At 73.8% G+C, this 57442-nt stretch carries 48 protein-coding genes (1 of these 48 cut by a window edge); 32 read left to right on the forward strand and 16 right to left on the reverse strand.

Annotated features, from left to right (window positions below; all coding sequences use genetic code 11):
- The first annotated feature begins 1153 nt into the window (after positions 1–1153).
- Positions 1154–1795: a class I SAM-dependent methyltransferase gene (locus tag ABGA99_RS32145; protein WP_347580357.1), complete on the forward strand. Its 642-nt coding sequence runs from the start codon at positions 1154–1156 to the stop codon at positions 1793–1795.
- 34 nt (positions 1796–1829) lie between these two features.
- Here the strand turns inward: ABGA99_RS32145 and ABGA99_RS32150 are convergent, their stop codons facing one another.
- Positions 1830–3050: a hypothetical protein gene (locus ABGA99_RS32150; protein WP_347580356.1), complete on the reverse strand. Its 1221-nt coding sequence runs from the start codon at positions 3048–3050 to the stop codon at positions 1830–1832.
- A gap of 128 nt (positions 3051–3178) precedes the next feature.
- Between ABGA99_RS32150 and ABGA99_RS32155 the strand changes: the two genes are divergently transcribed.
- The 5 genes from ABGA99_RS32155 to ABGA99_RS32175 all read left to right on the forward strand — a co-directional run bounded on the left by ABGA99_RS32155 (position 3179) and on the right by ABGA99_RS32175 (position 10492).
- Entirely contained in the window at positions 3179–4015 is an 837-nt protein-coding gene (locus ABGA99_RS32155) for an NAD(P)-dependent oxidoreductase (RefSeq protein ID WP_347580355.1), read from the forward strand.
- 142 nt (positions 4016–4157) lie between these two features.
- Complete coding sequence (locus ABGA99_RS32160) at positions 4158–5036, forward strand: 5-dehydro-4-deoxyglucarate dehydratase (protein WP_347584016.1); 879 nt, start codon at positions 4158–4160, stop codon at positions 5034–5036.
- Positions 5036–6304 (forward strand): glucarate dehydratase family protein, encoded by a 1269-nt coding sequence (locus ABGA99_RS32165; RefSeq protein WP_347584043.1) that lies wholly within the window; start codon positions 5036–5038, stop codon positions 6302–6304. Before ABGA99_RS32160 ends, ABGA99_RS32165 begins: the two co-directional genes overlap by 1 nt.
- Positions 6305–6368: 64 nt before the next feature.
- On the forward strand, positions 6369–7943 hold the full coding sequence (locus ABGA99_RS32170) for a sodium:solute symporter family protein (protein ID WP_347580353.1): 1575 nt from the start codon (positions 6369–6371) through the stop codon (positions 7941–7943).
- A 107-nt stretch (positions 7944–8050) separates the two neighbouring features.
- Complete coding sequence (locus tag ABGA99_RS32175) at positions 8051–10492, forward strand: polysaccharide lyase 8 family protein (RefSeq protein WP_347584017.1); 2442 nt, start codon at positions 8051–8053, stop codon at positions 10490–10492.
- 377 nt (positions 10493–10869) lie between these two features.
- On the opposite strand, the gene ABGA99_RS32180 is transcribed toward ABGA99_RS32175, so the two are convergent.
- Positions 10870–11790: an NADP-dependent oxidoreductase gene (locus tag ABGA99_RS32180; RefSeq protein WP_347580351.1), complete on the reverse strand. Its 921-nt coding sequence runs from the start codon at positions 11788–11790 to the stop codon at positions 10870–10872.
- 64 nt (positions 11791–11854) lie between these two features.
- Here ABGA99_RS32180 and ABGA99_RS32185 point away from each other — a divergent pair, with 64 nt between their 5' ends.
- Positions 11855–12256: an RNA-binding S4 domain-containing protein gene (locus ABGA99_RS32185; protein ID WP_347580350.1), complete on the forward strand. Its 402-nt coding sequence runs from the start codon at positions 11855–11857 to the stop codon at positions 12254–12256.
- Positions 12257–12316: 60 nt separating this feature from the next.
- Here the strand turns inward: ABGA99_RS32185 and ABGA99_RS32190 are convergent, their stop codons facing one another.
- Positions 12317–13219, reverse strand: coding sequence for an endonuclease/exonuclease/phosphatase family protein (locus ABGA99_RS32190; protein WP_347580349.1), 903 nt, complete (start codon positions 13217–13219; stop codon positions 12317–12319).
- A gap of 228 nt (positions 13220–13447) precedes the next feature.
- On the opposite strand from ABGA99_RS32190, the gene ABGA99_RS32195 reads away from it, so the two are divergent.
- Positions 13448–14677: an FAD-dependent oxidoreductase gene (locus ABGA99_RS32195; RefSeq protein ID WP_347584018.1), complete on the forward strand. Its 1230-nt coding sequence runs from the start codon at positions 13448–13450 to the stop codon at positions 14675–14677.
- A 72-nt stretch (positions 14678–14749) separates the two neighbouring features.
- Here ABGA99_RS32195 and ABGA99_RS32200 read toward each other — a convergent pair whose 3' ends face one another.
- Positions 14750–15520, reverse strand: a complete 771-nt coding sequence (locus ABGA99_RS32200) for a methyltransferase domain-containing protein (protein WP_347580347.1) — start codon at positions 15518–15520, stop codon at positions 14750–14752.
- A gap of 184 nt (positions 15521–15704) precedes the next feature.
- Here ABGA99_RS32200 and ABGA99_RS32205 point away from each other — a divergent pair, with 184 nt between their 5' ends.
- The 3 genes from ABGA99_RS32205 (at position 15705) to ABGA99_RS32215 (ending at position 19407) form a co-directional block, all read left to right on the forward strand.
- Entirely contained in the window at positions 15705–16658 is a 954-nt protein-coding gene (locus tag ABGA99_RS32205) for a sigma-70 family RNA polymerase sigma factor (RefSeq protein ID WP_347580346.1), read from the forward strand.
- Positions 16659–16746: 88 nt separating this feature from the next.
- Positions 16747–17598 (forward strand): PhzF family phenazine biosynthesis isomerase, encoded by an 852-nt coding sequence (locus ABGA99_RS32210; protein ID WP_347584019.1) that lies wholly within the window; start codon positions 16747–16749, stop codon positions 17596–17598.
- 135 nt (positions 17599–17733) lie between these two features.
- Complete coding sequence (locus ABGA99_RS32215; RefSeq protein WP_347580344.1) at positions 17734–19407, forward strand: MFS transporter; 1674 nt, start codon at positions 17734–17736, stop codon at positions 19405–19407.
- Positions 19408–19500: 93 nt separating this feature from the next.
- Here ABGA99_RS32215 and ABGA99_RS32220 read toward each other — a convergent pair whose 3' ends face one another.
- Positions 19501–19794: a hypothetical protein gene (locus ABGA99_RS32220; protein WP_347580343.1), complete on the reverse strand. Its 294-nt coding sequence runs from the start codon at positions 19792–19794 to the stop codon at positions 19501–19503.
- Positions 19795–19869: 75 nt separating this feature from the next.
- Here ABGA99_RS32220 and ABGA99_RS32225 point away from each other — a divergent pair, with 75 nt between their 5' ends.
- Positions 19870–20610 carry a VOC family protein gene (locus ABGA99_RS32225; RefSeq protein ID WP_347584020.1) on the forward strand — a complete coding sequence of 247 codons (741 nt, stop codon included), beginning with the start codon at positions 19870–19872 and terminating at the stop codon, positions 20608–20610.
- The gene (locus tag ABGA99_RS32230) at positions 20607–23012 is read left to right on the forward strand and encodes a tetratricopeptide repeat protein (protein WP_347584021.1); all 2406 of its coding nucleotides are present in this window, start codon (positions 20607–20609) and stop codon (positions 23010–23012) included. The genes ABGA99_RS32225 and ABGA99_RS32230 overlap by 4 nt, the downstream gene beginning before the upstream one ends.
- An 85-nt stretch (positions 23013–23097) precedes the next feature.
- Here ABGA99_RS32230 and ABGA99_RS32235 read toward each other — a convergent pair whose 3' ends face one another.
- The gene (locus ABGA99_RS32235; protein ID WP_347584022.1) at positions 23098–23985 is read right to left on the reverse strand and encodes an NADP-dependent oxidoreductase; all 888 of its coding nucleotides are present in this window, start codon (positions 23983–23985) and stop codon (positions 23098–23100) included.
- 112 nt (positions 23986–24097) lie between these two features.
- Here ABGA99_RS32235 and ABGA99_RS32240 point away from each other — a divergent pair, with 112 nt between their 5' ends.
- Positions 24098–24499 carry a helix-turn-helix domain-containing protein gene (locus ABGA99_RS32240; RefSeq protein WP_347580339.1) on the forward strand — a complete coding sequence of 134 codons (402 nt, stop codon included), beginning with the start codon at positions 24098–24100 and terminating at the stop codon, positions 24497–24499.
- A 4-nt stretch (positions 24500–24503) separates the two neighbouring features.
- Here ABGA99_RS32240 and ABGA99_RS32245 read toward each other — a convergent pair whose 3' ends face one another.
- Positions 24504–25439, reverse strand: coding sequence for a LysR family transcriptional regulator (locus ABGA99_RS32245; protein ID WP_347584023.1), 936 nt, complete (start codon positions 25437–25439; stop codon positions 24504–24506).
- Between the two features lie 129 nt (positions 25440–25568).
- Here ABGA99_RS32245 and ABGA99_RS32250 point away from each other — a divergent pair, with 129 nt between their 5' ends.
- The 10 genes from ABGA99_RS32250 (at position 25569) to ABGA99_RS32295 (ending at position 34747) form a co-directional block, all read left to right on the forward strand.
- The gene (locus ABGA99_RS32250; protein WP_347584024.1) at positions 25569–26564 is read left to right on the forward strand and encodes an SDR family NAD(P)-dependent oxidoreductase; all 996 of its coding nucleotides are present in this window, start codon (positions 25569–25571) and stop codon (positions 26562–26564) included.
- A gap of 73 nt (positions 26565–26637) precedes the next feature.
- On the forward strand, positions 26638–27018 hold the full coding sequence (locus tag ABGA99_RS32255) for a DUF6191 domain-containing protein (RefSeq protein WP_347584025.1): 381 nt from the start codon (positions 26638–26640) through the stop codon (positions 27016–27018).
- A 19-nt stretch (positions 27019–27037) separates the two neighbouring features.
- Positions 27038–27742 carry a type 1 glutamine amidotransferase gene (locus tag ABGA99_RS32260; protein WP_347584026.1) on the forward strand — a complete coding sequence of 235 codons (705 nt, stop codon included), beginning with the start codon at positions 27038–27040 and terminating at the stop codon, positions 27740–27742.
- A gap of 194 nt (positions 27743–27936) precedes the next feature.
- Positions 27937–29439 carry an FtsW/RodA/SpoVE family cell cycle protein gene (locus ABGA99_RS32265; protein ID WP_347584027.1) on the forward strand — a complete coding sequence of 501 codons (1503 nt, stop codon included), beginning with the start codon at positions 27937–27939 and terminating at the stop codon, positions 29437–29439.
- Positions 29436–30890: a penicillin-binding protein 2 gene (locus tag ABGA99_RS32270; protein ID WP_347584028.1), complete on the forward strand. Its 1455-nt coding sequence runs from the start codon at positions 29436–29438 to the stop codon at positions 30888–30890. The genes ABGA99_RS32265 and ABGA99_RS32270 overlap by 4 nt, the downstream gene beginning before the upstream one ends.
- 116 nt (positions 30891–31006) lie before the next feature.
- On the forward strand, positions 31007–31171 hold the full coding sequence (locus tag ABGA99_RS32275; RefSeq protein ID WP_347584045.1) for a hypothetical protein: 165 nt from the start codon (positions 31007–31009) through the stop codon (positions 31169–31171).
- Positions 31172–31294: 123 nt separating this feature from the next.
- Positions 31295–32224, forward strand: coding sequence for a diiron oxygenase (locus ABGA99_RS32280; protein ID WP_347580332.1), 930 nt, complete (start codon positions 31295–31297; stop codon positions 32222–32224).
- Between the two features lie 158 nt (positions 32225–32382).
- Entirely contained in the window at positions 32383–33147 is a 765-nt protein-coding gene (locus ABGA99_RS32285; RefSeq protein WP_347584029.1) for a TetR/AcrR family transcriptional regulator, read from the forward strand.
- 2 nt (positions 33148–33149) lie between these two features.
- Positions 33150–33407 (forward strand): hypothetical protein, encoded by a 258-nt coding sequence (locus ABGA99_RS32290; protein WP_347580330.1) that lies wholly within the window; start codon positions 33150–33152, stop codon positions 33405–33407.
- A gap of 89 nt (positions 33408–33496) precedes the next feature.
- Positions 33497–34747 (forward strand): C40 family peptidase, encoded by a 1251-nt coding sequence (locus ABGA99_RS32295; protein WP_347584030.1) that lies wholly within the window; start codon positions 33497–33499, stop codon positions 34745–34747.
- A gap of 10 nt (positions 34748–34757) precedes the next feature.
- On the opposite strand, the gene ABGA99_RS32300 is transcribed toward ABGA99_RS32295, so the two are convergent.
- Both ABGA99_RS32300 and ABGA99_RS32305 read right to left on the reverse strand, forming a co-directional pair.
- The gene (locus ABGA99_RS32300) at positions 34758–35177 is read right to left on the reverse strand and encodes a roadblock/LC7 domain-containing protein (RefSeq protein ID WP_347580328.1); all 420 of its coding nucleotides are present in this window, start codon (positions 35175–35177) and stop codon (positions 34758–34760) included.
- A complete protein-coding gene (locus tag ABGA99_RS32305) occupies positions 35174–37327 on the reverse strand; it encodes an ATP-binding protein (protein ID WP_347584031.1) in 2154 nt (717 codons plus the stop codon). Before ABGA99_RS32305 ends, ABGA99_RS32300 begins: the two co-directional genes overlap by 4 nt.
- Positions 37328–37559: 232 nt before the next feature.
- Here ABGA99_RS32305 and ABGA99_RS32310 point away from each other — a divergent pair, with 232 nt between their 5' ends.
- Positions 37560–38327 (forward strand): protein phosphatase 2C domain-containing protein, encoded by a 768-nt coding sequence (locus ABGA99_RS32310; protein ID WP_347580326.1) that lies wholly within the window; start codon positions 37560–37562, stop codon positions 38325–38327.
- Positions 38328–38437: 110 nt separating this feature from the next.
- Here the strand turns inward: ABGA99_RS32310 and ABGA99_RS32315 are convergent, their stop codons facing one another.
- Entirely contained in the window at positions 38438–39424 is a 987-nt protein-coding gene (locus tag ABGA99_RS32315; RefSeq protein ID WP_347580325.1) for an alpha/beta hydrolase, read from the reverse strand.
- A 143-nt stretch (positions 39425–39567) separates the two neighbouring features.
- On the opposite strand from ABGA99_RS32315, the gene ABGA99_RS32320 reads away from it, so the two are divergent.
- Positions 39568–40041 (forward strand): MarR family transcriptional regulator, encoded by a 474-nt coding sequence (locus ABGA99_RS32320; protein WP_347580324.1) that lies wholly within the window; start codon positions 39568–39570, stop codon positions 40039–40041.
- A 111-nt stretch (positions 40042–40152) separates the two neighbouring features.
- Here ABGA99_RS32320 and ABGA99_RS32325 read toward each other — a convergent pair whose 3' ends face one another.
- On the reverse strand, positions 40153–40596 hold the full coding sequence (locus tag ABGA99_RS32325) for a MarR family transcriptional regulator (protein ID WP_347580386.1): 444 nt from the start codon (positions 40594–40596) through the stop codon (positions 40153–40155).
- Positions 40597–41041: 445 nt separating this feature from the next.
- Here ABGA99_RS32325 and ABGA99_RS32330 point away from each other — a divergent pair, with 445 nt between their 5' ends.
- Entirely contained in the window at positions 41042–41923 is an 882-nt protein-coding gene (locus ABGA99_RS32330) for a lysozyme (RefSeq protein ID WP_347580323.1), read from the forward strand.
- 763 nt (positions 41924–42686) lie between these two features.
- Here ABGA99_RS32330 and ABGA99_RS32335 read toward each other — a convergent pair.
- Positions 42687–44042 (reverse strand): hypothetical protein, encoded by a 1356-nt coding sequence (locus ABGA99_RS32335; protein WP_347584032.1) that lies wholly within the window; start codon positions 44040–44042, stop codon positions 42687–42689.
- A gap of 107 nt (positions 44043–44149) precedes the next feature.
- Here ABGA99_RS32335 and ABGA99_RS32340 point away from each other — a divergent pair, with 107 nt between their 5' ends.
- Entirely contained in the window at positions 44150–44437 is a 288-nt protein-coding gene (locus ABGA99_RS32340) for a hypothetical protein (protein WP_347584033.1), read from the forward strand.
- A 21-nt stretch (positions 44438–44458) separates the two neighbouring features.
- Here the strand turns inward: ABGA99_RS32340 and ABGA99_RS32345 are convergent, their stop codons facing one another.
- The 3 genes from ABGA99_RS32345 to lon form a co-directional block, all read right to left on the reverse strand.
- Complete coding sequence (locus ABGA99_RS32345) at positions 44459–45511, reverse strand: hypothetical protein (RefSeq protein ID WP_347584034.1); 1053 nt, start codon at positions 45509–45511, stop codon at positions 44459–44461.
- Between the two features lie 11 nt (positions 45512–45522).
- Positions 45523–46176: a hypothetical protein gene (locus ABGA99_RS32350; protein WP_347584035.1), complete on the reverse strand. Its 654-nt coding sequence runs from the start codon at positions 46174–46176 to the stop codon at positions 45523–45525.
- A 166-nt stretch (positions 46177–46342) separates the two neighbouring features.
- Positions 46343–48775: an endopeptidase La gene (gene lon, locus ABGA99_RS32355; protein WP_347584036.1), complete on the reverse strand. Its 2433-nt coding sequence runs from the start codon at positions 48773–48775 to the stop codon at positions 46343–46345.
- A gap of 107 nt (positions 48776–48882) precedes the next feature.
- Here lon and ABGA99_RS32360 point away from each other — a divergent pair, with 107 nt between their 5' ends.
- The 4 genes from ABGA99_RS32360 (at position 48883) to ABGA99_RS32375 (ending at position 55737) form a co-directional block, all read left to right on the forward strand.
- Positions 48883–49638 carry a spermidine synthase gene (locus ABGA99_RS32360; RefSeq protein ID WP_347580321.1) on the forward strand — a complete coding sequence of 252 codons (756 nt, stop codon included), beginning with the start codon at positions 48883–48885 and terminating at the stop codon, positions 49636–49638.
- Between the two features lie 79 nt (positions 49639–49717).
- Positions 49718–50467: a response regulator transcription factor gene (locus tag ABGA99_RS32365; protein WP_347580320.1), complete on the forward strand. Its 750-nt coding sequence runs from the start codon at positions 49718–49720 to the stop codon at positions 50465–50467.
- A complete protein-coding gene (locus ABGA99_RS32370; protein ID WP_347580319.1) occupies positions 50464–51594 on the forward strand; it encodes a HAMP domain-containing sensor histidine kinase in 1131 nt (376 codons plus the stop codon). The genes ABGA99_RS32365 and ABGA99_RS32370 overlap by 4 nt, the downstream gene beginning before the upstream one ends.
- 303 nt (positions 51595–51897) lie before the next feature.
- Positions 51898–55737 carry a multifunctional oxoglutarate decarboxylase/oxoglutarate dehydrogenase thiamine pyrophosphate-binding subunit/dihydrolipoyllysine-residue succinyltransferase subunit gene (locus ABGA99_RS32375; protein WP_347580318.1) on the forward strand — a complete coding sequence of 1280 codons (3840 nt, stop codon included), beginning with the start codon at positions 51898–51900 and terminating at the stop codon, positions 55735–55737.
- Between the two features lie 113 nt (positions 55738–55850).
- On the opposite strand, the gene fxsT is transcribed toward ABGA99_RS32375, so the two are convergent.
- On the reverse strand, positions 55851–57442 hold the 3' portion of the coding sequence (gene fxsT, locus ABGA99_RS32380) for an FxSxx-COOH system tetratricopeptide repeat protein (RefSeq protein ID WP_347580317.1). 1375 nt of this gene lie beyond the right edge of the window; the window shows 1592 of its 2967 coding nt (coding positions 1376–2967); its start codon lies off the right edge, out of view; it ends in the stop codon at positions 55851–55853.

Raw genomic sequence — 57442 nt, forward strand, 5'->3', positions numbered from 1 at the left:
TGTTCTCGGCGCCGGGGGCGGCGGCGCGGGGGTGCCGGCTCTGGTCGCCGGAGTGGCCGGTGTCGTGGGGAAGGCGGGCGTCGGGGTGGGCGGTGTCGTAGGCGAAACGGCCTGACGTGGGTTGTGGAGCATTGGCCTCCCGGCCGCTGGAGCCCAGCCACGTCCCCGGGGGCACCCGGCCCGGCTGCAGCGGCGATCACACGCCGCAGCCCGCGCCCGCCAGTGCCCGGAAGTTGCGCACCCGGGGAAGCAGCGCCCGGCTCCCCGCCCCACGACGTTCGCCCGCCCGGCGACGGCGCGCTCCGGGGTTCTGTGCGGCGTCGAGTGGGCAGTCGTGCGCGCCGCGGGGCAGGACTCGGGCCCTGGGGCCCGATCCGGCCCGGATCCGGGAGGGCTACCGCGAGTTACGACCCAATCCCTCCGCCCGGGCCCTGCGGACAGCGGTTGCCCGGCCTCGGAACGGCCGCGTGCGCGGCGATGGGCGAAAGTCGATCGGTGGGGGTGATTTGCGGGGTTTGTTGGAGGTGTTACCGCGGGTTATGGCTCATTTCCACCGTTTGGTGGCCTCGGGGGGACCGCCCCGGGCGGCTGGACACCACCGACCAGCCCTCGGGCCTGGCCAGGTGGGCGAAAGTCGGGGCGGATGGGCGTTTTGGGCCGGTTTTCGGGGCGGGTTACCGCGAGTTACGGCTCATTTTCTCCGCTTCCGGTGGTGCGGGTCGGGGACCGGTAGGCGATCGCCGGGCGGATATACGTCATGCGGTGGGGAGTTGGGCGCTGCTTCCCCGGGTGGGCCGGTTCCGGGTCCCGGCGGGCGCGGGGTGCTGTGCGTGATCGCCGGTGCTCCCCGGAGCCGGGCCCTTGGGGAGGCGGCTGTCGGGCCGGGTGGGGCCCGATGCTCCAAAACCCACGTTCGACCGTTCGCATACGAGACCGTCCACCCCGACGCCCGCCCTGCGGGACACGGTCGAGGCCATCCGGGCTTCCGGCTTCCAGATCGACCCGGAGCTGTGGGCCATGAAGGATGCCACCGACTGCTCCCAGTGCCATGCCGGGTGCACGGACAGCCCCAACAGCGGGAAGTAGTACTCCACTGAGCGGGGCACCTCCCCTTGGATCCGAGGGGAGTTGTCCCCGTGAGGAAAGGTTCTGCATGGACGTCGTCGATGCTTGGGAGCGGTACGCCCGGGGGCGGACACCCCGGCGGGAGACCAACGCCTCCGGGGCCCGCACGTGGCTGAACTGGACGCAGTACGCGGACCACGGCCCCGATGAATCGGTCCTCGGTGAGCTTCACGGCAGGACCGTCCTGGAACTCGGCTCCGGTACGGGCTGCAACCTGGCCCATCTCTCCACCCTGGGTGCCGTGTGTACCGGCGTGGACATCGCACCGAGCCAGCGCAAGAAGGCCGTCGCCCGGTGGGGGCACCTCCCCGGCCTCGCCTTCCAGACGGCAGACGTGACCGACTACCTGAGCCACGCAGAAGGCCCGTTCGACGTGGTTCTCTCCATCTTCGGACCCGTCTGGTTCACGGACCCTGAACAGTTCCTCCCCCTGATCCGGAAGAGGCTTTCTTCCGGTGGCGTACTGGCTTTCTCCCACAAGCCCCCGGCCGAAGGCATGGAGCCGGTGGGCACGCTGAGTGCGGCCAGGGCGGTAACCAGGTGGGACTACGGTCCGGAAGAGTGGTCGGCCCTCCTGACCGATGCGGGGTACGCAAACCCCCGAGCCGAGGTCATCCCTCCCCCGGAAGGACAAGGCGTCGGAACCCTCCTCGTCAGGGCCTGCGCATAGGCATCGGCACCACCGGGAAAGGCGCCGGCGGCCGTCAGGCGCCCAGAGCCTCCGCCACCCGGGCCAGGTCCTCCCCCGACGCCAGTCCCCCGTGGTACAGCCGCAGTTCGTCCGCGCCCAGCTTCGCCGCGTGGGCCGCGTCCTCCGCCAGCCTCGCCGGGGTGCCGCCGAGACCCGCGACCACCGTGAGGTTCGCCGCCAGGGTCGTGTGCGGGCGGCGGTACGGGACACAGGGTTCCAGGGCCGCGGTGCGGGCGGCGGGGCCGCCGGTGCAGGGCAGGACCAGGCCGTCCGCGAACTGCAGCACCTCCGCCGGGTCCACGCCGGCGTTCGCGCCGCAGGCGTACGGCTCCGGGGTGGCGTGCAGCAGGACGCGGAACGCGGAGTCCGGGGCCTCGGCCCGTACCGCCGCGACCGCCTCGCGCTGCAGCCGGGTGGCCGCCGCGCGCCGCCAGCCCAGCACCGCGGCGGCCCGTTCGGCGCCCAGCAGCCCCACGATCCGGGCCCAGGTGCCCGCCGCCTCCACCGCCTCGGCCGTGGCCGGCGGTGCGGCGGCGGCGCCGTCCCAGTAGGGCCGCAGCGCGGCGGTGACCGCCGACCGCAAGTCGTCGGGTTCCGCGCCGTACGCCGCGTAGCCGTCGCGGCAGCGGTCGCAGAAGCACAGCGACATCAGCACCTGCCCGGCCGCGTCCAGGGCCACGCCGCCGGTCTTGTCGTGCGCGTGCAGATGTGCCAGCCCGTACCACCCGCACGACTCCAGCTCGCAGCCCCGCGCCCCCGGCCGGGTCGCCGCCTCCGCCGCGAGCCGGACGAGGTAGTCGCGCACGTCGGGCCGGCCGATGCAGGGCGCCCAGGGGTAGCGGTCGCCGTGCGCGTTGACCACGGAGGTCTCCGGATGCTCCGCGCCCAGCCGGGAGTTGTGCGCGAGGACCACCCAACTGTTCACCTCCACCCCCGCCCCGGCCAGCGCCTCCGCCGCCTCGCCGAACGGGTCGGCGGCGGCCACCCAGTCCTGGGCGTACGGGCGCAGCGCGCGCCCCGCCCACCGGCGCGCGTCCGGGGGGTAGAGCACCGCGGAGTGCCGGGCGGTGACGATGCGGTGGCGCGGGTGGCGCGGGGTCACGGCGCGGGTGGAGTGGTACGCGGCGGCCAGCGTCACCTGCCGTACGCCCAACTCCGCCACCCGGCGCGCGGCGGCGGGGTCGCCGACGACGTCCCACGGATACAGAAAGACCGAAGCACGAGGTGTCATCATCAGGGTGTACACATTTCTGCCCGGCGTCCATATTGGTGAACAGGCACGCTAAGGCCGCCCCGACGCACCGTCAAGACCGCCTCCCCGCCGCCCCGTCCACCGACGCCCCGCACCACCGAGGAGTCACGATGTCAGCCCACCGCCCACCGCGCACCGTCCTGCTCACCGGCGCCGCCGGCGGCATCGGCACCCTGATGCGCGGCCTGCTCCCCGCCCACGGCCACGAGCTGCGCCTGCTCGACCGCGTCGCCGTCACCCCGGGACCCGAGCGCGCCGTCACCGCCGACCTCGCCGACCGCGCCGCGCTGCGCGAGGCCCTGCGCGGCGTCGACGCGGTGCTCCACCTCGCCGGGATCTCGCTGGAGTCGACGTTCGAGAAGGTGCTGCGCGCCAACATCGAGGGCACGTACCACCTCTACGAGGCCGCCCGCGAAGAGGGCGTCGGCCGTGTCGTCTTCGCCTCCAGCAACCACGCCGTCGGCTTCCACCCCCGGCCCCGCCGCACCGGCCGCGTGCCCGCCGCGGAGCTGATCGGCACCGACGCCGCGCACCGCCCCGACACCTTCTACGGCCTGTCCAAGTGCTTCGGCGAGGACCTGGCGCAGCTCTACTGGGACAAGCACGGCATCGAGACCGTCTCCGTACGCATCGGCTCCTGCTTCCCCGAGCCGACCTCCGTGCGCATGCTCTCCCTCTGGCTCAGCCCTGCCGACGGGGCCCGCCTGTTCCACGCCGCGCTGAGCGCGCCGGACGTCGGCCACACCGTCGTCTACGGCAGCTCCGCCAACACCCGCGCCTGGTGGGACCTCGGCACGGCGCGGGCGCTCGGCTACGAGCCGCAGGACGACTCCGAGGCGTACGCGGACAAGCTCCTCGCCGAGCTCGGCCCCGACGCGCCGGACGCACCGGACCAGGCCAACCTGGGCGGCCCGTTCTGCACCGACCCGCCCATCTGGCCCCACTGAGGCCGCCGTTCGCGCGCGGGCGCCCCTGCCCCCGCGGCCGGAACCCGCGCGCACCCCCTTGACGGCCGTCGCCCCCACCTCTACGTTTCCGGCACCAATTCAGATTCATATCTTTCGTTCAGATAGATGAATCGAGGTCCCGGTGCGGCTCGACGGCATCCTGTTCTTCCCCCTCACCCCCTTCGACGCCGCCGGCGCGGTGCACGAGGACGTGCTCGCCCGGCACGTCGCCGACGGCGTCGCGCAGGGCGCGGGGGCGGTGTTCGCCGCCTGCGGCACCGGCGAGTTCCACGCGCTCGACGGCGCGGAGCACCGGCGGGTGGTCCGTACCGCCGTCGTGGCCGCGGGCGGCCGGGTGCCGGTGTACGCCGGGGCCGGCGCGGACGGGGTGCTGCTGATGCCGCCGTACCTGGTCGCCGCGCCGGAGGCGGGGCTCGTCGCGTACGTGCGCGAGGTCGCCGCCGCCACCGCCCTGCCGCTGGTCGTCTACCAGCGCGACAACGCCCGCTTCACCCCCGCCGGCGCCGCGGAGCTGGCGCGGATCCCCACGGTCACCGGCTTCAAGGACGGGCTCGGCGACATCGAGCTGATGCAGCGCGTCATCCCGGCCGTCCACGCCGCGCTCGACGGCCGCGACGGTCCCGCGAAGGACTTCACCTTCTTCAACGGCCTGCCCACCGCCGAGGTCTCGGCCGCCGCGTACGCCGCCGTGGGCGCGCGGCTGTACTCCTCGGCCGTCTTCTGCTTCGTCCCCGAGGTGGCCCTCGCCTTCCACCGGGCGCGGGCCGCGGGCGACGACGCGCGCGTACGCCGGCTGCTGAGCGGCTTCTACATCCCCCTCGTCCGGCTCCGCAACGAAGTCCCCGGCTACGCGGTCTCGCTGGTCAAGGCCGGCGCCCGGCTGCGCGGCCTGGACACGGGCGGCGTACGGCCGCCGCTGGCCGACCCGCATCCCGAACACCTCGCCGAGCTGGAGCTGATCGTCTCCGCCGGCCTGGAGATCGCCGGGGCCGCCCGATGATGCGGATACGCGAGATCACCGTCACCCCCGTCGCCTTCCGCGACCCGCCGCTGCTCAACGCCGCGGGCGTACACGAGCCGTGGGCCCTGCGCAGCGTCGTGGAGGTCGTCACCGACGACGGCCTCACCGGCCTCGGCGAGAGCTACGGCGACGCCTCCCACCTGGACCGGCTGCGCGCCGCCGCCCGCGCCCTGACCGGCGCCGACGCCGGCCACCACCACGGCCTCTACGCCCGCGTCGCCGCCAGTGTCGGCACCGACGTCTTCACCGACCAGCACGGTCTGACCGGTGCCGGCAGCAACGGCAAGACCGTCGACTCCGTCTTCTCCCCCTTCGAGGTCGCCTGCCTCGACATCGTCGGCAAGGCCACGGGGCGCCGCGTGGCGGATCTGCTCGGCGGGCCGGTGCGCGACGCCGTGCCGTACAGCGCGTACCTCTTCTACAAGTGGGCGGGCCACCCCGACGCGCCCGACGACCGCTTCGGCGCGGCGCTGGACCCGGACGGCATCGTCACCCAGGCGCGGCTGCTCGTCGACGAGTACGGCTTCCGCTCGCTGAAGCTCAAGGGCGGGGTCTTCCCGCCCGACGAGGAGATCGCGGCGGTACGCGCCCTCAGCGACGCGTTCCCCGGGCTGCCGCTGCGCATCGACCCCAACGCCGCCTGGACGCCGGAGACTTCCGTACGCGTCGGCGCCGAACTGGCCGGGACGGTGGAGTACCTGGAGGACCCGGCGCCCGGGATCGAGGGGATGGCCGAGGTCGCGGCGAAGGTGCCGATGCCGCTGGCCACGAACATGGCCGTGGTCACGCACGCCCACCTGCCGCCGGCGATCGCGCAACGCGCCGTCGGGGTGCTGCTGCTGGACCACCACTACTGGGGCGGGCTGCTGAAGTCCGCGCAGGTCGCGGCGCTCTGCGGGACGTTCGGCATCGGCCTGTCCATGCACTCCAACTCCCACCTCGGCATCAGCCTCGCCGCGATGACGCACCTGGCCGCCGCCACCCCCAACCTCGACCACTCCTGCGACACCCACACCCCCTGGCTGACGGTGCGGGACGGGCAGGACGTGATCGCCCCCGGGGCCCTCGCCTTCACCGGCGGCGCCGTACCGCTGCCGCCGGGTCCCGGACTCGGCGTCGAGCTGGACCGCGACGCGCTGGCCGTGCTGCACGAGCAGTACGAGAGGTGCGGCGTCCGGCGCCGCGACGACACCGCGTACATGCGCCGCTTCCACCCCGGCTTCGCCCCCGCGCGGGCCCGTTGGTGAGCGCTCGGCACGCGGCACGCGCACCACCCCCCACCCATCGGAGAAGACACAGGCAGGAGCCGCGATGTCCATCGCTGACTGGATCATGGTCGGGGCCTATTTCTGCGTGATGGTAGGCATCGGCTGGTGGTCGAAGAACCGCGTCCACACCGTGAAGGACTTCTTCACCACCGGCGGCCGCATACCGTGGTGGCTGTCCGGCATCTCGCACCACATGTCCGGCTACAGCGCGGTGATGTTCGTCGCGTTCGCCGCCGTCGCCTACGACCACGGGCTGACGGTGTACGTGTGGTGGGCGCTGACCATCGGCCTCGGCATCGGGGTCGGCGCGTTCCTCTTCGCGCCCCGCTGGGCGCGGCTGCGCGCGAAGCACGACGTGGCCTCGCCGCTGGAGTACCTGGCGAAGCGGTACAACCTGCCGACGCAGCAGGTGCTGGCGTACAGCGGCGCACTGCTGAAGGTCGTCGACATCGCGGCCAAGTGGGTGGCGATCTCGGTACTGCTCCAGGGCTTCGCGGACGTGCCGCTGGAGTGGGGGATCCTCTTCACCGGCGTGGCGACCATGGCGTACATGGCAGTGGGCGGCCTGTGGGCCGACGTGCTCACGGACTTCAGCCAGTTCGTCATCCAGTTCCTGGCCGGTGTGGTGATGTTCTGGGCCGTGCTGGCGGAGCTGGGCGGCTTCTCCTCGCTGTGGACGATGTGGGACGACCTGCCGGACAGCCACCACGACCCGGTCACCGGGCCGGTGACGACGACGCTGGTGCTGGCGTTCCTGCTGGTGAAGACCTTCGAGTACAACGGCGGCATGTGGAACCTGGCGCAGCGGTACATGGCCGCGCCGTCCGGCTCCGCCGCGAAGCGCTCGGCGCTGCTGTCCAGCGGGCTGTGGCTGGTGTGGCCGTTCGTCCTGTTCCTGCCGATGTTCGCGGCGCCGCTGATCGTGCCGGGGCTGGAGAACAGCGAGGAGTCGTACATCGAGCTGGCGAAGGAGCTGATGCCGGCCGGCCTGACGGGGCTGGTGCTGGCCGGGTTCTTCTGCCACACGATGGCGATGGTCGCCTCGGACTCCAACGTGATCTCGGCGGTCATCACCCGGGACATGGCGCCCGTGCTGGTGCCGCGGGTACGGCAGTTGACCGACCGGGCACAGTTGACGTTCGCCCGGGTGACGACGGTGGCGTTCGTGTCGGTGAGCATGGTCATCGCGATCGCGACCGGGGGTGAGGGCTTCGTGCTCGATGTGGTCGTGGACCTGGTGGCGGCGACGATGGGGCCGATCTCGATCCCGCTGATGCTGGGGATGCTGCCGTGGTTCCGGCGTTGCGGCCCGACGGCGGCCATCGTGTCGTGGGCCGGCGGCCTGGGGCTGTGGGCGGTGCTGCACTGGGTGCTGGACGGCACCACGCAGGCCGCGCTCGTGGGACTGCCGCTGCTGACGTCGCTGGTGCTGTACGTGGGCATCGGGCTGCTGCGCCCCGAGGGCGGGGCGGAGCAGGACGCGCTGATCGACTCGCTGGGCTCGGACCCGGAGGAGGGCGCGGCTGCGGCGGACGGCGCAGAGGCCGGGGCGGCGGGCGGTACGGCGGCGAAGGACACCCAGCCGCCGGAGGCGACCGCGGACCTCACGTCGCGCTGAGGGGTCGCCGGGCAACCCCCGTTCGTGCGGCGGGGGTTGCCGACCCGGGCAGCAAGCGCTTTCATGCAGGTGACCACGGACCCTTTCGTACGAACCGAGGGAGCCCGATGCGCCCCGTCCGCCCGCCCGTGCCCTCCCGCCGCGCCCTGCTCGCCGCGAGCGCCGGGACGCTCCTCGTCCCGGCGACCGCCGCCGCCGCGTACGCCGCGGCCCCCGGCGCCGCCGCCTCGGGACCGCCGGCCGCCGCCGCACCCGCCGACGAGGAAGCCCTGCTGGAGCGCGCCGCCCGCATGCTCGCCGGCGACGGCTACGACCCCGCGGACCCCGACTTCGCCGCCGCCCTCGCCGACCTCGACGCCGAGGCCCGCCGCTGGTGGGACACCCTGGACCGGTCGGCGGGACGCACCGCGCTCTGGCCCGACCTCGCCCCCGTCGCCGACGCCGGCAACTTCGGCCAGTGCTACCCGCGGCTGCGCACCCTCGCCACCGCCTGGACCGCCCCCGGCACCTCCTTCACCGGCCGCACCGAGGTCGCCGCCGCACTGCTCGACGCGCTGCGCTTCCTCCACGACACCGCCTACCACCCGGGCCGTACCCAGAGCGGCAACTGGTGGTTCTGGGAGATCGGCGCCCCGCGCGCCCTGCTCGACTGCTGCGTCCTGCTGCGCGCCCTGCTGCCCGCCGCCGACCTCGCCGCGTACCTCGCCACCGTCGACCGCTTCGTCCCCGACCCCGACCGCCGCACCAACGCCCCGACGCTCTCGGAGACCGGCGCCAACCGCGCCGACAAGTGCGTCATCGTCGCGCTGCGCGGGCTGCTGGGCCGTAGCCCGGAGAAGACCGCGCTGGCCCGCGACGGCCTGTCCGACGTGCGCGACGGCGGGCGCAACAGCCTCTTCCAGTACGTGACCTCGGGCGACGGCTTCTACCGCGACGGCTCCTTCGTCCAGCACGGCTCGGTCGCCTACACCGGCACGTACGGCGCGGTGCTCCTGGCCGCCGCGGGCCAGTTGATGGCGCTGCTCGCCGGCTCGGCGTGGGCGGTCACCGATCCCGCGACGACCGTGCTCTTCGACGCGGTCGAGCGGTCGTTCGCCCCGGTGATCACCGACGGGCTGATGATGGACGCGGTACGCGGCCGGGCGATCTCCCGCGAGCGCGCTCCGGACCACGTGGACGGCGCGCTCGCCGTCTCGTACGTCCTGCAGGTGGCGGAGGCCGCGCCCGCCGGCCAGGCCGCGCGCTGGCACGCGGCGGCGAAGGGCTGGATCGAGCGGCAGTCGGCGTACCCGTACCTCTCGCTCGTCGGCCTCCCGCACATCCAGCGGGCGAAGGCCGTGCTCGCCGACCCGGGGGTGCCGGCCGCGCCGCCGCTCACGGGCCACCACTCCTTCGCCGCCATGGAGCGCGTCGTGCACCGGCGGCCCGGCTGGTCGTACACGCTGTCGCTGTCGTCGAAGCGCGTCGCGGCGTACGAGGCGGGCAACGGCGAGAACGCCCGCGGCTGGTACACCGGCGACGGCGTGGGCTACCTCTATCTCCCGGGCGACCAGGGGCAGTTCGGCGACGCCTTCTGGCCCACGGTGAACGCGTACCGGCTGCCCGGCACGACCGTCGACACGCGCCCGCGCGCGAACCTGGGGTCCGTCTGGACGGAGTTCCGCCCGGCGAACGAGGTGTCGGGCGGCGCGGTGCTGCACAGGCGGTACGGGGCGGCGGCGTTCGAGCTGCGCGCGGACGGAAGCTCGCTGCGGGCCAGGAAGACGTGGTTCTTCCTGGACGACGCGGTGGTCGCGCTGGGCGCGGACATCACGGCGGCCGACGGCAGGGTGATCGAGACGACGGTCGAGAACCGCAGCCTGCGCGGGGACGGCGAGCCGGCGTTCGTGGTGGACGGCCGGCGGCAGCCGGGAGAGGCCGGCTGGGAGCGGGACTTCGCACGGGCGCGGTGGGCGCACCTGGAGGGGACCGGCGGGTACGTCTTCCTGGACGGGGGCGCGGGAAACCGCCTGCGGGCGCTGCGCGAGGAGCGTACGGGCGCCTGGCGGGACATCAACACCGGCGCCGACACGGGCGGCTCCACCACCCCGCACACCCGGCGCTATCTGACGCTCTGGCTGGACCACGGCACGTCGCCCGCCGGGGCGCGCTACGCGTACGCACTGCTGCCCGCGGCGAGCCGGGTGGCGACGGCGGCGTGGTCGGCGCGCGGCCCGGTCCGGGTGGCGGCGAACGACGCGGCGGCGCAGGCCGTCGAGATCCCCCATCTGGGCCTGACGGCGGCCCACTTCTGGGCGCCGGCCACGGCGGCGGGCATCCGCAGCGGAGGTCCGGCCACGGTCCTGCTGCAACGCCGCGGCGACACGATCTCCCTGGCGGTCTCGGATCCGGGCCATACGGCGACGGAGGTCCACCTCGAACTCCCGCTGCGGATCCGCGCGGTGACGAGCGCGGATCCGACGGTGGAGGTGGCACCGGGGAGGCAGGGCCGGGTGACGGTGCGCACGGCGGGCTCCCGCGGCGCCACCCACCGGGCGGAGCTGCGGTAGCGCGGGGCGCTGCCGGGGTGACCCCGTGCCTGCGGGACGGGGTCACCTTGCGGGTGGCGCGGGGCGCGGCGGTACGCACGCGCCCGCCCTCGGGCAGCGCAAGGCGCCCCCGCCGCCCGGGACGCCCCCGCCGACGGCACCCACGCAACGCCCGCCGCGGCAAGGTGAGCTCGGCTCCCGTGCTCGCGGCCCCGGCGGGCCGCGCACCCGCGCCCGCGGCGGGCAACACGCGTCATGCGGATCCGTGCGGGCCACGGCCGTGCCGCCCCCGCGGCCCACCGCCCGGCGCGCCGCGTCTGCGACCCGTGCGCTCGTAGGGCATCAGCGCCCGCGGGCGACTGCACCCGCGGGCATCCCCGCCCCTCCCCGCCCCGGCGCTACGGCACGTCCAGCACCAGCTTGCCCCGCGTACGGCCCGACTCGCTGCGGCGGAACGCCTCCGCGGCCTCCGCCAGCGGCAGCGCCTCCACGTGCACCGTCAGCTTGCCCGCAGCCGCGAGTCCCGCCAGATGCGCCAGGCCCTCCGCGTCCGGGCGCACCCACACGACCTGCCCGCCCAGCTTCTTCACCTCGCCGTCCACGATCGACGCCGAGCGCGCCGGGTCCCTCAGCACCTCATGCGAGACCTGCACCGCCCCGCCGCCCGCGAAGTCCAGCGCCGCGTCCACCCCGTCCGGTGCGATCTCCCGCACCCGGTCGGCGAGGCCGTCGCCGTACGTCAGGGGCTCGGCGCCCAGCGAGCGCAGGAAGTCGTGGTTGCGCTCGCTCGCGGTCGCGATCACGCGGGCCCCGCGGACGACCGCGAGCTGGACGCCGAGCGAGCCGACGCCGCCCGCGCCGCCGTGGATGAGCACCGTCTCGCCGTCCCCGGCGCCCACCCGGTCCAGCGAGCGCAGCGCGGTGAGCCCGGCCAGCGGCAGCGCCGCGGCCTGCTGCCAGCTCAGCGCGGCGGGCTTGTGGGTCAGGGTCCGTACGGGCGCGGCGACGTACTCCGCGTACGTGCCCTGCCCGATCTCGTCCCGGCGCACATACCCCAGCACCTCGTCGCCCACGGCGAACTCCGGGGTGTCCGCGCCCAGTTCCTCCACCACGCCGGCCGCGTCCCAGCCGGGGATGAGCGGGAAGTGGACGTACATCATGCTGTCGAGCCCGCCCGCCGCGACCTTCCAGTCGACGGGGTTGACCCCGGCCGCCTTCACCCGCACGAGCACTTGGTCGGGGCCGACCTTGGGCTTGGGCACCTCAAGGAGCCGCAGATTCTCCGCTCCGCCGTAGCCGCTTGTGACGATCGCTTTCATGATCTCCTCCCGAGGTCCGCTCCGTGGGGATTATCCCTCCGCACGGGCCCGTAGAGTCGATGACATGGCTGGAGAGGACGGGAGCGTACGGGTCGACAGCTGGATCTGGTCCGTACGGCTCACCAAGACCCGCTCCGCGGCGGCCACCGCCTGCAAGGCGGGGCACGTCCGCGTCAACGGCGACCGCGTGAAGCCGGCCCAGGCGCTGCGGGTCGGCGACGAGGTACGGGTGCGGCTGGCCGGGCGGGAGCGGATCGTCGTGGTCAGGCGGCTGCTGCGCAAGCGGGTCGGCGCGCCGGTGGCCGTCGAGTGCTACGCCGACCACAGCCCGCCCCCGCCGCCGCGCGAGATGGCCGCCCCGGTCGCCCGTCGCGACCGCGGCACGGGCCGGCCGACGAAGCGGGACCGGCGCGAGCTGGAGCGGCTGCGCGGCAGGGCGGAGCAGCGGGACGAGGACGAGGGCTAGGCCGAAGCCGGAGGGGACGGGTGGCGCCGGCGGGCCCCGGGGCCGCCGGCGCCGTGGCCGTCAGAGCCGCAGGAACGCCTGCACCGGCAGGTGGTCGCTGGGGAACTGGCCGTCGCGCTGGTACGTGTTGATCTTGGCGTACCGCGTCCGCACCTCCGGCGTGACGAGGATCCAGTCGATGCGGTCGCCTTCCGGCACCAGCGGCCGGTAGCCGTGGAACGTGGCGTACGCGTCGCTGCGCCGCTCCGCCGCGTCCCAGGTGTCCTCCAGACCGCCGCCCACGAGCATCGCGTCGTAGACGGGGTTGCGGTGCGCGGGGACGTTGAAGTCGCCGGTGACGACCCGCGGGAGCGAGGTGTCGAACTCCGCGAAGCGGCTGGTGATCAGGTCGGCGGAGCGCTCGCGCGCCTGCTGGTTGACGTGGTCGAGGTGGGTGTTGACGTGGTAGAACTCGCCGCCCGTGACCAGGTCGCGGAAGCGGATCCAGGTGACCATCCGCAGCACGGCGTTGCCCCAGGTGTTGGAGCCGATCAGGTAGGGCTCGTCGGAGAGCCAGTAGTGGTCGAACGCGACCGGGGCCAGCCGGCGGATGTCGTAGAACACCGCCATGAACTCGTCCTTGCTGCCGCCCTTCCGGCCGGTCCCGATCCAGGCGTGGTGGCGGCCGAGGTCGGTGGCGATGTCGAGCAGTTGCGGGTACAGCCCCTCCTGGGTACCGACGAGGTGCGGCTCCTCGGCGCGCAGCAGCGCGCGCATCACGGGGCGGCGCTCGGGCCAGGAGTTCGGCGGGGTGGCGGAGGCGTAGCGGAGGTTGAAGCTCATGACGTGCAGTTCGTCCTCGCCGCCGGCTCCGCGCGCGGGGCCGGCGGCCCGCGCCTCGGAGAGCCCGACGACGGTCGGGGCGAGGGCGGCTGCGGCGGCGGTGCCGAGGGCGCGACGGCGGCTGAGGGGGAACTCGGGCATGGGTCACCTCTCCGTTCGGGGGGTGCGACGTGGGGAGAGTCTCAGGCGGCGAGATGAGAGGGAAGTGACGCGCACACGTCAGTAATACGAACTGAAGATCACCCGGCTGCGGACCGCGCGCGCCCCGCTCCCGTAGCGCTGTGACCCATGTCACGTGCCGTTCCTGTCAGCAATCGCGGCGCTGTGCCGCTCAGGTCTCGGGAGCAAGCGACACACAGGGAGCCGCACATGAAGCACCGCATCGTCGTCCTCGGCGCCGGCTACGCCGGGGCCTACACCGCCGGGAACCTGGCCCGCCGGCTGTCCCCGGCGGACACCGAGATCACCGTGGTCAACGCGGTGCCGGAGTTCGTCCAGCGGCTGCGGCTGCACCGGCTCGCGGCCGGCGGGGAGATCGAGACCCCGCAGCTCGCCGACGTCTTCGCGGGCACGGGGATACGGCTGCGGGTGGCCCGGATCACCGCCGTCGCCCCCGAGAACCGGGTCGTCGCCGTGGCCGACGCCGACGGCGGCGGCCTGCTGCCCTACGACACGCTCGTCTACGCGCTCGGCAGCCGCGTCGCCTACCGCGACGTCCCCGGGGTGGCCGAGCACGCCTTCCACGTCACCGCCCGGCCCGCGGCGCTCCGCCTGCGCGACCGGCTGGACAGCCTGGACACCCGGGGCGCGGGCGGGACCGTCGTGGTCGTCGGCGACGGGCTGACCGGCATCGAGACCGCCACCGAGATCGCCGAGGCCAGGACCGGCCTGTCGGTGACGCTGGTCGCGCGCGGCGAGCTGGGCGCCCGGCTCTCCGCCGGTGCCCGCGCCCACCTGCGCCGGGCCTGCGACCGGATGGGCATCACCGTCCGGGAGCACACCGTGGTCGCGGCCGTGGAAGCGACGCGGGTGCGGTGCACGGACGGCACCGCCCTGGCGTCCGACGCCACCGTGTGGACCGGGGGGTTCGCGGTCGACCCGCTGGCCGCCGCCGCCGGACTGGAGGTCACCGACGACGGGCGGATCGTCGTCGACCGCACCATGCGGTCCGTCTCGCACCCGGACGTCTACGCGGTCGGCGACAGCGTCCGCGCCCTCGGCGACAACGGCAGGCCGCTGCCGATGTCCTGCGGTTCCGCCGGCTACACCGGCAAGCAGGCGATCGACGCGATCGTGGCGCACCTGACCGGCCGCGAGGTCGCGCACACCAAGCTGGTCTACACCTTCAACCACATCAGCCTCGGGCGGCGGGACGGGATCCTGCAGCCCGTCGACGACGAAGCACGGGCGAAGCCCGCATACGTGGCCGGCCGGACGGCGGCACGGGTCAAGGCGTGCATCGTCCGGGGCTCGCTGTGGGGCACCCTGCACCCGACGTACGGCGTGCCCCGGCGCAGGCGCCGGCTGGCCGCCGCGCCGGGGACGGCGCCGGACCCCTCGTGGGACGCGACCGGCGAGAACCCTTCCCTGGCCGCCTAGATGCGGTTGACGGCGGACGTCGGGTCCGCGGAGGTCCCGGACGACCCCGGATGCGGACGGCCTGATGGCCTTTCAGGCGGAGGCGGAGGCCACGAAGACGGGGACGGCGACGAGGAACCGGCCGGCCTCGGCACGTCGGCGCTGTTCGGCGAGCCATCCGTCCGCCCGGTCACGGCCGACGGCGCCGCTCGCGCAGACCGGCTCGGCGAGCCGCGCGACCAGCGACAGCATCGCGGGGTCGGTGAACACACTGGTGTGCACCTCGACCGTGACCTCGTCGAAGCCGCCGGCCAGGAGCAGGCCGCGGTACTGCCGACCGGCGCGGGGCGCGCCCAGGAGGTCGGCGCGGGCGTGCACGATCGTGCGGGTGAGCGCCGGGTCATCCGAATCGATCATGATGGCGTCCCAGTCCTGCCCGACCAGGACGATCCTGCCGCCCGGAGAGAGGACCCGGCGCGCCTCCGCCACCGCGCGCGCCGGCTCCTGAAGGACGTGGAAGACCTTGTCCGCGCGGTAACCGCGCACGCTTCCGTCGGCGAACGGCAGATCCTCCGCCCCGGCCTCCCGGAACTCGGCCTCCGGCCACCGCTCCCGGGCCGCGGCGAGCATCCACCGGCCGGGGTCCACCCCCACCGCGTGGACGCCGCGTACGGTCAGCTCGCCCACGGCTCGTCCGGCGCCGCAGCCGACGTCCACGACGGTCGAGCCCGGGACGGGAGACAGCAGTTCATAGGAGCGGGCCCGCAGCCGGGTCGCGTCCGGCATCCGGTCCGCGGTGTCGATGACGGCCAGCAGGGCTTCGGTCTCGCGGCGTTCTTCCACCGCTTCCTGATCCATGGACATGGACGCATGCTGCGACTTCATGTCGGCATGAAGTCAAGCGACGGCTGCCGCGCTCGTGGCCGGCGGACCGAACCGCGCGTACGGGGGCATCGTTCGCCGCCCGGACTCCCGGTGGCTCCTTCGCCGGGCGGTGTCCGGGACCGCGGCACCGACTTCATGAGACGGCACACCTAGGGTGGAACGTATGGACGGCACCGCCACCGACCGCTTCGACACCGGACGTTTCGAGGCCAGCCGGGACCGGCTGGCCTCGCTGGCCTACCGGATGCTGGGCTCTGCCACCGACGCCGAGGACGCCGTACAGGACGCGTACCTGCGCTGGCAGGCCGCCGACCGGCGACGGATCGAGGTGCCGGAGGCGTGGCTGACCAAGGTCGTCACCAACCTCTGCCTCGACCGGCTCCGTTCGGCCCGCGCCCGCCGCGAACGCAGCGTCGGCACCTGGCTGCCGGAACCGCTCCTCGAAGGCGACCCGATGCTCGGCCCGGCCGACACCTTCGAGCGCCGCGAGTCGGTGTCCCTGGCCGTGCTCACCCTCATGGAACGCCTGTCACCCGTCGAGCGGGCCGTCTACCTCCTGCACGAGACCTTCTCCTACGGCCACGCCGAGATCGCCGGGATCCTCGACGTCTCCGAGTCCGCGAGCCAGCAGCACCTGCACCGGGCCCGCCGCCGCGTCACCGCCGCGCGCCCCCGCGGCGGCGAGGTCGACCCGGCGGCCGCGCTGCGGATCGCCGAGGAGTTCTTCACCGCCGCCGCCTCCGGCCGTACGGAACGGCTCGTGGAACTGCTCACGGACGACCCGACCGCGATCTCCGACGGCGCCGGCCTGACTTCGGTGATGCTGCAGTACGACACCCCGCAGCGCATCGCGGGCATCGCCCGGGCCGGCTTCGCGCCCTCGGCGGTGAAACGGCGCTTCGCCGGCGGCCTGCCCGCCGTCCACTCCGCGCACGTGAACGGTGGCCCCGCCGTCCTCTTCGTGGTCGGCGACAAGGTCATCGGCGCCGTGACGTTCGACCTCGCCCACGGAAAGATCGCACTGGTACGCGGCATCGCCGACCCCGCCCGCCTCGGCCGCCTCAACGACGCCTGGCGGCGGTACGAACCGGGCCCGCCGGTGCTCACGGCCTGGTGACCCCGGGCCCGCCGGCCTGCGCGCCGCCGGCGGGCACCGCCGCGTACCTGCGGGAACACCGGACACACCGTCGCGGGTTCACCCCTGCATGACCGACGTACTGCGTTACACCGCCTTCGCCACCGACCCCGCCGGGGGCAACCGGGCCGGCGTCGTCCTCGACGCCACCGGCCTCTCCGACGAGCGGATGGCCGCCATCGCGGCCGACGTGGGCTACTCCGAAACCGCGTTCCTCACTCCGGGCCCGGCGGACGAGGCCGGCGCCGGCCGGTCGTTCACGGCCCGCTACTTCAGCCCCGCCGCCGAGGTCCCCTTCTGCGGCCACGCGACCGTCGCGACCGCCGTGGCGCTCGCCGAGCGGCTGGGCGCCGGCGACTTCGCGCTGCACACCCGGCCCGGCCGCGTCCCGGTGGCGGTGACCGAGGCGGACGGCGTGCTGAAGGCGACGCTCAGCAGCGTCGAGCCGCATGTCCGGCAGGCCGCGGACGCCGACGTCGCCGAGGCGCTGGCCGCGCTGCGCTGGTCCGCCGCCGAGCTGGATGCCGCCCTGCCCCCGCGCATCGCCTTCGCCGGGGCGCACCACCTCGTCCTCGCCGCCGCCACCCGCGCCCGCCTCGCCGACCTCGACTACGACTTCGGCCGGCTGCGCGCCCTGATGGAGAAGCTGGACCTCACGACCGTCCAGCTCGTCTGGCGCGAGTCCCCCGCCGTCTTCCACGTCCGCGACCCGTTCCCCGTCGGCGGCGTCGTGGAGGACGCGGCCACCGGAGCGGCGGCGGCCGCCTTCGGCGCGTACGTCCGCGAACTGGGCCTGGCCGCCGGACAGGACCGGCTCACCCTCCACCAGGGCCACGACATGGGCAGCCCCTCGCTGCTGGAGGTCGAGCTGCGCGCGGGCGATCCCCGGGTGCACGTCACGGGCGCGGCGGTCCGCCTCTGACCCCCCTCATGTGATCCACCTCACATTCAAGATTTCCTCCGCTCCGCTGTCGAAATCCGTCCCGCTCGCTCGACGCACGGGTGAGAGGCGCCCGAGGGGGCGCCGGACGGTTGTTTCGGACAAGGAGCACACCTCATGGCCACCGACATCGCGACACGGGCCGGGCGGCGGGAGTGGATCGGGCTCGCGGTGCTCGCGCTGCCCGTTCTGCTCATCTCCATCGACGTCTTCGTCCTGCTGCTCGCCCTGCCCCACCTCAGCGCGGACCTCGGCGCGAGCAGCACCGAGCAGCTCTGGATCATGGACGTCTACGGGTTCATGCTCTCCGGCTTCCTCGTCACGATGGGCACCCTCGGCGACCGCATCGGGCGCCGCCGCCTGCTGCTCACCGGCGCGGCGGCGTTCAGCGTCGCCTCCGTGGTCGCCGCGTACTCCACCAGCCCGGAGATGCTGATCGCCTCCCGCGCGCTGCTCGGCATCGCGGGGGCGACGCTGGCGCCGTCGACGCTGGCGCTGATCACCAACATGTTCCAGGACCCCCGGCAGCGCTCGGCGGCCATCGGCGTCTGGTTCATGTGCTTCATGGGCGGCGCGGCGATCGGCCCGCTGGTCGGCGGGACGATGCTGGAGCACTTCTGGTGGGGCTCGGCGTTCCTGCTCGGGGTGCCCGCGATGGTGCTGCTGCTGGTGCTGGGCCCGATCGTGCTGCCCGAGTACCGCGACACCAAGGCGGGCCGGCTGGACCTGGCGAGCGTGGCGCTGTCCCTGGCGGCGGTCCTGCCGCTGGTGTACGCGGTGAAGGAGCTGGCGAAGGACGGCTGGGCACCGGTGCCGCTGGCGGCGCTCGCGGCGGGCGGCGCGTTCGGGACGGTCTTCGTACGGCGCCAGCAGCGGCTGGAGCACCCGCTGATGGACCTGCGGCTGTTCCGCAACCGGGCCTTCTGCACGGCGCTCGGCGGGATGTTCGCCGGCACGTTCCTGATGGGCGCGCTGATGCTCTTCATCACCCAGTACCTGCAGATGGTGCAGGGGCTCTCGCCGCTGAAGGCGGGCCTGTGGATGCTGCCCGCGGTGGTGACCTCGGGGTTCAGCTTCGGCCTGGCCCCCGTCGCGGCCCGCTACGTCCGGCCGGCCCGGCTCATCGGCGGCGGGCTGAGCGTCTCGGTCGTGGGCCTGCTGCTGCTCGTGGTGGCCGACGTCTCCGGCGGACTGCCGTACGTCGTCACGGGGTTCGCGCTCATCAACCTGGGGGCCGGGCCGCTGGTGACCCTCGGCACCGACCTGGTCGTCAGCTCCGCGCCGCCGGAGAAGGCGGGTTCGGCGGCGGCGATGAACGAGACCAGCGGCGAGTTCGGCTACGCACTGGGCATCGCGACCCTGGGCAGCGTCGGCACGATCGTCTACCGCGGACAGATGGAGGACGGCGTGCCGGCCGGCACCCCGGGCCCGGCCGCGGACGCCGCCCGGGAGGGCATCACCGGCGCGGCCACGGCGGCGGCGGACCTGCCGGCGCGGACGGCGGAGGCGCTGCTGGCCCCGGCGCGGGAGGCGTACGTCAGCGGGATGCACATGGCCGCGATCATCGCGGCGGTGCTGCTGGCGGGTGTGGCGGTCCTGGCCGTACGCCTCCTGAACCACGTCCCGCCCACGGGCGCGGGCCCGCAGGAGCCGGCGCCGGACGACACCGCGCCGGGCCACAACGCAGCGGGCCACTCCGCAGCGGAGGCCGCCGCGGCGGACGGCACCAAGGTGAACGCCGCCGGGTCCGGCGACGACACGACCCCCGCCCCGGAGCCGGTACGCGGCTGACCCCGGCTCCCGCACCCGTCGAACCACCCCCGGGGTGGGCGGTCTTCCCGCCCACCCCGGACCGCTGTCCGCGCATGGGCCGCCGCGCGCACCTCAGCCGCCCGACGACCGGGCCGCCTCGCGCAGCGCCATCCGCGCCGCGACCGTACCCCCGTTCAGCGTCTCCCAGAACGGGTGGATCGATATCTCGATGGACAGGTCGCGGAACCTCTTCCGCAGCACCGTCTCCTGCCGGTCCAGCTCGGGCGTCCACCCGCTGCCCGCCCGGTGCTCGACGCCCGCGCTGTCCGTATACGGGCGCAGCGGGAACTCCTCCAACCGCTGCGCGACGGCGAACCACTCCCGCTTCGCCCGCAGCAACTCCTCCGGAAACTCGTAGTCGCTCACGACTCGCTATCATACGTGTGTTCGATTTCAAGAAGCGAGCCGACGCGCGCGCCACGGGTGCATAGGATCGCCGGCATGGCTCTGCGACCCGTCCAGGTGAACATCAAGGCCCTCGACCACCCGGCGGTCGGCCGGTTCTGGGCGGAGGCGCTCGGCTGGCACGTCCAGGCATCCGGCGCCACCACCTACGTCGGCCCCGGCGGCGGCCTTCGATGGCCGCATCCCGTCGCCCTCGGCATCGACGTCGTGCCCGTCCCCGAACCCAGGACGGCGGCGAAGAACCGCGTGCACCTCGACCTCGCCACCACCTCGGCGGCCCATCAGGAGGAACTGGTCGCCCGCCTCCTGGCGCTCGGCGCCACCCCCGCCGACGTGGGCCAGGGCGAGGTGCCGTGGACGGTCCTCGCCGACCCCGAGGGCAACGAGTTCTGCGTGCTGGAGCCGCGGGACGTCTACCGGGACACCGGGCCGATCGCCGCGGTGGTCGTCGACTGCGCGGACCCGCGGGCCATGGCCCGCTTCTGGGGCGAGGCGACGGACTGGCCGGTGCGGGAGGTGAGCGACGACCACGCGGTGCTGCGCGCGGCCGGGGGCGGGGGCCCGTACCTCGAACTCCTCCGCGTCCCCGGACAGAAGACCGCCCCCGACCGCGTCCACCTCGACCTGCTGCCGTACCCCGGCGACGACAAGGAGGCGGAGGCGGCCCGGCTGCGCACCCTGGGCGCCCGCGACCTCGACCTCGGCCAGGGCGACGTCCCGTGGACCTGCCTGACCGACCCGGAGGACCACGAGTTCTGCGTCCTCGCCCTGCCGTGACGCACCAGCCGGACGACCCCGCCGGCGGCTCGGGCGCCACGCGGTCCGAGATGTCGGGAACCGCGGGTGCCGTGGTCCAGGCCCGGGACATCAGCGGGGGTCTGCACGTCCATCACGCCGACCCCCGGCCCCCGGACGCCGACGTCCCGGTCCCGCGCCAACTGCCGCTCGCTCCCCGCGACTTCGTCGGCCGGGCCGCGCAGTTGCACGAGCTGGACGCGATACTCGGCAGCGCGGCGGGAGCGCCGCCCCTGGTCGTCGTCACCGGGACGGCCGGGGTGGGCAAGACCTCCCTCGCGCTGCGCTGGGCCCACCGGATCGCCGCCCGCTTCCCCGACGGGCAGCTCTACGTCAACCTCCGCGGCTACGACCCCGGCCGGCCGTTGCTGCCGGGTGAGGCGCTGCACCGGATGCTCACCGCCCTGGGCGTCCCGGCACCGGCGATCCCCGCCGACCCGGACGCCGCCGGGGCGCTGTACCGCTCACACCTGGCGGGCCGCCGCGTGCTGACCGTGCTGGACAACGCGGCCTCCGCCGGCCAGGTCCGCCCCCTGCTCTCCGCAGGACCCGACTGCCTGACGCTCGTCACCAGCCGGCGTCACCTCGGCGGCCTGGCCGTACGCGACGGGGCGTACCCACTGACGCTGCGCCCTCTGCCGGAGCCCGACGCGGTCGCGCTGCTGCGCGCCACCACGGCGGGTCGCCGCGCCGAGGACGACGCGCCCGAACTGACGGAGCTCGCACGGCTCTGCGCCCGCCTCCCGCTCGCTCTCCGGATCGCGGCGGAGCGGGCGGTCAGCCGTCCGCACCTGAGCCTGGGCGATCTGCTGGACGACTTGCGGGACAAGTCGTCGCTGTGGGAAACCCTCAGCATGGGAGACGACGAAGACGGGGACGGCGTCCATGCGGTCTTCGCCTGGTCCTATCGCGCGCTGCCGGAGCCGGAGGCCCGGCTGTTCCGGCTCCTGGGCCTGCACCCCGGCCCGGACTTCAGCATCGCGGCGGCCTCCGCGCTGGCCGCGGACTCCGTGAGCGGTACCCGGCGGCTGCTCGACGCGCTCGTCGGCGTCCATCTGCTGGAGCAGACCGCCCCGGACAGGTTCGAACTCCACGACCTGCTGCGCGCGTACGCCACGGACCGGGCGCACGCCGAGATGGCAACCGACGAGCGGGAGGCCGTGCTCGGACGGGTGTTGACGTGGTATCTGCTGACCGCCGAGACAGCACGGCAGAGGGCACGACCGGACGGGATCGGACTGCCCCTGCCGACGCCCGACGACGAGGCCCCACCCCTGACCTTCAGGGATTACGACGCGGCCGTGGACTGGATCGAACGCGAGCGCCTCAATATCTACGCCGCCACGCGGGCCGCCGCGGGGGCGGAACTCCACGACCTCGCCTGGCAGCTCCCGGTCGTGCAGTGGCGCGGCTCGACCCACGCCAGGCCCACCACCGAGTGGACCGAGACCGCCCGCCTCGGGCTGTCGTCGAGTCACGCCCTTCACGACCGGTTCGCCCAGGCGTGGGTGCTGCGGTGCCTGGGCGAAGCGCACGTACGCAACAACCGGCTCGCGGAAGGAGAGGAGTGCCACCGCCAAGTCCTCGCCCTCCGCCGCGCACTGGGGGACCGGAGGGGCGAGGCCGCCACGCTGAACTCGCTGGGCCTCGTCTTTCTCGCCCGGAGGCGACTCGACGCCGCCGTCACCCACTTCGCCCAGGCGCTCGACGCCTTCCGGGAGCTGGACGCGCCCCGGGGGGCGGCCGTCGAGCTGTCCAACCTCGCCAACGCGTACTACGAGGCCGGGGCCCTGGCCGATGCCGACGCCTGCGCGCGGCAGGCCCTCGCCGTCTATCTGGATCTGCACGACGAACTCGGCGAGGGCAGCGCGCTGCGCAGCCTGAGCAACATCCAGCGCGAGCGCGGGGAGCCGACCGCGGCCCTGGAGTCGGCGCAGAGAGCCGTGGACATCGCCGTCCGGCGCCGCATGTCCGCCTCGGAGGGGCTGCGTCTGCTGGTCCTGGGGGCGGCACAGCAGGCCAACGGGCTGTTCGACGAGGCCCTTTCCACGTACGACCGGGCGGCCGCTCTGCACCGCCGCATCGGTGACGGCGGCCGGGAGGCGCTCGCCTGGCACGGGAGCGGTGAGACCCACCGGGCGCTCGCCCGCCCCGACGAGGCCGCCGCCTGCCACCGCCGGGCCGCCGCCCGCTTTCACGAGCTCGGCGACCGCTGGCACGAGGCCGTCGCGCTCGACGGCCTCGCCGCCGCGGTGCGGGCGGGCGATCCGGACGGGGCGCGCGGCCACTGGGAGACGGCCCTCGCCCTGCTCGCCGGCTACGACGATCAGCGGACGGCCGCGCTCCGCGACAGCATCGCCGCACGGCTCGGGGCCGGCGGCTGAGCTGTGCTGCCGCCGGGCGTGTGCAACGGGCTTGTGTAAGGGGCCCGTTCCAGGTGCCCTGCCTCTTACGGCAGCGCGCCCCGTCCTACGGCACCAGCACCAGGCGTCCCCGTATGCCGCCCTCCGTCAGCCGGGCGTGCGCCTTCGGGGCGTCGGCCAGGTCGTAGGTCTCAGCGACCCGGGGGGTCAGCACGCCGTCGTCGACGAGCCGGGCCAGTTCCGCCAGCCGCGGGCCGTCGGCGCGGACGTCGAGGGCCGCCGTGCGGATGCCGCGGACCGGGGCCGGGGCGGTGTTCGGGATGACCGCGGCGAACGCGCCGCCGTCGCGGGTCCAGGGCAGCGCCCGCTCGCCGCCGAGCACCGCCGCGTCGAGCACGGCGTCGTAGGCGGCGGGGACCGGGGCCGTGGTGAACGCCGCGCCGAGGGCGCGGACCAGTTCCTCGTCGGACACCCGGGCCAGGCCCGTCACCGTGACGCCGCGGGCGGCGGCGAGCTGGATCGCGTACCCGCCCAGCGCCCCCGCCGCACCCGTGACCAGCAGCGAGGTGCCCGGCGCGGGGTCGAGCAGGCCCAGCGCCTGGTCGGCGGCGAGCGCGTTGAGCGGGAACGCCGCGGCGTGCACGGCGTCCACCGTCGTCGGGGCCTGGGCCACCGCCGCACCGTCCACGACCACGTACTCGGCGTGCGAGCCCAGCGGCTTCGCCACCCCGTGCACCAGCGCCACCACCGCGTCGCCCACGGCGAACCCCGCGCCCGCCGCGTCCACCGTCCCCGCGACGTCCCAGCCGAGTCCCGTGTACGTCCCGCCCGGCGCGGCGCCGAAGACGCCGGCGCGCGTCCCGCCGTCCACGGGGTTGACCGCCGCCGCGGCCACCTTGATCCGCACCTGCCCCGCGCCCGGTTCCGGCACCTCCACGTCGGCGATCGTCACGGCCTCGGGGCCGCCGAACTCCGTCACCACTGCAGCACGCATGGCCAGTTCTCTCCCTGATCGGTATCGATCTCTGCTGCCGCAACCCTAGGAAGAGTTAGTATCCATCGGTAAGTAGTTACCTGAGAGTGCCTAGGCCACCCGGAGGAGAGCCATGGCGACCACGACGGCGGCCCAGCGACGCGAGCAAGCGCGCTTCGCGTACGACGCGTTCATGCGGGACTGTCCCACCAACCAGCTCCTCGGCCGCCTCAGCGACAAGTGGGTCAGCCTCGTCGTCGCCGCCCTCGCCGGCGGCCCGCGGCGCTACAGCGACCTGCGCCGGAAGATCGCCGGCGTCAGCCCGAAGATGCTCACCCAGACCCTGCGCACCCTGGAGCGCGACGGCATCCTCACCCGCGCCGTCACGCCCTCCGTCCCCGTCCGCGTCGACTACGAACTGACGGCGCTCGGCCGCAGCCTCGCCGGGCTTCTCACGGCGGTGAAGGACTGGGCGGAGGAGCACATCGAGGAGGTGCACGCCGCCCGCGAGCGCTACGAGGCGCAGGAGGGCTGAGCGTTCACGCGTACGCCTCCGGGTCGCGGACGCACTCCCGTACCGCCGCCAGGAAGTCCGCCACCGGCGGGCTCGTCCGCTCCCGCGGCCAGGCCACCGCGATCCGCAGCGGCTCGATGTCGCGGACCGGCCGCCAGACCAGCTCCGGGTGCGTGTAGTACGTGGTCATCGACTCCCCCGCGAAACACACCGCCCCGGTCGCCGCCGCCTGCTCCAGCATCTCTTCGACGTTGTCGTTCTCCGGTCCCCACACCGGCTCCGAGCCGTCCGGCCGCGGGTTGACCGCCCACCAGTCGACCCACGCCTTCGGCGCCCTGCGCGTCCACATCAGTTGCTGGTCGCCCAGGTCCGCGATGCCCACGTCCGGCCGCGCGGCCAGCGGGTGCGCGCGCGGGAGGGCGACCCAGCGGCGCTCGGTGGCGACGGTGCGCGCGTGCAGCCCCGTCAGGTCGGCGGGCAGCCACACGAACGCCACATCGGCCAGGCCCCGGCGCAGGCCCTCGGCCTCGCCGCCCCAGTCGAACCGCTTCGGTTCCAGCACCGCACCGGGCCGCCGCGCGGCGAAGGCCGCCCGCGCCCGCGGCCCCAGCGGTCCCGCGCCGGTGGCGACGAAGCCGAGCCGCAGCACGTTGCGGGCGGCCGCCGCGGCGGTACGGACCTCGCGTACGGCCGCCGCCCAGTCGCCGGTGATCCGGCGCGCCGCCGGCACCAGCGCCTCGCCGGCCGCGGTCAACCGCACCTCGTGCCCGGCGCGTTCGAACAACTCGGCGCCCAGGTCCGCCTCCAGCCGGCGGATCTGCCGGCTCAGCGAGGGCTGGGTGACGTACAGCTCGCGGGCGGCGGCCGTGAAGCTCAACCGCTCGGCCACGGCGAGGAAGTAGCGCAGCACGCGCGTGTCCACGTCCGTCGCCGGAACCTCGGTGACCGGCCGCTCGTCCATGCCCGAAGCGTATGGGTGCAGGCATTGGACCCGCCCCGAACTCCGGTGTTTCGGTGGTCCCGACCGGAAGACGAGCCGGTACGGGCCGAGCCCCGCGGCCCCACCCGTACCGCGGAGAGGAGCCCGCCCATGACCGCACCGGACTTCGAAGCCACAAGGCCCGACCCTGCCCGCCCCGACGCGGGCCGGCCGGCCCCCGATGGGCCCGGCGCCCACCGGCCCGGCGCCCACCGGCCCTCGTCCAGACGCGCCCTGCTCCGGACCGGCGCCGCCGGCCTGACCGCGGGGCTGGCCGCCGGAGCCGTCGGGACCGGGACCGCGCGGGCCGCGTCCCCGGCCGCCGGCGACGCGAGGAGCGCCGGTGACGGTGAGTTCGACGGCAAGGTGGTACTCGTCACCGGCGCCACCTCCGGCATGGGCGAGGCCGCCGCCCGCGCGCTGGCCCGCCGCGGCGCGAAGGTCTTCTTCTGCGGGCGCCGGGCCCGGCTCGGCCGCGAGATCGAGGCGGACATCCGCCGCACGGGCGGGGAGGCCACGTACATGCGCACGGACGTGCGCCACGAGGACCAGGTACGGGACTTCGTGCACGGCTGCGTGCGGCGGTACGGGCGCGTCGACGTCGCGTACAACAACGCGGGCATCGAAAGCCCGCGCGCGGCGCGGCTGCACGAGCAGACGCTCGCGGACATGGAGGACGTGTGGCGCACCAACGCCGCCGGGACGTTCCTCGCCATGAAGTACGAGATCCCGCAGATGCTGGCGCAGGGCGGCGGTGTCGTCGTCAACACCGCCTCGATCTCCGCGGAGGTGGGCTTCGCGACCATCTCCCCGTACAACGCCAGCAAGCACGCGGTGGCGTCGCTGACCAAGGTGGCGGCGCTGGAGTACGCGCCGGAGGGCGTGCGCGTGACGGCGTTCGCCCCGGGGGCGGTGGACACCCCGATGCTGCGGCGGGCGGCGGAGGCGTTCGGCCTGACGTACGAGGAGATCGCGCAGGACTACCCGATCCGGCGCATCGTGCGGGCCGAGGAGATGGCCGCGGTGATGATGTGGCTGGGCTCGTCCGCCGCGGCGCCGGTCGTGGGCACGGACGTGGACGTCTCGGGCGGCTGGCTGACGGCCTGAGGGCGGCGGGGGCGGGAACGGTTCCGCGGGCCGCGGCGTTGTTCGAACGAGCCGAGTCGCGGGAGGCGCGGGGATGAACATCGTTGCGGAGCTGTTCGCGCCCAGCCATGCCCACGCCCGGCGGGCGCGGGAGCGGATGGAGCTCGTCGTGGACGACGTCGGCTCGGGCGATCCGCACCGCGGGCCGATAGACCTCACGTCGGGCAAGGTCGTCATCGCCCTCGGGGAGGCGGCGAAGCCGGCCGCGGAGCCGGCGGACGCGGTGCCTTCCGACGCCGTACGCACCGACGCGACACCGGCCGACGCCGAGCCCGCCGACGCCGTACCGGCCGATGCCGTCCCCGCCGACACCGTCCCCGCCTACGGCGTCCCCACCGATGCCGTACCGGCCGGCGCGATCCCGCCCGCCGCCGTCCCGCAGCAGGCCACCCCCGCCGACACCCCGCGCCCGTAGCTGACCGAGAATCGCACGCATGACGAAGGTTCTCGTGGTGCAGAACGGCCGCAGCGGCGGCGCCCGCCGTTTCGGCGCGTGGCTGGAGCAGGACGGCGTCGCCCTCGACGTCGTCCACGCCTACGCGGGCGCACCCCTCCCCCGCCGCCTGGACCACGCCGCGATCCTGCCGCTCGGCGGCGGCCCCATGCCCGACGACGACACGGCGATGCCGTGGCTGGCGGCGGTGCGCGAACTGGTCGGCGAGGCGCTGGAGCGGGACGTCCCGGTCTTCGGCGTCTGCCAGGGCGGCCAGCTTCTCGCCCATGTCGCCGGCGGCCGGGTCACCGCCTCGCACGGCGAGCCGGAGCTGGGCAGCACGCCGATCACGCTGCGCCCGGAGGCCGCGGACGACCCGCTCTTCGCCGGGCTCCCGCCGCGGGTGACCGCCGTCCAGCGGCACGTCGACGCCATCACGGAGCTGCCGGCAGGCGCGGTGTGGCTGGCGGAGAGCGAGCGCTGCCCGCACCAGGCGTTCCGCCACGGCGACCGGGCGTGGGGCGTGCAGTTCCACCCGGAGGCCGGCGCCGACCGCGTCCACGCGTGGAGCGACGAGTCCATCCGCGCCCGCGGCTTCGACCCGGCCCGGCTGCGTGCCGAGGCGGACCGCGACGAGCAGGAGTCGGCACAGGTCTGGGAGCAGGTGGCACACCGCTTCGCGCAGGCGGTACGAGCCGAAGGCTGACCCCGCCGAGGCAGGCCCTCCACCCCGTACCGCCGCCCGCGGACCTGCCCGCGGGTCCGGCACCCGCGCGCGGCCGGACCCGCTCGCGGCCGACTCCGCGGACCCGCCGCCGGATCCCGCCCCGGCCCTCCCCGCGACCCACCCCCATACCTGGCATACCCGGCAAAACGGCCACCGCTTGCTACGTTGCCCGCATGACCACCGCCACCGACCCGGCCCAGGCCCTCCGCCCGCCGGGCCGTGCCCGGCGGCTGGCCACGCCGCCGCCCCCCGTGCCCCGCCCCCGCCGCCGCGGCGCCGAACTCGGGCTCCTGGTCTGCGCCGTCGGCGTCATCGCCTACGGCTACGCCGCCGTCGGCTACGCCACCTCCGGCGCGCTGCCCGCGGACCTGGCCACCCACCTCGGCGGCCTCGCCGGGCTCGCCCTCGTCGCCCACCTCGTCGTCCGCCTCCGCGCCCCCCGCGCGGACCCCGTGCTGCTGCCCGTGGCGCTGCTGCTCAACGGCCTCGGCCTGGTCCTCATCCACCGCCTCGACCAGGACACCCCCGGCGACCGCGCCGCACCCACCCAACTCCTCTGGTCCACCGTGGGCGTCGTCCTCTTCGCCGGCGTCCTCCTCTTCCTGCGCGACCACCGCGACCTGCGCCCCCGCGCCGCGAAGTACGCGTTCACCGCCCTGTGCCTGATGGCCGCGCCGATCCTCTTCCCTGCCGTCAACGGCGCCAGGATCTGGATCCGGATCGGCGGTCTCTCCCTCCAGCCCAGCGAGTTCGCCAAGGTGCTGCTGGCGATCTTCTTCGCCTCGTATCTCGCCGCCAACCGCCACGCCCTCACCTTCACCAGCGGCCCGCGCATCCGGCGCCTGCTGCTGCCGCCGCGGCGCGTGCTCGGGCCGATCGTCGCGGTGTGGGGGATCAGCCTGGCGCTGCTGATCCTGGAGCGGGACATCGGCGCCTCGCTGCTGTTCTTCAGTCTGTTCGTGGCGATGCTGTACGTGGCCACGGGCCGGTTCGGCTGGCTGGCCGTCGGGCTGCTGCTGGCCGCGGCGGGGGCGGTGGCTGTCGGGGCGCTGGAGCCGCACGTGCACACGCGGGTGGAGGACTGGCTGTCGCCGTTCCGGGCCATCGAGGAGGGGCACGGCCCCGGGCAGTTGGCGCAGTCGCTGTTCGCGTTCGCGGCGGGCGGGGCGCTGGGCGCGGGGCTCGGGCAGGGGCACTCGCTGCTGATCGGCTTCGCGGGCAAGTCGGACTTCATCCTGGCCACCGCGGGCGAGGAGTTGGGGATCGCGGGGCTGACCGCGCTGTTCCTCCTCTACGCCCTCTTCGTCGCCCGCGGCTACCGCACCGCCATCGCCATCGGCGAGCCGTTCGGCGCGCTGCTCGCCGCGGGGCTGGCGGCGATCATCACGCTGCAGGTGGTGGTGATCGCGGGCGGGGTGCTGGGGCTGATCCCGCTGACCGGGATGGTGACGCCGTTCCTGGCGCAGGGCGGTTCCTCCGTGGTGACGAACTGGGTGATCGTCGCGCTGCTCGTACGGCTCAGCGACGAGGCCCGTACGCCGCCGGAGGAGCGCCCGGCACCGGAGCCCGCGCCCGCGCGGCCGGAACCGGAACCCGAACCCGCGCCCGCCTGCGCGACCGTCCCCCTCGTCGTCCCCGTGGTCGACGAGGCGCACCCCGCGGACGGCGCCCGGTGATCCGCAACACCCGTATCGCCGCCGCCTGCAGCCTGCTGCTCTTCCTCGGCCTCCTGGTCGGCGCCGCCCGCGTCCAGGTGCTCAACGCCCCCGAGTACGACGCCAACCCCGCCAACCGCCGGCACGCCCTGGAGCGCTACGCCCAGCCCCGCGGCGACATCTACGCCGCGGGCCGCCGCCTCACCGGCTCCGCCGACACCCGCCAGGGCCTGCGCTACGAGCGCTCGTACGCGAACGGCCGCCTCTACGCCCCCGTCACCGGATTCGCCTCCCAGCTCTACGGCGCCACCCTCCTCGAAGACACCGAGGACCGCGTCCTCGCCGGCACCGACGGCCGGCTCGCCCCGCTGCCGCTCTGGGGCGACCTCACCCGCAGCCGCCAGCCCGGCGGCCAGGTGCACACCACCGTCGTACCGGCGGTGCAGAAGGCGGCGTTCCGCGGGCTGCGCGGCCGCAAGGGCGCCGTCGTCGCCCTCGAACCCGCCACCGGCCGCGTCCTCGCCCTGGTCAGCAGCCCCGGCTACGATCCCGCGCTGCTCTCCGGCAACTCCCCCGCCACCACGCTGGCCTGGAACCGGCTCACCGAGGACCCCGCCCAGCCGCTCCTGAACCGGGCGATCCGGCAGACGTATCCGCCCGGCTCCACGTTCAAGGTGATCACGGCGGTGGCGGCGCTGGAGTCCGGTACCGTCACCGACATCGACGCGCCGACCCGCACCCCGAGCCCGTACCGCCTCATCGGCAGCACCACGCTCCTGCGCAACGAGTCGCGCGGCTGCGCCGACGCGCCCCTGCGGGAGGCGTTCGCGGAGTCCTGCAACACGGTCTTCGCGAAGCTCGGCGCGACGGTGGGCACCGAGCAGATCGTGGAGACCGCGGAGGCGTTCGGCTTCAACGACGGCGGTCTGTCGCTCCCCTCGCCCGTGCTGCCGAGTCACGTCAACACGCGGATGGATCCGGCGCAGGTCGCGCTGTCGGCCATCGGGCAGTACGACACCCGGGCGACGCCGCTGCAGATGGCGCGGGTCGCGGCGACGATCGCCAACGGCGGCCGGTCGATGCGCCCGTACCTGGTCGACCGGCTCGCGGAGGCCGACGGCGAGACGGTGGCGCGGACCCGTCCCGCGTACGAGGAGACGGCGATGACGCCGGGGACGGCGGCGCTGCTGCGGCAGATGATGATCGACGCGGTCAGCGACGGCACCGGCGGTCTGGCGGCGATCGACGGGCTGACGGTCGGCGGCAAGACGGGCACGGCGCAGCACGGGGTGGACAACTCCGAGAGCCCGTACGCCTGGTTCATCTCCTGGGCGCAGCGTCCGCGGACGGCCGTGCCGGGGGTGGCGGTGGCGGTGGTCGTGGAGGACGCGGAGGCGGACCGCGCGGACATCAGCGGCGGCGGCAGCGCGGCCCCGGTCGCGCGCGGGGTGATGCGGGCGGCGCTGCGCTGAACCCGGCGGCGGGCCACGGCTTTCGGTCCGTACGGCACAGACGTGCGCCGCCGTCGTACGAAGCGGGCCGGGGAAGCCCGGGACCGCTCCCCGGGCGCGCTTCTACGATGCCCCGGGTGAAGGAGATCCTGATCGGCATCCTCATCGGCCTGATCTTCCTCATCGTCGGCGGCGCCTTCTTCTGGCTCCTGGCCTCCAGCAGCGACGCGAACCGGGAGGAGTGCGAGGAGCAGGCCGAGCGCTCCCACGGCCGGGTCACGTGCATCGTCACCGTCGAGTGACGCCCGCCGCCCGCCTGTTGGCCACCTTACTCATGCGTCAACCAAACGCGTCCGGGGCATTGACGGGCTTGCTGACAAGTTGTCTCATAAGAGGGACCGCCGGTAACTCTCCCAGGAGACGCGATGACCACGACGACGGGGCACCTCGCCCTGACGGACGCGCTCGGCCCGCTCAAGGACCGCGAGAAGGTCGCGGAACGACTCCTCGCCGCGTCGGAGAAGCACTCCTTCGACCCCGACAGGGAACTGGACTGGGACGCCCCGGTCGAAGAGGGCAAGTGGTTCTGGCCGCCCGAGCTGGTCTCCCTCTACGACACCCCCCTGTGGCGGCGGATGTCCGAGGAGCAGCGGAGGGAGCTGGCCAGGCTGGAGGCCGCGTCGCTGGCCTCGCTGGGCATCTGGTTCGAGATCATCCTCATGCAGTTGCTCGTCCGGCACATCTACGACAAGCCGGTCACGAGCAACCACGCGCGCTACGCGCTCACCGAGATAGCCGACGAGTGCCGGCACTCCATGATGTTCGCCCGGATGATCACCAAGGGCGGCGCGGAGCCGTACCCGGTCACCCGGTTCCACCACAACCTCGCCCGTATCTTCAAGACCTTCTCCACCACCCCCGGTTCCTTCACCGCGACCCTCCTCGGCGAGGAGATCCTCGACTGGATGCAGCGGCTGACCTTCCCCGACGAGAGGATCCAGCCGCTGGTGCGCGGCGTGACCCGGATCCACGTCGTCGAGGAGGCGCGGCACGTCCGGTACGCGCGCGAGGAGTTGCGCCGGCAGATGCTCACCGCGCCCCGCTGGGAGCGGAACCTCACCCGGCTCACCTCCGGTGAGGCCGCGCGCGTGTTCTCCGTCTCCTTCGTCAACCCGCAGGTGTACACGGACGCGGGCCTGGACCGGGCGGAGGCGGTGGCGCAGGTGAAGGCCAGCCCGCACCGGCGCGAGGTGATGCAGACCGGCGCGAAGCGGCTGACGGACTTCCTCGACGACATCGGGGTGATCCAGGGCGTCGGGCGCAGACTGTGGCGCAGCTCGGGCCTGCTGGCCTGAGCGGGCCGGTGCGCACGCAGCGGCCGGAGCCGGCGCATCCGGCGCGCACGGGGCAGGCGCGGGCGGCGGGAGTGCAGCCGGAGGCATCCCAGCAGGTCGCACGGGACCCGGACGGGCCGGGGCGGCCGTCGCCGGCCCGGCGGGCTACGCTGCCGGACATGAGCACTGCGTCCGACCGGGGAGCCCGCCCCGCCGCGTCCCAGCCGGCGGTCGCGTACCGCAGGCTGAGCGTCTCCCAGCGCCGCAGCCAGTTGCTCGACGCCGCGCTCGGCCTCTTCGCGCACCGCGCGCCGGAGGACGTCTCGCTGGACGACGTCGCCGCCGCCGCGCAGGTCTCCCGCCCGCTGGTCTACCGCTACTTTCCCGGCGGCAAGCAGCAGCTCTACGAAGCCGCCCTGCGCAGCGCCGCCGACGAGCTGGAGCTGTGCTTCCGCCAGCCGCCGCAGGGTCCGCTCACCCGGCGCCTCACCCGCGCCCTGGACAGCTACCTCGGCTTCGTCGACGAGCACGACGCCGGCTTCAAGGCGCTGCTGCAGGGCGGCAGCGTCGTCCAGACCAGCCGCACCACCGCCATCGTCGACGAGGTGCGCCGCTCCGCCGCCGAGCAGATCCTGCTGCACATCGAGGTGCCCGAGCCCGGCCACCGGCTGCTGACCATGATCCGCACGTGGATCACCGCGGTCGAGGGCGCGTCCCTGATCTGGCTGGACGAGGGCAAGCAACCGCCGCTGCCGGAGCTGCGCGGCTGGCTCGTCGACCACTTCGTCGCGCTGCTGGTCGCCACGGCCGCGGGCGACGAGGAGTGCGGCCGGGTGCTGCGGCGGGCGCTGGAGCTGGAGACGGCGGACGGCCCCGCGGGCGACCTCGTACGCCGCATCGCGCCGTTCCTGCCCGACGCCGCGCACCTCCTCGGCGAGGACTGACCGTGCGCACGGAGGACACCGCGTTCGTCGGGGGCCCGCTGGACGGCCGCACGCTCGCCGTGCACGTCGGCGCGACGGGCCGGCCGCCGAAGGTCTACGAGGTCCCGGTGCCCGACCCCGCCGGGGGCCCGCCGACGGTGCACGTCTACCGACTGGAGCCGGCGAACCTCAGCCCGCGGCTGAAGCTGCCGCGGGGATGGGTCTACACGTACGACCCGGAAGGCGTGCCGGAGCGGCGCCCGTGGCCGTGGTCGCGCTGACGGGCCGTCAATCCTCACGAGTGATGGTATTACTCGGTTTCGCCCAGTGCTGACGGGAAGGCGGCGACGGCGGGGGAAGCCTTGCGTACATGTCACGCATCCGTCGCCCCGCCCTCACCACCGCCTCCGCCGTCCTCCTCGCCACCGTGCTGGCCCTGCCCGCCGACGCGGCCCCCTTGCCGGACGTACCAGGCGTACCGGATGCGGCTGACGCGCCGGACGCAGCAGATGCGGCAGATGCGGCAGATGCGGCAGACGCACCCTCAGGCCCCGCGGAACCGGCGGCAGAGGGCGCGGAGCCGGCCGCCGACGCCCCGCTCGGCGAACTGCTCACCCGGCTCCAGACCCTCCACGGGCAGGCCGAGCGCGCCACCGAGGCGTACCACGCGACCGCGGAGGACCTGAAGGACGTACGCGCGGAGACCGCCCGGCTCGCCGGCGACCTCGCCGACACCCGCGCCGACCTCGCCGCGGCGCGCCGCCGCGCCGGACTCCTCGCCCGCGCGCAGTACCGGGGCCCCGGGCTCGCCCCGTACCTGCAACTCCTCGTCGCGCGCGACACGGAGACCGCGCTCGACCGCAAGCAGGTCATCAGCCGCGCCATCGGCAACCAGGCCGCCGTCGTGACCCGCCTGGAGTCGGGCGCCAAGCGGCTCGGCGCGCTGGCGGACACCTCGCGGGAGGCGCTCGACCGGCAGCGGGAGCTGACGGGCGAACGGAAGCGGCGCCGGGACCGGGTGGACGACCGGCTGGTGGAGGTGGCGGACGCGCTCGCGGAGCTGACTCCCGCGAAGCTGGCGGCGCTGGACCGGCTGGAGGTGCGGGGGGCGGAGGCGGACCGGCGGGAGCTGATGGCGCCGGACGAGGAGGACGGCGGCGGCCCGGACGCGGTGGCGGACGGCAAGCCGGGCGGCTCGCGTCCCGGCGCTTTTGGCGGTACGGAACGGGCGCGGGAGCCGGGTGCGTGGGGGGCGGCGGAGCGGGAGCCGTCACGCGCCGGGCGGCGGGCCGTGTCGTACGCCCTGGACCAGGTCGGCAAGCCGTACCGCGCGGGCGCGGGCGGGCCGCGGGCCTTCGACTCCTCCGGTCTCACGCAGCGGGCGTGGCGGGAGGCGGGCGTCCGCATCCCGCGTACGGCGCGGGGTCAGTGGCGGGAGCTGCGCCGGGTGCCGCTCGCCGGGATCCGGCCGGGGGACATCGTGGTGTACCACCGGGACGCCTCGCACGTCGCCCTGTACCTGGGGCACGGCCGGGTGGTCGAAGCGCCGCGCACGGGGCAGCGGCTGCGGGTCGTCCCCGTCACCATCCGCCCCCTGCGCGGCGCCGTACGCCCCGGCTGACGGCGGCGGTTCAGCCGGTCAGCTCGCCGCGCAGACCGGGGGTGAGGACGTGGCCGACGCGGCCGACGAACAGCTCCATGTGGTACGCGGCCACGCTCAGGTCGCAGTCCGGCTCGGTCAGCACCCCGAGCAGCGAGCCGTCGCCGGCCTGCATCACCACCAGGCAGCCGTCCTCCATCGCCACCATCGTCTGCTTCACCCTGCCGCCGTCCATGACGTCCGCGGCCCCGCCTGTGAGCCCGCCGATGCCGGAGACGACGGTGGCCAGTTGCTCGCCGGCCGACGCGGACTGCGGCGGGGCGGCGAGGAGGGGGAGCCCGTCGACGGAGACGACGACCACGGACCGTACGCCGGGCACCTCCGCGGTGAAGTTGTCGAGCATCCACCGCAGACTGCTGATGGTGTCCCGGTGGTCCTGTGTGCTGTTCACGTACTGGCTCCCTGCTCCTTCGCGTCCCATGTCGCGGCCTCCGCGGCGGCGGCCCGCCGCCCGTCCCGAGACCCCTGCTGCAACCCCCCGAGCAACCGCCGCACCTCCCGCGCGTCCACGCCCCGCCGCTCGGCCTGCGCGGGCACGGTGACCACGGCACGTACCGGGGCCGCGGACCACCCGCCGGTGGACTCGGCGCCGCGCTGCGGGGCGACGGCACGGGCGGCCGGAGCACCGGGGGCCGGACTCCCGACGGCGGCCCGTCCGGCCGGGACGGGGCTGAGCGCCGCGGAGCCGGTCGCCGGACGGCCGGGCGCGGGATGGAGCGTCGCCGGGTGGCCCGGGGCCACCCCGCCTCCGGCCGGGTGGCCGGACGCGGGGTGCTCGAACGCCGGGTGACCGGGCGGGGCGTGGTCGGCTGCCACGTGTGCGGACGCCGCCTGACCGGCGGTTGCCGCACGGCCGGGCGCCGGTTGACCGGGCACCGCACCGTGCACCGCCGCACCGGCGGTCGTCCCGCCGCCGGCCGGCAGGGGGGCGCCCGCCGCCGTACCGTGCGGGACCGCCGCGACCGCGCCGCCGGAGACCGTTCCGCCGGGCCTGCGCCGCGGCAGCATCCCCGCCTCGGCGCGCACCCATCCCCCGGTCCGCGGCGCGACGGCGGGCCGGGCCGACGCGAACGGCGGCGGCGACGGCCCCACGCCGCCGGGCGGCGGGGCGGAGCGCAGCGGCCCGAGCCGTACGGGCGCCGCACCGCCGTCCCGAACGCCCAGGACCCCCGCGCCCGTTGCCGGACCCGGCTCCGGGCCCCGCGCTGCCGCTGCGCTCCCCCGCCCGCCGCCGTCCGCGCCGACCGCCGCGGACACGGGCACGGGGTGCCCCGCACCACCGGCCGCCGCGGCAACGCCCCCGGCAGCGACCACCGCGGCGGCCGCCCCACCGGCCAGCGCGGCGCCACCGCCGCCCGCCGTACCGACCCCCGCGATCCCGGCGGCACCGCCGCCGTCGACCGCGCCGACCGCCGCGCCGCCCACCAGCAGCCGCGCCGGCAGCCGCACCTCCGCGTCCAGCCCGCGGTCCCGGGGCCGCAGCTCCACGCCCACCCCGTGCCGCGCCGCCAGCCGCGCGACCACGTACAGCCCCAGCCCCAGCGCCTCGCGCGGCGCGGGACCCGGGTCGACGTCGGCGAGCCGGGCGTTGAGGTCGTCGACCCGGCCCGCCGGGCTGATGCCGATGCCCTCGTCCCGTACGACGAGCAGCAGGTCGCCCGTCCCCAGCAGCCGCCCGGTCAGCAGCACTTCGGACTCCGGCGGGGAGCACGACGTGGCGTTCTCCAGCAGCTCCGCCAGCAGGTGGCTCGCATCCCCGGAGGCGAAGCCCGTGACGTGCACCTGCGGCACCTCCGGGGAGAGCACCACCCGCTGGTACGACTCGACCTCGCCGACCGCCGCGCGCAGCACGTCGATCAGCGGGACGTTCGCGCGGCGCGTCCCGCGGTGGTCGGCGCCGGCGAGCACCAGCAGGTTCTCGCTGTGCCGGCGCATGCAGGCCGCGAGGTGGTCGAGCCGGAACAGGGTCTCCAGCGTGCCGGGCTCCTGTTCGTGCGCCTCCAGCTCGTCGATGAACGACAGTTGGCGCTCCACCAGCCCCAGGGTGCGGCGCGACAGCCCGACGAACGTGCCCTGGACGCTGGCCTGGAGCCCGCCGATGCGCTCGGCGAGCGCCGCCCGCTCGCGCAGCAGCGAGTCGCGCTCGGCGACGTGGTTCTCCTTGGCCACCGCCAGCTCCGCGCGTACGGCGGCGAGTTCGGCCGCCGTCCGCGCGCCGCGGTCCGCCGTGTCGGCACCGTCGGATGCGCGCACGCCGCGCGCCGCGTACACGACGACGCCCACGGCCAGCACCGCGCACAACGCCAGCAGCGCGCCGTGCACTTGCAGCGCGCTCGCCGCCTGCGCCCGCCCCTCCGGGTCCGGGCCGCGGACGGCGCGGAGCGCGCCGACCAGGCCGGGCACGCCCGCCGCGAGTACCGCGGCGCCGACGACGAGGTACGCCGCCTTGGCGCGCGGCGACGTCCGCGGCGCGGGGCGCGCGCCGTGACGGCGCCCACTGCCCCTGCCCTCCTGCCGATCCGGCTGCACGGGGGTCCGCAATGGCCCTCCTTCGACTCTTCGTCCCGCGGCACCATGTCCTTGCATTTCGGACTGTTGGTGGCTGAGTCCTGTTGTGCCTCGGGCCCGCGGCACGACCTTGGCAGCAGGTGTCCTATGCAGGCTGACTTTGCCCCGGTGCTCACTCGAACGAGCGAACATGTTGTGCCGGGGTGCCGCCGGGCCGTCCGCTCGGCGTCACGGGCCGCACGGCCCGTACAGGCAGACTGGGATCATGCGCATCGAACTGGCCAGCGACCCCGCCGCACCCCCCGCCCCGAACGAGGACTACGCCGCCGTGGCCCTGCCCGCCTCCGGCGCCGGCGGGGCCGTGGTGGTGCTGGACGGCGTGACGCCGCCGCGGGACGGGGACACCGGCTGCGTCCACGGGGTGCCGTGGTTCGTGGCGCGGCTCGGCGGCGCGTTCCTGGAACTGGCCGGCACCCGCGAGACCCCGCTCGCGGACTGCCTGGCGGAGGCCGTCCGCCGCACCGCCGCGGCCCACGGCCCGGCCTGCGACCTGACCCACCGGCGGACGCCGCAGGCCACGGTGGCGGCGGCGCGCTGGGACGGCGAGACGGTGGAGCACCTGGTGCTGTGCGACGCGGCGCTGCTGCTGGAGCGGCCGGACGGCGCGGTGCGGCCGGTGCTCGACCTGCGGCTGGCGCAACTGCCGCGCAGTCGCCCGGCGGAGGAGATGCGCAACGTCGAGGGCGGTTTCTTCACCGCCGCCGCCGACCCGGAAGTGGCCGCGCGGGCGGTGGTGGGCAGCGTGCCGCGTACGGAGGTGGCGGCGCTGGCGGCGTTGACGGACGGGGTGACGCGCTGGACGGAGGTGTTCGGCTTCGGCGACTGGACGGCGCTGCTGCAGCGGGCGCGGAAGGCGGGGCCGCAGGGCGTGGTGGCGGAGGTACGGGCGGCGGAGGCGGCGGACGCGGACCGTAGCCGGTACCGCAGGGGAAAGGTGCACGACGACGCGTCGGCGGTGCTGGTGGAGCTGTGACGGCTGACGGCTGACGGCTGACGGCTGACCGGCGTCCGGACGGCCCGCGGCCCGGGCTGCTGGGGAAGCGGCCCGGGCCGAACGGAGGGGCGGGAAGGGGCGGTACGGACTCACTCGGTGCCGAACGCGCCGCGCAGGACGGCGACGGCCTGCGCGATGGCGGCGTCCGCGGCCTGGGTCTCGCGCAGGGCGTCGAGCATCACGAAGTCGTGGATGACGCCCTGGTAGCGGGCGGCGGTGACCGGCACCCCGGCCTGGCGCAGCTTGTTCGCGTACGCCTCGCCCTCGTCCCGCAGGACGTCGGCCTCGGCGGTGATCACGAGCGCCGGCGGCAGGCCCGTGAGCTGCTCGACGCTCGCCCGCAGCGGGGAGGCGGTGATCTCGGCGCGCTGCGCCTCGTCTGTCGTGTACTGGTCCCAGAACCACCGCATCGCGTCGCGGCGCAGGAAGTAGCCCTCCGCGAACCGGCGGTACGAACCGGTGTCGAAGCTCGCGTCCGTGACCGGGTAGAACAGCACCTGCTGCACCAGCGGTACGTCCCCGCGCTCCTTGGCCTGGAGGGTCAGGGCGGCCGACATGTTGCCGCCGACCGAGTCGCCCGCGACGGCGATCCGCGCGGGGTCGAGCCCGTGGGCGGCGCCGTCGGTGACGATCCAGCGGGCGACCGCGTAGTTCTGCTCGATGGCGACGGGATAGCGCGCCTCGGGCGACAGGTCGTACTCGGGGAAGACCACCGCCGCCTTCGCACCCACCGCCAGCTCGCGCACCAGCCGGTCGTGGGTGTGGGCGTTGCCGAACACCCAGCCGGCGCCGTGCAGGTAGAGGATGACGGGCAGCGGCCCGGCGGCGTCCGCGGGCCGGACGATCCGGGCGCGTACCGAACCGGTCGGCCCGCCCTGCACGGTGACCCACTCGTCGGCGGCCTCGGGCTTCTCGATCTCGCCCGACTGCACCTCGTCGACGGTCTTGCGGCCCTCGGCCGGGCCGAGGTCGAACAGGTAGGGCGGGTTCGCGGTGGCCTCGGCGAAGGCCGCGGCGGCGGGTTCCAGGACGGGGGCGGCGGGGGTGTAGGCGGCGGGCTTCGGGTTCTCGGACACGGCGGTTGCTCCTCTGCGGGTCGGTCCCTCTCGGTGCCATAACACTAGAGCACGATTACCTTGCACACAAGTCAATCGTTCGTAATTCACTTGCGGACTCCCGGACGGGTACGATGACGGTACGAGCAGAGAGAGGGGCCCGTATGGCCACCACCGACACCCCGGCCGAGGCGCCGGGGGCCGAGGAAGAGTTCCGGAAGCTGGACGAGTTCATCTGCTTCGCCCTGTACTCCGCGCAGCGGGCGATCATGAACGCCTACCGCCCGCTGCTCGACAAGCTCGGCGTGACCTACCCGCAGTACCTGGTGCTGGTCGCCCTCTACGAGAACGGCCCGTCGCTGGTCAAGAGCCTCGGCGCCGCCCTGCACCTGGACTACGGCACGCTGACCCCGCTGCTGAAGCGGCTGGAGGCGAACGGGCTCGTGACGCGGCGGCGCCGCGCCGACGACGAGCGGCTGGTGGAGGTGTCGCTCACGCCGGAGGGCACGGAGCTGCGCCGGAAGGCGAACGTCGTGGTGCCGTCGCTGGACGAGGCGATGGGGCTGACGGAGCAGGAGCAGGAGCAGACGAAGGCGCTGCTGCGGAAGATGACGGGGAACCTGGCGGCACACGGCTGACGGCGAACCCGGCGGCGGGCGCGCGGCCGACGGCGCACGACCGACGGGGAAGCGGCCGCACAAGAGCCGCGCCGCCGGAGACGGCGCCGGCGGGCGAGCGAGCGCCCGGCCCTACCGCCGCCCGCCCCCGCCCGCGCTCAGCTCGTTGAACCGCCCCAGCAGCCGGGCCAGTTCCGCGACCTCGGCCGGGTCCCATCCGGCGAGCTGCTGCACGTACTCGGCGTGCCGTGCCCGCCGTACGCTCAGCACCCGCCGCCGCCCCTCCTCCGTCAGCCGCACGAGCGCGGCCCGGCCGTCGGCGGGGTCGGGCTCGCGGTCGACGAGGCCCAGTTCTTCGAGGGCGTGCAGTTGCCGGCTGACGGTCGCCTTGCCGATGTTGAAGTAGGCGGCGAGCTCGGTGGCGCGCCGCCCGGCGCCCTCCAGTTGGGCCAGCAGGGCGTACGCGCCGGGTTCGAGCCCGGGGTCGACCTGGCGGGCCATGTCCGCCGCGATACCGCGGGCCCGGCGGTAGAAGACGGCGAGTTCCCGCTCCAGATCGAGGAAGACGTGGTCCACACCATTTCCCTCGTCCTCCCGCTCGCCTCCGGGGGTTTCGGCCTTGTGCACGTCAGGGGCCCTTCCGGCTTTCCACGGGCTGAAAGTTTTCTTCAGAAGCGGCAGAAGCCGCAGCTCCCCCAGTATTTCGCAGGCGTAGACCAAAGGCACCTGCCGGACCCTCTTTCCCTCCCCGCGCAGTGCGCTTACCTTCGGCGCAGCACGTAGTGACATGGCCACACCAAGGGCCGGGCAAGGCCCCGCAGGCGTACGAGGACGGGCCACTGCCGCCCCGCCACTCCCGCCACACCCCCGAGCCGGCAGCACCACACGCCCGGCACCTCCGCACCCTCCGCCTACCGGCACCACCGGAATCACGGCTTACCGGAACCACGGCACCACCGGTACCACCGGTACCACCGGCAAATCCGGCACCACCGAGGAACCCCCACACCCGGAGGAACGCATGTCATCCGCAGTCCGCACCCGCCGGCGCATCGGGCGCCGCTCCCTCGCCGCCGCCATCGCCACCGCGGCGACCTCGCTCTCCCTCGTCGCCGGCCTGACCAGCCCCGCCGCCGCGGCCGGCGACCGGCTCAACCCCAACCCCCGCGACCTGGAACGCGGCGAGGCGTACATGGGCGCCGGCATCCGCCTCCACGAGGGCACCGGCGCCCCCGCGGGATCGGCCGGCGCCGCCGGCCAGGAGGCCGGTCCGCTGGCGACCGTCGAGGGCGTCGACGTCTCCAGCCACCAGGGCAACGTCAACTGGTCCACGCTCTGGAACGCCGGCAACCGCTTCGCGTACGTCAAGGCGACCGAGGGCACGAGCTACAAGAACCCGTACTTCGCCCAGCAGTACAACGGCTCGTACAACGTCGGGATGATCCGCGGCGCGTACCACTTCGCCCTCCCGAACGGCGCCAGCGGCGCCGCCCAGGCCGACTACTTCGCCAGCAACGGCGGCGGCTGGTCCCGCGACGGCAAGACGCTGCCGGGCGTGCTGGACATCGAGTACAACCCCTACGGCGCCACGTGCTACGGCCTCAGCCAGGCCTCGATGCGGAGCTGGATCAGCTCCTTCCTCACCCGCTACCGCGAGCGCACCGGCCGGTACGCGGTGATCTACACGAACACCAACTGGTGGACCCAGTGCACCGGCAACTACGGCGGCTACGCGGGCAACCACCCGCTGTGGATCGCCCGCTACGCCTCCTCGCCGGGCACGCTGCCGGCCGGCTGGGGCTTCTACACCTTCTGGCAGTACACCTCGACGGGCCCGACGGTCGGCGACCACAACAAGTTCAACGGCGCCTACGACCGCCTCCAGGCCCTGGCCAACGGCTGACCCGCCCCGCCAACCCCCGCCGGGCAGACACCCGGCACCGACGAGCGCCCGCCGCAGATCGACCACCATGCCGGGGGTGACGTCCTCCACGGGCAGCGGAAACCAGAGCAGCGCTCCCCCGGCCCGCGCGGCGGCCTGGACGCCATGGGGGAGTTCGGCGCGCTCGATGCCGTCGATGTATGTGGGCCCCAGATACGTGATCCACCCAACGTGCGGACGGACCGTCATCCAGTTCCCCTGGCCCTCGCGTTGTCCGCGGGTTGCGCACAACGCGTATTCAGGACGCCAGATATCGGCAACCCAGTGCACTGCGTTGCGCATGCCGCCCGGGTCGTAGAGCCCGCTCGGAGCGTACTCCGGCAACGGCAGGGAAAAGGACACCGCGTTCCCCAGACGTGGGATCGCACTCTCTCCAGCCCGAAAACTCAGCGTTGACATGCTGTCCGCACCTGGTCCGCTGTGATAGTCGGGGAACTGCTCGCTGTGAAAGCCGATGGAGTAGCCGACACCCTCCAGAGATCCTTCATCGGAATGTCCCCTCCGGGCCGCGACGACCGCGTTCCGGAACCATGGCGAGCCAGGCTCGACAGGTTCCTCGCGGTCTTCCCACCACCAGGATCCGAGAGCTGGGTGCACGTCGCCCAACGCCCGCAGAGTCTCACCGATGCGCGCGGTGACCTTTTCCGCGCTCTCGTCCCGTGCACCCCAATACGCCCCGAGATGGAGGTCGCCGGGATCTGGCCTGTTCATGACGGCATTCCCCTCACGGCTTGTAGACGACTTCAATCGGGATATCTCTCTCTAGGAACAGCGCCCGGTAGGCGTGGTAGGTGGGCTCGTGCGTGACAACGTAGCGGACCGGCTCGCCCCCGGCCGCCGTTAAGGCCCGCTCCGCCTCGGCGACCTGTTCCTTCTCCATAAAGGGGTAGAACCTGTCGGTCTCCTTGCTGATCAGTTTCTCGTAGCTCGCCTTCGCGTCGACCAGGTGCCCGTCCTCGTAGTTGTCCCACCGCTTGCCCCGGTACCTGTACGTCCACGGCCACTTCACGCCCGTGGCCCGCTCCTGCGCCTCCGCCGTCTCGACCGACATCGACTCCCGCCGATCGTCCGACCACTTCCCCGGCCCGCGGTCCGGGGGCGGCGGGCGGTGCGGGCGCTGGCCCTCCGGCGTGTTCTGGATCCAGGTCTTCGCGTACAGCCGGCCCTCGTCCAGGGACCCCGCCCCGTACGTGCCGAACGCGTAGCTCCCCGAGTACGCCGACACCGCCGCCCGGTCCCCCGCCAGAGCCCACGCCGCACCCGGGCCGCCGGGTGTGCGTACGCCCACCATCATCAAGGTGAGCTCCGCCCCGACGTCGGTGGCGCCGTCGAGGGTCTGCGCCGTGATCGCACCGCCGGTCTCCAGCGCGCCGTCCAGGATCCCCTCGACCCGGGCGCGGTAGTGCAGCGCCGTCTCCCACCAGGCCGGGTCCCTCCCGCCGGGCATGGTGTCGGGCGGCTGGACGTCCCCGCGGACGGCCCGGACCAGGTGGTACTTCAGGGCGTCGTGCAGCTCGTCGAGGAATCTCGCCAGGACGTTGTCGAAGTCGCCCTTCGCCTCCGCGGCGGCCTCGTGATGCCGGAGGAGTTCGTGCGCGGCCTGCTCCGCCGACTCCTGCCGCCGGCCGCGCTCACGTAAGTCCCACGGGTCCACGCGCCCGCCGCGCCGTTCCAGTGTCTTCTTCTGCTCGTAGTACGCGGCGACCTGCTCCATGGCCGCGGACATCCGTCCCGTGGTCATCCGGGCCTGCTGGAGTGCGGCATCCGCCCGCTCCTGGATCGGCCCGGCGGCCCTCATGAAGGCTTCGAGTGCCTCTCCGGCACCCATGTAACCCCTGGCCTCGCTCTCCAACTGCCCGTACATGAAGGCCAGCCGGCCCAGGAGCGCCTTCTTCCAGTCACCCGCAAGACCGGCGTCTTCCACCCGCACGATCAGGCTGTAGGTGCGGTCGGAGGCGCGGCGGGCGTCGTCTTCCCGCGCGGAGCAGAACTTCTTGAACTTCCGCAGGGTCTCCACATCAGCCGGTACCGGGTCTCCCGGCAGGCCCACCACGGACCAGTCGGCCGGCCTGTCTCCCACGTGCGCCCTCCGCTCCCCCCGCCGTGTTGCCGAAAGCCCGTCCGCCACCGAACACATCGGAGAGGCACGGCAACCGGAACGAGTCGTTATCAAGGCAAGGAGCCTCCGTGGGTGACAAGTTGACGATCAGCTCGGAGGAGTTGGCGGAAGTCCGCATCGCGCTGCGCCGTACGAGGCCGCGCGACGCCTCCCGGCCGCCCGAGCCCGAGTCGAACGCCGTCGGCGGCGAGGAGGCATCCGACCTGCTGGGGCGGCTGATGATGCTGGGGTCCACCATCGTCGAGGGCAGGGAGCTGGCCGTCACGGTCCTTGCCGAAAGGCTGACCATGAGCGAGTTGCAGACCTGCATCACCGACCAGGCGCTGGGCCGCGCCTTCGTCTTCACCGAGGAGTGACCGGGGCCGGAAGCGTCCCGGTCAGCGCACCACGGTCTGGATCTCCTCCACCGTCACGTCGTACGTCGTCTCGAAGAGGCCGTCCGGCAGGTCCCCGCCCGTATCGCCCGAGCCGGTCCAGTCGACCTCCCAGGTGATCGACGCCTTCAGCTCGTAGGAACCGCCGACCGCCTCGCTGGAGCGGTGGTACGTGATCCCGCACGGCGGCACCGCCTCGGCGTCGCCGCTGCGGTACTTCCTGCCGACGCTGCCATCGTCGTTGATCGCACACTCCCCGACCTCCGGATGGACGACCGCGTCCTGTGTCCCCGGGTCGAGCCGCAGGCTCGTGGGGGTGGCGGTGGTCTCGGCCCACAGCCCGGTGCCGGGCAGCTCCGCCCGCACCCGGACCTCCTCGAAGGCGGCGGGCTCCTGCCAGATCCAGGTGGGCAGGTTCACCTTCAGCCGGTCGTCGGCTGGCTGCATCTCGATCTCGGTGCCGGGCACCTTGACGGAGTCGTAGGCATACTCGGCGAGCATCTCGGGGGTGATGGCGGTGGGCACGTCGGGGGCGGTGCCGTTGTCTGCCCAGAACATGAGCTGCTGGTCGCACTCGCCGGCCTCGATGTCGTCCTCCCGGTGGGGATTGCGCACCGCGCGCCACCACATACCCTCGCCCTGCTTGTCGAGGTTGTAGTTCTCGGGATTCCCGTCGCCGCCGTCGCGGTAGTGCTCGTGCATGAGGTCGACGCCCCACTGCAGGCGGCTGTTGACGGGCACGAGGTTGCCGTTCTCGATGGCGTCTACCGCCTGCTCCAGCTCCCGCGGAGTGGCAACGGGCTCGTGCCAGCACGGCGGCGGCGTCCAGTTCGTGTCCACCGCGCTGATGGGCTTGCCCCCTTCCGCCCCGCCGGTCTGCGTGACGACGACCTGAGTGGCGGTGGCGCTGATGGTGCCATCGTCGGGATCCGACTCGCCTCGGGCGCCCGAACCCGGAGGGTCCGCTCCGGCGTGCGCCGGACTACCCGTCAGCAGGATGCCGGTCGACAGTAAGACGGCCGATGCCCCTAAGACGAGCGGGTGGATCGTCTTCATCGCCTGGGTCCTCACCTGTCACACGAGCCGCGCTTGCCGTTGACGTCCGAGACCTGCCAGACCTCCTTGTCGTTCTTCTGCAGTACGAGGTCGTACAGCACCACGTCACCCGGCTTCGCCGAAGACAGCACCTTGTCCGATTTCCGCTCGACCGTTTCCACTTCGCTCTCGTCCGCGCAGTACCTCAGGGACCCGGTGATCCCGTTGTCGTGCACCTCAACCCTCGGTGAGACGAACCGGACCGTCCCCTCAACGGTGGCGTCCGCGTCCTTGAACTCGCCGATCCACTCCTGGGTCTCCGTCAAGGCGCCGGTGCCCTCGGCGTGGTAGTACGCCACGTACTCCGAGTCCGGATTGGGCGGGTCCTGGGTGATGGCCTCGTACGTCGCACGCTCGCTCTGCGCACCGGAGTCCAGCACCGCCTGCTCCTCCGGGTCGTCCGACTCCCAGCCCTCGAAGACCAGTTCCACACTCCCCGGCAACTCGATCTCCGGCCCGGCCTTATCCGCCCCCGCGTCCGGCGCCGACGCCGCCGGGCTGCTCTTCTCCGCGCCCTCGATCTTGTCGTCCGACGACGGCGAGTCGTCGCCCCCGCACGCGGTAACCAGCAGGGTCGCGGCGGCCAGCGCCGCGAGGGTGGTGACTGAGCGGTATCGGCGGGCCACGATCGACTCCTGTACTGACTCGGGTGCGTTGAGTGACAGGACGCTACCAACGCCCACGCAGTTCCGGGACCCGGTCCCTGCGAGCCGAAGGGCGCACGCCGAACGGCCCCTCCCGGGTGGGTGGTCGGGAGGGGCCGTGTTCGAGGGACGGAGGCGGCGGTGCGGGTCAGGCGGCCACCGGGACCTCCGGGTCCGCGGTCGGCGACGCGGCGCCGGCCGGGGTCAGGGCCAGGTCCAGGACGTGGCGGACGTCGGAGACCGGGTGGACCTCCAGCTTCTCCAGCACCTCCGCCGGGACGTCGTCCAGGTCCGGCTCGTTCCGCTTCGGGATGATCACCGTGGTGACCCCCGCCCGGTGCGCCGCCAGCAGCTTCTGCTTCACGCCGCCGATCGGCAGCACCCGGCCCGTCAGCGACACCTCACCGGTCATCGCCACGTCCGTACGCACCTGCCGGCCGCTCAGCAGAGACGCCAGCGCCGTCGTCATCGTGATGCCCGCGCTCGGCCCGTCCTTCGGGACCGCGCCCGCCGGCACGTGCAGGTGGATGCCCCGGTCCTTCAGGTCGCCCACCGGCAGTTCCAGCTCCGCGCCGCGCGAGCGCAGGAAGGAGAGCGCGATGTGCGCCGACTCCTTCATCACGTCGCCGAGCTGTCCCGTCAGGGTCAGTCCGGAGGCGCCCGACTCGGGGTCGGCCAGCGACGCCTCGATGTACAGGACGTCGCCGCCGGCGCCCGTCACCGCCAGGCCCGTCGCCACGCCCGGAACCGCCGTGCGGCGCTCCGCGGGGTCGGTGGCGGACTCCGGGGTGTGGTGCGGACGGCCGATCAGCGGGCGGAGTGCGTCGACGCCGACCGCGTACGGCAGCTTCGCGTCGCCCAGTTCGTGCTGCGCCGCGATCTTGCGCAGCAGCCGGGCGAGGGCGCGCTCCAGGTTCCGTACGCCCGCCTCGCGGGTGTACTCGCCGGCCAGCTTCCGCAGCGCGTCGTCCTCGAAGGTGACCTCGCCGGCCTCCAGACCCGCGCGCTCCAGCTGCCGTGGCAGCAGGTGGTCGCGGGCGATGGTGACCTTCTCGTCCTCGGTGTAGCCGTCGAGGCGGACCAGTTCCATCCGGTCCAGCAGCGCCTCGGGGATGGCTTCGAGGACGTTCGCGGTGGCCAGGAAGACCACGTCGGACAGGTCCAGCTCGACTTCCAGGTAGTGATCGCGGAACGTGTGGTTCTGCGCCGGGTCCAGGACTTCGAGCAGGGCCGCGGCGGGGTCGCCGCGGAAGTCCGAGCCGACCTTGTCGATCTCGTCCAGCAGGACGACCGGGTTCATCGAACCGGCCTCCTTGACGGCCCGTACGACGCGGCCGGGCAGCGCGCCGACGTACGTACGCCGGTGGCCGCGGATCTCCGCCTCGTCCCGGACGCCGCCGAGCGCGACCCGGACGAACTTGCGTCCCATGGCACGCGCCACGGACTCGCCCAGCGACGTCTTGCCGACGCCGGGCGGGCCGACGAGCGCGAGCACGGCGCCGCCGCGCCGGCCGCCGACGAGGCCCAGGCCCCGCTCCGCGCGACGCTTGCGCACCGCCAGGTACTCGGTGATGCGCTCCTTGACGTCCTCCAGGCCCGCGTGGTCGGCGTCCAGGATCTCCTTGGCGCCGGTGATGTCGTACGCGTCCTTCGTACGCTCGGTCCACGGCATCTCCAGGACCGTGTCGAGCCACGTCCTGATCCAGCCGCCCTCGGGCGAGGCGTCGGAGGTGCGCTCCAGCTTGTCGACCTCCTTCAGGGCCGCCTCGCGGACCTTCCCGGGCAGGTCGGCGGCCTCGACCCGGGCGCGGTAGTCGTCGGACTCCTCGCCCTCGGGCTCGCCGTTCAGCTCGCGCAGCTCCTTGCGCACGGCCTCCAGCTGGCGCCGCAGCAGGAACTCGCGCTGCTGCTTGTCGACGCCCTCCTGGACGTCCTTGGCGATGGACTCGGCGACGTCCTGCTCCGCCAGGTGCTCCTTGAGCCACTGCGTGGCCAGCTTGAGCCGGGCCACCGGGTCGGCGGTCTCCAGCAGCTCCACGCGCTGCTCGATGGTCAGGAACGGCGAGTAGCCGGAGTTGTCGGCGAGCTGGCCGACGTCGTCGATCTGCTGCACACGGTCCACGACCTGCCAGGCACCGCGCTTGCGCAGCCAGTCGGTCGCGACCGCCTTGTACTCCTTCGTCAGCTCCGTGACGGCGCCGGGAACGGGGTCGGGTACGGACTCCTCGATCTCCGTGCCCTCCACCCACAGCGCGGCGCCGGGGCCCGTGGTGCCGGCGCCGATACGGATCCGGGCGACGCCGCGGATCAGCGCACCGGGGTCGCCGTCGGCCAGCCGGCCGACCTGCTCGACGCGGCCGAGGACGCCGGTGCCCACGTACGTGCCGTCGACCCGCGGGACGAGCAGCACCCTTGGCTTGCGTCCGCTGTCGCGTGCCGCGGCCTGCGCGGCCTCGACCGCGGCCCGTACCTCGCGGTCCGAGAGGTCGAGCGGCACGACCATGCCGGGGAGCACGACCTCGTCATCGAGCGGCAGGACGGGCAGTTCCAGCGGCGTGTTCGAGCCGGACTCAGTAGCCATTGATCTCCCCTTCGGCATGCAAGTTGAGTTACATGCGCTCAACCCGGAGGGGTGCCGGGATGTTCCCGGGCCTCTGTTCGCTGTGAGCGATCGGGCAGGATGGGGCCATGAGCAGCGAGAACGACGCGGCGAGCGCGGTGACGCTCGACCGCAGGTCCGGTCCGTACGGGGAGGTCGTGCTGCGCCGGCGCGGTGCGCACCACGAGATCATCGCCAACGGCGTCTTCCTCATGGACACCTCCGACGGCCGCTCCGAGCGGCTGCTGATCCGGGCCGCGGCCGAGGCGCTGGACCCCGCGACGGCGGCACCGGCGGTGCTGATCGGCGGGCTGGGCGTGGGCTTCTCGCTCGCCGAGGCGGCGGCGGACCCGCGCTGGGGACGGATCACGGTGGTCGAGCGCGAGCCGGCGGTGATCGAGTGGCACACCGGACCCGCGGCCGGCCCTGCTGTCGGCGCCGCGCCTCTCACGTGCCTCAGCGGCGCGGCCCTCGCCGACCCCCGCGTCGGACTCGTCGAGGCCGACCTCCTCGACCACCTCGCCATGGCCCCCCACCGCTACGACGCCGTCTGCCTCGACATCGACAACGGCCCCGACTGGACCGTCACCGAGGGCAACTCCGGTCTCTACGCCCCCGCCGGCCTCGCCGCCTGCCGCGACCGCCTCACCCCCGGCGGCGTCCTCGCCGTCTGGTCCGCCCGACCCTCCCCCGACTTCGAGGCCGCCCTCCGCACCGCCGGCTTCACGGACGTACGCACCGAGGAGATCCCCGTACGCCGCGGCGCCCCCGACGCCGTCCACCTCGCCGTCCGCCCGCCGGACGGCGCGCGGGGAACGCGGGCGGGGGCTCCCCGTTCCCCGTAGCCGAGGCGTGTCACCTCCCCATACGCTGCTAGCTGAACCGGAGGGCCTACGGGGAAGAGACGGCGAGGGCCACGAACACATGGCAGACAGACAAGCCCTGAACGGCCGCGCCGACCACGCGGCCGCAGTGACGCCCGGTGCCCAGCGCAGGGTGCTGGTCGTCGAGGACGACCCGACCATCGGGCAGGCGATATCGGCGCGGCTGCGCGCCGAGGGCTTCCAGGTACGTACGGCAGGCGACGGCCCGGCCGCGGTGGCGACCGCCGCGGAGTGGGCACCCGACCTGCTCGTGCTCGACGTGATGCTGCCCGGTTTCGACGGGCTGGAGGTGTGCCGCCGGGTGCAGGCCCAGCGGCTCGTGCCGGTGCTGATGCTGACCGCGCGGGACGACGAGACGGACATGCTCGTCGGCCTCGGCGTCGGCGCCGACGACTACATGACCAAACCCTTCTCCATGCGCGAGCTGGCCGCGCGGGTGCACGTGCTGCTGCGCCGCGTGGAGCGCGCCACGCTGGCGGCGGGCACCGCCCGGGACGACACGCTGCGCCTGGGCGAGCTGGAGATCGACCACACCGAACGGCGGGTGCGGGTCGGCGGGGACGACGTCCATCTGACGCCGACGGAGTTCGAGCTGCTGGCCTGTCTGGCCAACCAGCCGCGGGCGGTGCTCTCCCGCGAGCAGCTCCTGGTGGAGGTCTGGGAGTGGGAGGACGCCTCGGGGACGCGGACGGTCGACAGCCACATCAAGGCGCTGCGCCGCAAGATAGGCGCGGAGCGGATCCGTACGGTGCACGGCGTGGGGTACGCGCTGGAGACCCCCGTCACATGACGGTGCCGGACGGCGGCGCGGAGCCCGGCTTCTGGCACCGGGTGTGGGACGCGCTGCGCCCGCTGGACCCGGTGCGGTCGGTGAACGCGGCACTGGGCGCCCTGGTCATCGGCTCGGTGGTGATCGCCACCGGTCTGGTGTGGGTGGCGATCCGCTCCTCCACCGAGGTCCGGCTGATCACGGTCTTCTCGCTCATCGCCTCGCTGCTGATCACCCAGTTCGTGGGCCAGCGGCTGACGTCGCCGCTGGTGCAGATGACCGCGGTCACCCGCGCCATGGCGCACGGCGACTACACCGCCCGGCTGGCCACCCGCCGCCGGGACGAGTTCGGCGAGCTGGCCCAGACGTTCAACCGGATGGCGGCCGACCTGCAGTCCGTCGACCGGCACCGCAAAGAGCTGGTCGCCAACGTCTCGCACGAGCTGCGCACCCCGATCGCCGCCCTGCGCGCGGTGCTGGAGAACGTGGTGGACGGCGTCTCCGAGGCCGACCCCGACACGATGCGCACGGCGCTGCGCCAGACGGAGCGGCTGGGCCGGCTGGTGGAGCAGCTCCTCGACCTGTCGCGGATCGACAGCGGGGTGGTGCCGCTGCGGCTGCGGCGGTTCGCGGTGGAGCCGTATCTCGCGGGTGTGCTGAAGGAGGCGCACTTCGGCAGCGGCGCCCACGGCGCGGCCGGCGCCCCGGAGCCGGCCGGCGACGTGCCCGGCCCCCGCGGGCGCGGCGACGTGAGGCTGCACCTGGACGTCTCGCCGCCCGAGCTCGCGGTACGGGCCGACCCCGAGCGGCTGCACCAGGTGATGGCGAACCTGATCGACAACGCCGTGAAGCACAGCCCGTCCGGCGGCCGGGTCACCGTGCGCGCCCGCGCCGGGGCGCAGCCGGACGCGCTGGAGGTGGAGGTGCTCGACGAGGGCCCCGGCATCCCGGCCGCCGAGCGGCACCGGGTCTTCGAGCGCTTCAACCGCGGCCGGGAGAACGGGGTGCTCGGCGACCACGGGGCGGACGGCGGCGGCACCGGGCTGGGGCTCGCCATCGCACGCTGGGCGGTGGATCTGCACGGCGGCCGGATCGGGGTGGCCGAATCACCCCGTGGCTGCCGGATCAAGCTCACCCTTCCGGGTTAACGCTCGTTCGGGACTTGACCTACACTTGACCTTGGCCGAGTGCGGTAACGGATCCGCAACGGCGGCAGAGCAGCCGGTGAACGGACCGGAACGAGGACGGGACGCGGCGCCACCGCCTCGATGCCCCCATGCCGCACGCAGGCAAACTCAGTTTGTTTCCCGCCAAATCCGGGGCCCAAACCACGTTCGCATTGTGACTTACGCGACCTCCGGCGGGTGCGGCCTGCACGTACCAGCTCCAGGGGCGTAGCCTTGTTTTCCGCTGTCCATCACCTTGTGAAGCGGAAGAGGGCGGTTGCCGCCGTGTCGTCACAGTCCCCTAAGAGCAGCTCGTCGAGCGTCCGTACCGAAGAGCCCAGCCAGGGCCGGGACCCTGCTGCCGCCTTCGGTCCCAACGAGTGGCTCGTCGACGAGATCTACCAGCAGTACCTCCAGGACCCCAACTCGGTGGACCGGGCCTGGTGGGACTTCTTCGCCGACTACAAGCCGGGCACCGCCGGCCAGAACCAGGGGGCGGCGACGCAGACGGCTCAGCCCGCGACCGCCGCACCCCCGGCTCCCGCCGCGCAGGCGGCCCCGGCCGCAGCTCCGGCCCCGGCCGCGCCGCCGCAGCAGGCCCCCGCGCCCGCCGCGCCGCCCGCCGTCGACGGCCGGCCCGTGGCCCGGCCGCCGGCCAAGCCCGCGGCGGCCGCGCCCGCCCCGCCGGCGGCGAAGCCCGCGGCCAGGCCGGCCGCGAAGCCCGCCGCCGCGGCGCCCGCCGCCGCACCCGAGGGCCCCGAGCTGGTCACCCTCCGGGGCCCCGCCGCCGCCGTCGCGAAGAACATGAACGCCTCGCTGGAGCTGCCGACGGCCACCTCGGTCCGCGCGGTCCCGGTGAAGCTGCTCTTCGACAACCGCATCGTCATCAACAACCACCTGAAGCGCGCCCGCGGCGGGAAGGTCTCCTTCACGCACCTCATCGGGTACGCGATGGTGCAGGCGATGAAGCTGATGCCGTCGATGAACCACTCCTTCGCCGAGAAGGACGGCAAGCCCACCCTGGTCAAGCCCGAGCACGTCAACCTCGGCCTGGCCATCGACCTGGTCAAGCCCAACGGCGACCGCCAGCTCGTCGTCGCGGCCATCAGGAAGGCCGAGACGCTCAACTTCTTCGAGTTCTGGCAGGCGTACGAGGACATCGTCCGCCGCGCCCGGTCCAACAAGCTCACGATGGACGACTTCACCGGGGTGACGTGCTCGCTCACCAACCCCGGCGGCATCGGCACCGTGCACTCCGTGCCGCGGCTGATGCCCGGCCAGTCCATGATCCTCGGCGTCGGCGCGATGGACTACCCCGCCGAGTTCCAGGGCACCTCCCAGGACACCCTGAACAAGCTGGGCGTCTCCAAGGTCATGACGCTCACGTCGACGTACGACCACCGCGTCATCCAGGGCGCCGCCTCCGGCGAGTTCCTGCGGATCATGAACCAGTTGCTGCTGGGCGAGAACGACTTCTACGACGAGGTCTTCAAGTCCCTGCGCATCCCGTACGAGCCGGTCCGCTGGCTGCGCGACATCGACGCCAGCCACGACGACGACGTCACCAAGGCCGCCCGGGTCTTCGACCTGATCCACTCCTACCGGGTCCGCGGCCACGTGATGGCCGACACCGACCCGCTGGAGTACAAGCAGCGCAAGCACCCGGACCTCGACGTCACCGAGCACGGCCTGACGCTCTGGGACCTGGAGCGGGAGTTCGCCGTCGGCGGCTTCGCCGGCAAGGCGATGATGAAGCTGCGCGACATCCTCGGCGTCCTGCGCGACTCGTACTGCCGCACCACCGGCATCGAGTACATGCACATCCAGGATCCGAAGGAGCGCAAGTGGATCCAGGAGCGCGTGGAGCGCCCGCATGACACCCCGGAGCGCGAGGAGCAACTGCGCATCCTGCGCCGGCTGAACGCCGCGGAGGCGTTCGAGACGTTCCTGCAGACGAAGTACGTCGGCCAGAAGCGCTTCTCGCTGGAGGGCGGCGAGTCCGTCATCCCGCTGCTGGACGCGGTCATCGACGCCGCCGCCGAGTCCCGCCTCGACGAGGTCGTCATCGGCATGGCACACCGCGGCCGGCTCAACGTGCTGGCGAACATCGTCGGCAAGTCGTACGCGCAGATCTTCCGCGAGTTCGAGGGCAATCTCGACCCGAAGTCGATGCACGGCTCCGGCGACGTGAAGTACCACCTGGGCACGGAGGGCACCTTCACCGGCCTGGACGGCGAGCAGATCAAGGTCTCGCTCACGGCCAACCCCTCCCACCTGGAGGCCGTCGACCCGGTCCTGGAGGGCGTGGTCCGCGCCAAGCAGGACATCATCGGCAAGGGCGGCACGGACTTCACCGTGCTGCCGCTGGCGCTGCACGGCGACGCCGCGTTCGCCGGCCAGGGCGTCGTGGCCGAGACGCTCAACATGTCGCAGCTGCGCGGCTACCGCTGCGGCGGCACCGTGCACGTCGTCATCAACAACCAGGTCGGCTTCACCGCCCCGCCGGAGTCCGCGCGTTCCTCGATGTACGCCACGGACGTGGCCCGCATGATCGAGGCGCCGATCTTCCACGTCAACGGCGACGACCCCGAGGCCGTCGTGCGCGTCGCGCGGCTGGCCTTCGAGTACCGCCAGGCGTTCAACAAGGACGTGGTCATCGACCTCATCTGCTACCGCCGCCGCGGGCACAACGAGGGCGACAACCCGCAGTTCACCAACCCGCAGATGGTCGAGCTGATCGACAAGAAGCGCTCGGTGCGCAAGCTCTACACCGAGTCGCTGATCGGCCGCGGCGACATCACCATGGAAGAGGCCGAGCAGGCCCTGCAGGACTTCCAGGGCCAGTTGGAGAAGGTCTTCACCGAGGTACGGGACGCCACCGAGACGCCCGCGCCAGCCGAGGTGCCGCCGCACGCGCTGCCCGGCTTCCCGGTGACCGTGGAGACGGCCGTCTCCGAGGAGGTCGTCAAGCGGATCGCCGACTCCCAGGTCAGCCTGCCCGACCAGGTCTCGGTGCACCCGCGGCTGCTGCCGCAGCTGCAGCGCCGGGTGTCGATGGTCGAGGACGACACGATCGACTGGGGCATGGGCGAGACACTCGCGTTCGGCTCGCTGCTGATGGAGGGCACCCCGGTCCGGCTCGCCGGCCAGGACTCCCGCCGCGGCACCTTCGGCCACAGGCACGCGGTGCTCGTCGACCAGAAGACCGGCGAGGACTACACCCCGCTGAACTACCTCGCCCCGGACCAGGCCCGTTACAACGTCTACGACTCGCTGCTCAGCGAGTACGCGGCGATGGGCTTCGAGTACGGCTACTCGCTGGCCCGCCCGGAATCCCTGGTGCTCTGGGAGGCGCAGTTCGGTGACTTCGTCAACGGCGCGCAGACCGTCGTCGACGAGTTCATCTCCTCCGCCGAGCAGAAGTGGGGCCAGTCCTCCGGCGTCGTGCTGCTGCTGCCGCACGGCTACGAGGGCCAGGGCCCGGACCACTCCTCGGCCCGTATCGAGCGGTTCCTGCAGCTCTCCGCGCAGAACAACATGACCGTCGCGATGCCCACCCTGCCGTCGAACTACTTCCACCTGCTGCGCTGGCAGGTCCACAACCCGCACCACAAGCCGCTGGTGGTCTTCACCCCGAAGTCCATGCTGCGGATGAAGGCGGCGGCGTCGCGGACGGACGAGTTCACCTCGGGCGGCTTCCGGCCGGTCATCGGCGACGACTCCGTCGAGCCGGCGGCGGTCCGCAAGGTCGTCTTCTGCTCCGGCAAGATCTACTACGACCTCGACGCCGAGCGGCAGAAGCGCGGCGCCCAGGACACCGCGATCGTCCGGCTGGAGCGGCTGTACCCGCTGCCCGGCGCGGAGATCCAGGCGGAGCTGGCGCGCTACAGCGGCGCTTCGACGTTCGTCTGGGCCCAGGAGGAGCCGGCCAACCAGGGCGCGTGGCCGTTCATCGCGCTCAACCTGGTCGACCACCTGGACCTGATCATCGGCTCCGGGCCGGTGCCGAACGCCGACCGGCTGCGCCGGGTCTCGCGCCCGTCGTCGTCCTCCCCGGCGGTCGGCTCGGCCAAGCGCCACCAGGCCGAGCACGCCCAGTTGATGGCCGACGTCTTCGACCTCTGAGTCCCCGGCGGGGTACGGGCCGGGCCCGTACCCCGCACCGCAACGTGAGAAGGGCCCCGCACGCGCGCGTGCGGGGCCCTTCTCACGTACGGGTGCGAAGCCTCGGCCTCGCGCTACGTCGGCTGCGGCTCGAAGTCCCAGTACGGGCGCTCCCGGCGGCGCGACGCCAGGGTGTGCGGGTGCTCGGCGCCCAGCGTCTCGCTGAGGTTCTGCATCGCCTCCCGCTCCACCTTCTTCGCCTCCTGCGCACGGCGCAGCGACCGCAGGTCGTCCGCGAGCGCCATCATCGCCGACAGCGCCATGGGGTGCCGGGCGCCGAGGACTTCCTTGACGGTGTCCGCCGTCTGCCGGCTCAGCTCCTCGGCGTGGTCGGGGGCGTCCATCCGGTTGCGGGCGGCGGCCGCGTTCAGCGCGCAGCCCAGCGTCCACGGGTGCGCGGGCCCGACGGCGGCGGTCATCCGGGTGAGCGCCAGCTCGGCGATCTCGGAGGCCTCCTGCCAGTCGCCGGTGGGCCAGAGGGCGAGCCCGACGTTGCCGAGGGTGCCGGCGGTGTACGGGTGCTGCTCGCCGAGCATCGCCTCGTACCGCCGGTTGACGGACTCGGCCAGCTCCCGGGCCCGGTGCAGGTCGCGGTGCTCGCGTAGGAAGGTGGCGTAGTCGGCCTCCACCATCAGGGTCTCGGGGTGCCGGGGACCCTGGACCTGGGTGAAGCGCTGGACGACCGACTCCATGAGGGTGTCGGCCTCGGCGAGTCTGCCGAGCCGGCGCAGGCACTGCGCGAGATTGTGCTCGGCGCGCAGCGTCTGCGGGTTGTGCTCGCCCATGATCTGGCGGTGCAGCTCGGCGTTGCGATATTGCCGGGAGTACGCCTCTTCGTACCGGCCGAGCAGGCGGAGCATGAAGGCGTAGCGGGTTCCGGAGGACATGGTCAGGTAGTGCCGGGCGCGCAGCCGCTTCTCCCGGAGCACCACCAGGCCGCGGTGGATCTTCAGCGCCTCCTCATACTGCCCCAGCAGGCCGAGCGCGATGCCGAGGTTGCTGCGCAGGGACATGGTCCTCGGGTGATCCTCGCCCAGCAGGTCGGCGTACTTCTGCCGGGCGTCGTCGAAGAGGTCGCGGGCGGCCTCGAACTCGCCCAGCCCCAACAGCGCGCCGCCCAGGCCGTTTCGGGCCCGGAGCAGGTCCGGATCCTCCTCGTCACGGAGCGGGCTGAGCACGTCCACGAGCCGGCGGCTGGCGGCCTCGGACTCGCGGTAGCGGCCGAGGTTGCGCAGCACCTCGGCGTGGCGGTGCACCAATGTGATCATCGACCGGTGCGTGGAATCGAGCCGGATACTCCAGTGCGACAGGGCGAGCTCGCACAGCTTCAGGCCGGTGCGGTACTCGCCACGCTGGATCAGGTAGTCGATGGAGTGGAGGACCAGTTCCTGCACCGCCGGGTCGGAGCTCTCCATCGCGCCGGCCGGCTCCAGGTGCGGCAGCAGCTCGGCGTACCGTCCCCACTCCCGGGTGTCCGTGGGCCGGCGGGGGTCGGCCGCCGCGAGGATCCGGCACGCCGTCGCCGACATCGCCTCGCGCTCGTCCTCGGGCAGATCACTCCGCAGGAAGCGGTGGTACAGGCGGTGCATTTGAACCTTTTCGACCTCGGTCTCCGTAGAGGGGTCGGACAGGTAGTCGATCGTGACGGCCGTGGACTCCGACAGTT

Origin of the sequence: Streptomyces sp. B5E4 (genome assembly GCF_039871555.1) — a bacterium.
Classification (GTDB): domain Bacteria; phylum Actinomycetota; class Actinomycetes; order Streptomycetales; family Streptomycetaceae; genus Streptomyces.

Bases quoted from the DNA above. Each gene is read 5' to 3' on its own strand.
- ABGA99_RS32145 (WP_347580357.1), top strand. From the start codon at position 1,154: ATGGACGTCGTCGATGCTTGGGAGCGGTACGCCCGGGGGCGGACACCC.
- ABGA99_RS32150 (WP_347580356.1), bottom strand. From the start codon at position 3,050: ATGATGACACCTCGTGCTTCGGTCTTTCTGTATCCGTGGGACGTCGTC.
- ABGA99_RS32155 (WP_347580355.1), top strand. From the start codon at position 3,179: ATGTCAGCCCACCGCCCACCGCGCACCGTCCTGCTCACCGGCGCCGCC.
- ABGA99_RS32165 (WP_347584043.1), top strand. From the start codon at position 5,036: ATGCGGATACGCGAGATCACCGTCACCCCCGTCGCCTTCCGCGACCCG.
- ABGA99_RS32170 (WP_347580353.1), top strand. From the start codon at position 6,369: ATGTCCATCGCTGACTGGATCATGGTCGGGGCCTATTTCTGCGTGATG.
- ABGA99_RS32175 (WP_347584017.1), top strand. From the start codon at position 8,051: ATGCGCCCCGTCCGCCCGCCCGTGCCCTCCCGCCGCGCCCTGCTCGCC.
- ABGA99_RS32180 (WP_347580351.1), bottom strand. From the start codon at position 11,790: ATGAAAGCGATCGTCACAAGCGGCTACGGCGGAGCGGAGAATCTGCGG.
- ABGA99_RS32185 (WP_347580350.1), top strand. From the start codon at position 11,855: ATGGCTGGAGAGGACGGGAGCGTACGGGTCGACAGCTGGATCTGGTCC.
- ABGA99_RS32190 (WP_347580349.1), bottom strand. From the start codon at position 13,219: ATGCCCGAGTTCCCCCTCAGCCGCCGTCGCGCCCTCGGCACCGCCGCC.
- ABGA99_RS32195 (WP_347584018.1), top strand. From the start codon at position 13,448: ATGAAGCACCGCATCGTCGTCCTCGGCGCCGGCTACGCCGGGGCCTAC.
- ABGA99_RS32200 (WP_347580347.1), bottom strand. From the start codon at position 15,520: ATGTCCATGGATCAGGAAGCGGTGGAAGAACGCCGCGAGACCGAAGCC.
- ABGA99_RS32205 (WP_347580346.1), top strand. From the start codon at position 15,705: ATGGACGGCACCGCCACCGACCGCTTCGACACCGGACGTTTCGAGGCC.
- ABGA99_RS32210 (WP_347584019.1), top strand. From the start codon at position 16,747: ATGACCGACGTACTGCGTTACACCGCCTTCGCCACCGACCCCGCCGGG.
- ABGA99_RS32215 (WP_347580344.1), top strand. From the start codon at position 17,734: ATGGCCACCGACATCGCGACACGGGCCGGGCGGCGGGAGTGGATCGGG.
- ABGA99_RS32225 (WP_347584020.1), top strand. From the start codon at position 19,870: ATGGCTCTGCGACCCGTCCAGGTGAACATCAAGGCCCTCGACCACCCG.
- ABGA99_RS32235 (WP_347584022.1), bottom strand. From the start codon at position 23,985: ATGCGTGCTGCAGTGGTGACGGAGTTCGGCGGCCCCGAGGCCGTGACG.
- ABGA99_RS32240 (WP_347580339.1), top strand. From the start codon at position 24,098: ATGGCGACCACGACGGCGGCCCAGCGACGCGAGCAAGCGCGCTTCGCG.
- ABGA99_RS32245 (WP_347584023.1), bottom strand. From the start codon at position 25,439: ATGGACGAGCGGCCGGTCACCGAGGTTCCGGCGACGGACGTGGACACG.
- ABGA99_RS32250 (WP_347584024.1), top strand. From the start codon at position 25,569: ATGACCGCACCGGACTTCGAAGCCACAAGGCCCGACCCTGCCCGCCCC.
- ABGA99_RS32255 (WP_347584025.1), top strand. From the start codon at position 26,638: ATGAACATCGTTGCGGAGCTGTTCGCGCCCAGCCATGCCCACGCCCGG.
- ABGA99_RS32260 (WP_347584026.1), top strand. From the start codon at position 27,038: ATGACGAAGGTTCTCGTGGTGCAGAACGGCCGCAGCGGCGGCGCCCGC.
- ABGA99_RS32265 (WP_347584027.1), top strand. From the start codon at position 27,937: ATGACCACCGCCACCGACCCGGCCCAGGCCCTCCGCCCGCCGGGCCGT.
- ABGA99_RS32280 (WP_347580332.1), top strand. From the start codon at position 31,295: ATGACCACGACGACGGGGCACCTCGCCCTGACGGACGCGCTCGGCCCG.
- ABGA99_RS32285 (WP_347584029.1), top strand. From the start codon at position 32,383: ATGAGCACTGCGTCCGACCGGGGAGCCCGCCCCGCCGCGTCCCAGCCG.
- ABGA99_RS32295 (WP_347584030.1), top strand. From the start codon at position 33,497: ATGTCACGCATCCGTCGCCCCGCCCTCACCACCGCCTCCGCCGTCCTC.
- ABGA99_RS32310 (WP_347580326.1), top strand. From the start codon at position 37,560: ATGCGCATCGAACTGGCCAGCGACCCCGCCGCACCCCCCGCCCCGAAC.
- ABGA99_RS32320 (WP_347580324.1), top strand. From the start codon at position 39,568: ATGGCCACCACCGACACCCCGGCCGAGGCGCCGGGGGCCGAGGAAGAG.
- ABGA99_RS32330 (WP_347580323.1), top strand. From the start codon at position 41,042: ATGTCATCCGCAGTCCGCACCCGCCGGCGCATCGGGCGCCGCTCCCTC.
- ABGA99_RS32345 (WP_347584034.1), bottom strand. From the start codon at position 45,511: ATGAAGACGATCCACCCGCTCGTCTTAGGGGCATCGGCCGTCTTACTG.
- lon (WP_347584036.1), bottom strand. From the start codon at position 48,775: ATGGCTACTGAGTCCGGCTCGAACACGCCGCTGGAACTGCCCGTCCTG.
- ABGA99_RS32360 (WP_347580321.1), top strand. From the start codon at position 48,883: ATGAGCAGCGAGAACGACGCGGCGAGCGCGGTGACGCTCGACCGCAGG.
- ABGA99_RS32365 (WP_347580320.1), top strand. From the start codon at position 49,718: ATGGCAGACAGACAAGCCCTGAACGGCCGCGCCGACCACGCGGCCGCA.
- ABGA99_RS32370 (WP_347580319.1), top strand. From the start codon at position 50,464: ATGACGGTGCCGGACGGCGGCGCGGAGCCCGGCTTCTGGCACCGGGTG.